The sequence below is a fragment of the Alishewanella sp. WH16-1 genome (assembly GCF_001441695.1).
GTDB lineage: Bacteria > Pseudomonadota > Gammaproteobacteria > Enterobacterales > Alteromonadaceae > Alishewanella > Alishewanella agri.
Genome location: NZ_LCWL01000092.1, coordinates 1 through 57,671, shown reverse-complemented (window position 1 = coordinate 57,671; position 57,671 = coordinate 1). Strand labels below are relative to the sequence as shown.

General features: G+C 51.9%; 46 protein-coding genes (1 of these 46 running past the window's edge). 21 read left to right on the top strand and 25 right to left on the bottom strand.

What is annotated here, in order from left to right; all coding sequences use genetic code 11:
* The 5 genes in view from AAY72_RS08360 to AAY72_RS08340 are tightly spaced (at most 19 nt apart) and all read left to right on the top strand, a layout consistent with a single transcriptional unit that may run on beyond the window.
* Window positions 1-1,375, top strand: the end of a protein-coding gene (locus AAY72_RS08360) for a nitrate reductase subunit alpha (RefSeq protein ID WP_057786765.1). The gene continues 2,342 nt to the left of window position 1, outside the view; only the last 1,375 of its 3,717 coding nucleotides appear in the window; its start codon lies off the left edge, out of view; its stop codon occupies window positions 1,373-1,375.
* A gap of 16 nt (window positions 1,376-1,391) precedes the next feature.
* Window positions 1,392-2,924, top strand: coding sequence for a nitrate reductase subunit beta (narH, locus tag AAY72_RS08355; RefSeq protein WP_057786763.1), 1,533 nt, complete (start codon window positions 1,392-1,394; stop codon window positions 2,922-2,924).
* Between the two features lie 10 nt (window positions 2,925-2,934).
* Window positions 2,935-3,690, top strand: coding sequence for a nitrate reductase molybdenum cofactor assembly chaperone (gene narJ, locus AAY72_RS08350; protein WP_057786761.1), 756 nt, complete (start codon window positions 2,935-2,937; stop codon window positions 3,688-3,690).
* 11 nt (window positions 3,691-3,701) lie between these two features.
* Window positions 3,702-4,391, top strand: coding sequence for a respiratory nitrate reductase subunit gamma (gene narI / locus AAY72_RS08345; RefSeq protein WP_057786759.1), 690 nt, complete (start codon window positions 3,702-3,704; stop codon window positions 4,389-4,391).
* A gap of 19 nt (window positions 4,392-4,410) precedes the next feature.
* Window positions 4,411-5,178: a peptidylprolyl isomerase gene (locus AAY72_RS08340; RefSeq protein ID WP_057786757.1), complete on the top strand. Its 768-nt coding sequence runs from the start codon at window positions 4,411-4,413 to the stop codon at window positions 5,176-5,178.
* Window positions 5,179-5,284: 106 nt separating this feature from the next.
* Here the strand turns inward: AAY72_RS08340 and AAY72_RS08335 are convergent, their stop codons facing one another.
* Window positions 5,285-5,809: a hypothetical protein gene (locus tag AAY72_RS08335; protein WP_231728931.1), complete on the bottom strand. Its 525-nt coding sequence runs from the start codon at window positions 5,807-5,809 to the stop codon at window positions 5,285-5,287.
* Between the two features lie 245 nt (window positions 5,810-6,054).
* On the opposite strand from AAY72_RS08335, the gene nrdG reads away from it, so the two are divergent.
* The 5 genes from nrdG (at window position 6,055) to AAY72_RS08310 (ending at window position 12,577) form a co-directional block, all read left to right on the top strand.
* Entirely contained in the window at window positions 6,055-6,516 is a 462-nt protein-coding gene (gene nrdG / locus AAY72_RS08330; protein WP_057786754.1) for an anaerobic ribonucleoside-triphosphate reductase activating protein, read from the top strand.
* A 22-nt stretch (window positions 6,517-6,538) separates the two neighbouring features.
* A complete protein-coding gene (gene nrdD / locus AAY72_RS08325) occupies window positions 6,539-8,341 on the top strand; it encodes an anaerobic ribonucleoside-triphosphate reductase (protein ID WP_057786829.1) in 1,803 nt (600 codons plus the stop codon).
* 285 nt (window positions 8,342-8,626) lie between these two features.
* Entirely contained in the window at window positions 8,627-10,894 is a 2,268-nt protein-coding gene (locus AAY72_RS08320) for a nitric-oxide reductase large subunit (RefSeq protein WP_057786752.1), read from the top strand.
* Window positions 10,895-10,994: 100 nt separating this feature from the next.
* The gene (locus tag AAY72_RS08315) at window positions 10,995-12,194 is read left to right on the top strand and encodes an HPP family protein (RefSeq protein ID WP_057786827.1); all 1,200 of its coding nucleotides are present in this window, start codon (window positions 10,995-10,997) and stop codon (window positions 12,192-12,194) included.
* A 104-nt stretch (window positions 12,195-12,298) separates the two neighbouring features.
* Entirely contained in the window at window positions 12,299-12,577 is a 279-nt protein-coding gene (locus tag AAY72_RS08310) for a hypothetical protein (RefSeq protein ID WP_057786750.1), read from the top strand.
* An 88-nt stretch (window positions 12,578-12,665) separates the two neighbouring features.
* Here AAY72_RS08310 and AAY72_RS08305 read toward each other — a convergent pair whose 3' ends face one another.
* Window positions 12,666-14,627 carry a methyl-accepting chemotaxis protein gene (locus tag AAY72_RS08305; protein ID WP_057786825.1) on the bottom strand — a complete coding sequence of 654 codons (1,962 nt, stop codon included), beginning with the start codon at window positions 14,625-14,627 and terminating at the stop codon, window positions 12,666-12,668.
* Window positions 14,628-14,804: 177 nt separating this feature from the next.
* On the opposite strand from AAY72_RS08305, the gene AAY72_RS08300 reads away from it, so the two are divergent.
* Window positions 14,805-15,209, top strand: a complete 405-nt coding sequence (locus AAY72_RS08300) for a hypothetical protein (protein WP_057786748.1) — start codon at window positions 14,805-14,807, stop codon at window positions 15,207-15,209.
* A gap of 15 nt (window positions 15,210-15,224) precedes the next feature.
* On the opposite strand, the gene AAY72_RS08295 is transcribed toward AAY72_RS08300, so the two are convergent.
* The 8 genes from AAY72_RS08295 to AAY72_RS08260 all read right to left on the bottom strand — a co-directional run bounded on the left by AAY72_RS08295 (window position 15,225) and on the right by AAY72_RS08260 (window position 25,251).
* Window positions 15,225-15,728, bottom strand: a complete 504-nt coding sequence (locus AAY72_RS08295) for a hypothetical protein (protein WP_057786746.1) — start codon at window positions 15,726-15,728, stop codon at window positions 15,225-15,227.
* An 89-nt stretch (window positions 15,729-15,817) separates the two neighbouring features.
* Complete coding sequence (locus AAY72_RS08290; protein WP_231728930.1) at window positions 15,818-16,642, bottom strand: ATP-binding protein; 825 nt, start codon at window positions 16,640-16,642, stop codon at window positions 15,818-15,820.
* A gap of 13 nt (window positions 16,643-16,655) precedes the next feature.
* Entirely contained in the window at window positions 16,656-21,416 is a 4,761-nt protein-coding gene (locus tag AAY72_RS08285) for an EAL domain-containing protein (protein ID WP_057786742.1), read from the bottom strand.
* 8 nt (window positions 21,417-21,424) lie between these two features.
* Window positions 21,425-21,781 (bottom strand): response regulator, encoded by a 357-nt coding sequence (locus AAY72_RS08280; protein WP_057786736.1) that lies wholly within the window; start codon window positions 21,779-21,781, stop codon window positions 21,425-21,427.
* Entirely contained in the window at window positions 21,774-22,154 is a 381-nt protein-coding gene (locus tag AAY72_RS08275) for an Hpt domain-containing protein (RefSeq protein WP_057786734.1), read from the bottom strand. The genes AAY72_RS08280 and AAY72_RS08275 overlap by 8 nt, the downstream gene beginning before the upstream one ends.
* Window positions 22,135-23,109 carry a response regulator gene (locus AAY72_RS08270; RefSeq protein ID WP_057786732.1) on the bottom strand — a complete coding sequence of 325 codons (975 nt, stop codon included), beginning with the start codon at window positions 23,107-23,109 and terminating at the stop codon, window positions 22,135-22,137. Before AAY72_RS08270 ends, AAY72_RS08275 begins: the two co-directional genes overlap by 20 nt.
* A 225-nt stretch (window positions 23,110-23,334) precedes the next feature.
* Window positions 23,335-24,696, bottom strand: coding sequence for an oxygen-independent coproporphyrinogen III oxidase (hemN, locus tag AAY72_RS08265; RefSeq protein ID WP_057786730.1), 1,362 nt, complete (start codon window positions 24,694-24,696; stop codon window positions 23,335-23,337).
* Between the two features lie 27 nt (window positions 24,697-24,723).
* The gene (locus tag AAY72_RS08260; protein WP_057786728.1) at window positions 24,724-25,251 is read right to left on the bottom strand and encodes an SCP2 domain-containing protein; all 528 of its coding nucleotides are present in this window, start codon (window positions 25,249-25,251) and stop codon (window positions 24,724-24,726) included.
* A gap of 107 nt (window positions 25,252-25,358) precedes the next feature.
* On the opposite strand from AAY72_RS08260, the gene AAY72_RS08255 reads away from it, so the two are divergent.
* The 4 genes from AAY72_RS08255 to AAY72_RS08240 all read left to right on the top strand — a co-directional run bounded on the left by AAY72_RS08255 (window position 25,359) and on the right by AAY72_RS08240 (window position 29,050).
* The gene (locus AAY72_RS08255) at window positions 25,359-26,351 is read left to right on the top strand and encodes a peptidase U32 family protein (RefSeq protein ID WP_057786726.1); all 993 of its coding nucleotides are present in this window, start codon (window positions 25,359-25,361) and stop codon (window positions 26,349-26,351) included.
* A 3-nt stretch (window positions 26,352-26,354) separates the two neighbouring features.
* The gene (locus tag AAY72_RS08250) at window positions 26,355-27,227 is read left to right on the top strand and encodes a U32 family peptidase (protein ID WP_057786724.1); all 873 of its coding nucleotides are present in this window, start codon (window positions 26,355-26,357) and stop codon (window positions 27,225-27,227) included.
* 67 nt (window positions 27,228-27,294) lie between these two features.
* Window positions 27,295-27,831: a molybdopterin adenylyltransferase gene (gene mog, locus AAY72_RS08245; protein WP_057786722.1), complete on the top strand. Its 537-nt coding sequence runs from the start codon at window positions 27,295-27,297 to the stop codon at window positions 27,829-27,831.
* 391 nt (window positions 27,832-28,222) lie between these two features.
* Complete coding sequence (locus tag AAY72_RS08240) at window positions 28,223-29,050, top strand: MipA/OmpV family protein (RefSeq protein ID WP_057786720.1); 828 nt, start codon at window positions 28,223-28,225, stop codon at window positions 29,048-29,050.
* Between the two features lie 89 nt (window positions 29,051-29,139).
* Here AAY72_RS08240 and rnk read toward each other — a convergent pair whose 3' ends face one another.
* The 3 genes from rnk to AAY72_RS08225 form a co-directional block, all read right to left on the bottom strand.
* Window positions 29,140-29,544 (bottom strand): nucleoside diphosphate kinase regulator, encoded by a 405-nt coding sequence (gene rnk / locus AAY72_RS08235; RefSeq protein WP_057786719.1) that lies wholly within the window; start codon window positions 29,542-29,544, stop codon window positions 29,140-29,142.
* 100 nt (window positions 29,545-29,644) lie between these two features.
* On the bottom strand, window positions 29,645-31,381 hold the full coding sequence (locus AAY72_RS08230; RefSeq protein WP_057786717.1) for a bifunctional protein-serine/threonine kinase/phosphatase: 1,737 nt from the start codon (window positions 31,379-31,381) through the stop codon (window positions 29,645-29,647).
* A 16-nt stretch (window positions 31,382-31,397) separates the two neighbouring features.
* Window positions 31,398-32,894 carry a NarK family nitrate/nitrite MFS transporter gene (locus tag AAY72_RS08225; protein WP_057786715.1) on the bottom strand — a complete coding sequence of 499 codons (1,497 nt, stop codon included), beginning with the start codon at window positions 32,892-32,894 and terminating at the stop codon, window positions 31,398-31,400.
* 302 nt (window positions 32,895-33,196) lie between these two features.
* Between AAY72_RS08225 and AAY72_RS08220 the strand changes: the two genes are divergently transcribed.
* From AAY72_RS08220 to AAY72_RS08210, 3 genes are all read left to right on the top strand, one after another.
* Window positions 33,197-34,468, top strand: a complete 1,272-nt coding sequence (locus AAY72_RS08220) for a nitrate/nitrite transporter (protein WP_057786712.1) — start codon at window positions 33,197-33,199, stop codon at window positions 34,466-34,468.
* Window positions 34,465-35,670: an NnrS family protein gene (locus AAY72_RS08215; protein WP_197408390.1), complete on the top strand. Its 1,206-nt coding sequence runs from the start codon at window positions 34,465-34,467 to the stop codon at window positions 35,668-35,670. The genes AAY72_RS08220 and AAY72_RS08215 overlap by 4 nt, the downstream gene beginning before the upstream one ends.
* A gap of 109 nt (window positions 35,671-35,779) precedes the next feature.
* Window positions 35,780-36,175, top strand: a complete 396-nt coding sequence (locus tag AAY72_RS08210; protein ID WP_008985331.1) for a putative zinc-binding protein — start codon at window positions 35,780-35,782, stop codon at window positions 36,173-36,175.
* Here AAY72_RS08210 and moeB read toward each other — a convergent pair.
* The 3 genes from moeB to norR are packed head-to-tail and all read right to left on the bottom strand — an operon-like array spanning window position 36,172 to window position 38,814.
* Window positions 36,172-36,927 carry a molybdopterin-synthase adenylyltransferase MoeB gene (moeB, locus tag AAY72_RS08205; RefSeq protein WP_057786710.1) on the bottom strand — a complete coding sequence of 252 codons (756 nt, stop codon included), beginning with the start codon at window positions 36,925-36,927 and terminating at the stop codon, window positions 36,172-36,174. The genes AAY72_RS08210 and moeB overlap by 4 nt on opposite strands.
* Window positions 36,920-37,297: a YbaN family protein gene (locus tag AAY72_RS08200; RefSeq protein ID WP_057786708.1), complete on the bottom strand. Its 378-nt coding sequence runs from the start codon at window positions 37,295-37,297 to the stop codon at window positions 36,920-36,922. The genes moeB and AAY72_RS08200 overlap by 8 nt, the downstream gene beginning before the upstream one ends.
* Before the next feature lie 2 nt (window positions 37,298-37,299).
* A complete protein-coding gene (gene norR, locus AAY72_RS08195; RefSeq protein WP_057786707.1) occupies window positions 37,300-38,814 on the bottom strand; it encodes a nitric oxide reductase transcriptional regulator NorR in 1,515 nt (504 codons plus the stop codon).
* A gap of 167 nt (window positions 38,815-38,981) precedes the next feature.
* Here norR and ytfE point away from each other — a divergent pair, with 167 nt between their 5' ends.
* Entirely contained in the window at window positions 38,982-39,671 is a 690-nt protein-coding gene (gene ytfE, locus AAY72_RS08190) for an iron-sulfur cluster repair protein YtfE (protein WP_008985327.1), read from the top strand.
* Window positions 39,672-39,695: 24 nt separating this feature from the next.
* On the opposite strand, the gene AAY72_RS08185 is transcribed toward ytfE, so the two are convergent.
* The 3 genes from AAY72_RS08185 to AAY72_RS08175 are packed head-to-tail and all read right to left on the bottom strand — an operon-like array spanning window position 39,696 to window position 45,282.
* A complete protein-coding gene (locus tag AAY72_RS08185) occupies window positions 39,696-41,615 on the bottom strand; it encodes a triacylglycerol lipase (protein ID WP_231728929.1) in 1,920 nt (639 codons plus the stop codon).
* Window positions 41,581-43,689, bottom strand: a complete 2,109-nt coding sequence (locus AAY72_RS08180) for a bifunctional diguanylate cyclase/phosphodiesterase (protein WP_057786705.1) — start codon at window positions 43,687-43,689, stop codon at window positions 41,581-41,583. The genes AAY72_RS08185 and AAY72_RS08180 overlap by 35 nt, the downstream gene beginning before the upstream one ends.
* Before the next feature lie 9 nt (window positions 43,690-43,698).
* On the bottom strand, window positions 43,699-45,282 hold the full coding sequence (locus AAY72_RS08175) for a PAS domain-containing methyl-accepting chemotaxis protein (protein ID WP_057786702.1): 1,584 nt from the start codon (window positions 45,280-45,282) through the stop codon (window positions 43,699-43,701).
* Window positions 45,283-45,509: 227 nt separating this feature from the next.
* On the opposite strand from AAY72_RS08175, the gene AAY72_RS08170 reads away from it, so the two are divergent.
* Window positions 45,510-46,691, top strand: a complete 1,182-nt coding sequence (locus AAY72_RS08170; RefSeq protein ID WP_057786701.1) for a GGDEF domain-containing protein — start codon at window positions 45,510-45,512, stop codon at window positions 46,689-46,691.
* A gap of 47 nt (window positions 46,692-46,738) precedes the next feature.
* Here AAY72_RS08170 and katG read toward each other — a convergent pair whose 3' ends face one another.
* From katG to AAY72_RS08140, 6 genes are all read right to left on the bottom strand, one after another.
* Window positions 46,739-48,907, bottom strand: coding sequence for a catalase/peroxidase HPI (katG, locus tag AAY72_RS08165; protein WP_369815346.1), 2,169 nt, complete (start codon window positions 48,905-48,907; stop codon window positions 46,739-46,741).
* Between the two features lie 323 nt (window positions 48,908-49,230).
* A complete protein-coding gene (locus AAY72_RS08160) occupies window positions 49,231-49,848 on the bottom strand; it encodes a hypothetical protein (protein ID WP_057786697.1) in 618 nt (205 codons plus the stop codon).
* Window positions 49,849-49,879: 31 nt separating this feature from the next.
* A complete protein-coding gene (locus AAY72_RS08155) occupies window positions 49,880-50,773 on the bottom strand; it encodes a ribose-phosphate diphosphokinase (protein WP_057786695.1) in 894 nt (297 codons plus the stop codon).
* 3 nt (window positions 50,774-50,776) lie between these two features.
* On the bottom strand, window positions 50,777-52,366 hold the full coding sequence (locus tag AAY72_RS08150) for a thymidine phosphorylase family protein (RefSeq protein ID WP_057786692.1): 1,590 nt from the start codon (window positions 52,364-52,366) through the stop codon (window positions 50,777-50,779).
* Window positions 52,367-52,469: 103 nt separating this feature from the next.
* Entirely contained in the window at window positions 52,470-54,164 is a 1,695-nt protein-coding gene (locus AAY72_RS08145) for a methyltransferase domain-containing protein (RefSeq protein WP_057786689.1), read from the bottom strand.
* Window positions 54,165-54,262: 98 nt separating this feature from the next.
* Window positions 54,263-54,742, bottom strand: a complete 480-nt coding sequence (locus AAY72_RS08140; RefSeq protein WP_231728928.1) for a YqhA family protein — start codon at window positions 54,740-54,742, stop codon at window positions 54,263-54,265.
* A 215-nt stretch (window positions 54,743-54,957) separates the two neighbouring features.
* On the opposite strand from AAY72_RS08140, the gene AAY72_RS08135 reads away from it, so the two are divergent.
* On the top strand, window positions 54,958-57,648 hold the full coding sequence (locus tag AAY72_RS08135; RefSeq protein WP_057786687.1) for a M14 family metallopeptidase: 2,691 nt from the start codon (window positions 54,958-54,960) through the stop codon (window positions 57,646-57,648).
* The last annotated feature ends 23 nt before the right edge of the window (window positions 57,649-57,671 follow it).

Sequence of the window (57,671 nt, the reverse complement as noted above, 5' to 3'; positions counted from 1 at the left end):
GTATTCCGATATCGTGCTGCCAACGGCTACCTGGTATGAAAAAGACGATATGAATACCTCGGATATGCATCCGTTTATTCACCCGTTAACCGCAGCCATTGACCCGGTGTGGGAAGCGCGCAGTGACTGGGAAATCTTTAAAGGTATTGCCAAGGCCTTCTCGAAAGCATCGGTCGGTCATTTAGGCGTAGAAACCGATGTGGTGACTACACCGATGCACCACGACACCCCAGCCGAACTGGCGCAGCCTTATGGCGTAAAAGCCTGGTGGAAAGGCGAGTGTGAGGCGATTCCGGGCCTGACCATGCCACATATTAATATTGTGGAACGGGATTACCCCAATACCTATGCCCGCTTTACTTCAATAGGCCCGCTGCTGGAGAAAATCGGTAACGGCGGTAAAGGCATCAGCTGGGACACCAAAGAGGAAGTAAAATTCCTTAAACAACTTAACCGTGTACATACCGACGAAGGCGTGAATAAAGGCATGGCGAAGATCGACAGCGCCATTGATGCCTGCGAAATGATCCTGTCGCTGGCCCCGGAAACCAATGGCCATGTCGCAGTAAAAGCCTGGGAAGCGCTGGGTAAAATTACCGGTCGCGATCATACCCATCTGGCGTTACCGAAAGAAGACGAAAAGATCCGCTTTAACGATATCGTTGCCCAGCCACGTAAGATTATCAGCTCACCCACCTGGTCCGGACTGGAAGATGAGCATGTGTCTTACAACGCTGGCTATACCAACGTGCATGAGCTGATCCCGTGGCGCACCATTACCGGTCGTCAGCAGTTCTATCAGGACCATGAGTGGATGCGCGACTTTGGTGAGCAGCTGTGTAGCTACAAGCCACCGATTAACCTGAAAACGGTTGAGCCGGTACTGAACAAGAAGCCGAATGGCAATAAAGAGATCGTGCTGAACTGGATCACACCACACCAGAAGTGGGGTATTCACAGTACTTACTCCGACAATCTGTTAATGCTGACCTTATCCCGCGGCGGTCCTATCGTCTGGCTCAGTGAAATTGATGCCAAAGCAGCGGGTATTGAAGATAACGACTGGATTGAAATCTTTAACGTTAACGGCGCTATCGCGGCCCGTGCCGTGGTGTCACAGCGGGTACCGGAAGGTATGAGCATGATGTACCACGCCCAGGAGCGGATTGTGAACGTGCCCGGCAGCGAGTTAACCGGCACCCGTGGTGGTATTCATAACTCGGTAACTCGTGCCGTAATGAAGCCGACGCATATGATTGGCGGTTATGCCCAGCAAGCTTACGGTTTTAACTACTACGGTACCGTTGGCTGTAACCGGGACGAATTTGTCATCGTGCGCAAGATGCAGAACGTTGATTGGTTAGACACTAAATAAGGTTGGAGTAAGTAAGATGAAAGTCAGAGCCCAAATTGGCATGGTGCTGAATTTAGACAAGTGCATAGGTTGCCACACTTGCTCCATCACCTGCAAAAACGTCTGGACCTCGCGTGAAGGGGTCGAATATGCCTGGTTTAACAATGTCGAAACCAAGCCTGGTATCGGCTTTCCGAAAGAGTGGGAAAACCAGCAAAAATGGAATGGTGGCTGGGTGCGGGAAAACGGCAAGCTGCAGCTAAAAATTGGTGGCAAGCGCCGCATCCTGGCGAATATTTTCGCCAACCCGGACTTACCGGAAATTGACGACTACTACGAGCCGTTCGACTTCGATTACCAGCATTTACATAATGTGGGTGATACCAAGCACCAACCGGTTGCCCGCCCGCGCTCGCTGATTAGCGGCCAGCGGATGGAGAAAATCGAGTGGGGTCCAAACTGGGAGGAAATCCTCGGCACCGAGTTCGAGAAACGGAAAAAAGATACTAACTTCAACGAAGTAGTGCAAAAAGACATCTACGGTCAGTTTGAAAAGACCTTTATGATGTACTTACCACGGCTGTGTGAGCATTGTTTAAACCCGGCGTGCGTGGCGGCCTGCCCGTCAGGTGCCATCTACAAACGCGAAGAAGACGGTATCGTGCTGATCGATCAGGACAAATGCCGCGGCTGGCGGATGTGTGTCTCGGCTTGTCCGTACAAAAAAATCTACTACAACTGGAAGTCCGGTAAATCCGAAAAATGTACGTTCTGCTTCCCACGGATTGAAGCCGGTCAGCCGACCACCTGTTCGGAAACCTGTGTCGGCCGCATCCGCTACTTAGGCGTACTGCTGTACGATGCCGACCGCATCGAGTCAGCCGCCAGTGTCGCCAACGAAAAAGATCTGTATCAGGCACAGCTGGATATCTTCCTCGACCCGCACGACCCGGCGGTAATTGCTGCGGCGCGTGCTGAAGGCATAAGCGATAACTGGATTAAAGCAGCCCAGCGTTCACCGGTGTATATGATGGCGATGGACTGGAAAGTCGCACTGCCACTGCACCCGGAATACCGTACCCTGCCGATGGTCTGGTATGTACCGCCACTGTCACCTATTCAAAGTGCGGTGCAGGCTGGCCATGTCGGCATGAATGGCGAAATTCCGGATCTGAAGTCACTGCGTATTCCGCTGCGTTACCTGGCGAATATGCTGACAGCTGGCGACGAAGCGCCGGTAGTTCGCGCCTTAGAGCGGATGATTGCGATGCGCGCCTTTAAACGCTCACAACAGGTTGATGGCGTCGAGGATCTCGATGTGCTGAAGCAAGTGGGCCTCAATGCAATACAGGTTGAAGAGATGTACCGCTATATGGCGCTGGCTAATTACGAAGATCGCTTTGTGATCCCAACCAGTCACCGTGCTTATGCCGAAAATGCCTATGACCTGAAATCCAGTTGCGGCTTTACCTTCGGTAATGGCTGTGGCGATGGTAACAACGACGTGAACCTGTTTGGCACTAAGGCCAAAGGTAAACGCCAGGTTATTCCGGTTGAGCTAAAGGATTAAGGGGGATCTTATGCAAATTTTACAGTTAATTTCATTGCTATTGGATTACCCCACACCTGAGCTGTTGGCGGCTAAGGATGAGTTACTGGCCGTGGTGGCGGCCAGCGAGTTACCGCAGAGCAATAAAGACAATCTCTGTGCCTTTATCAGTCAGCGCTGCGGCGCTGAGCTGATGGACTGGCAATCCGAATACGATGGTCTGTTTGAACGTGGTCGCTCTTTATCGCTACTGATTTTTGAGCATGTGCATGGCGAATCGCGCGACCGTGGTCAGGCGATGGTCGATTTACAGGCGCAGTATAAAGAAGCCGGTTTAGATATTGGGGTGCGTGAGCTACCGGATTATCTGCCGCTGTATCTGGAGTTTTTATCCACTCAGGGCGCAGAGAACGCACAAATCGGTTTGGAAGAAATTGCCCCAATTCTGGCCGTACTGACTTGCCGGTTGGAGCAGCGTGAATCCAACTATGCCGCCTTATTCCAAAGTCTGCTGCTGTTGTCCGCTGTTGAGGTCGATTTAGCCGATATTAAAGCGCAAATCGCCACTGAGAAACGCGATGACACGCCCAAGGCACTGGATAAAGTCTGGGAAGAGGAAATGGTGACCTTTATGAGTGCAGAGCAATCCAACAGCGCCTGCGGCACCGGCAATAAACCGAGTGAATCCCAACGGCGCGATCAATTTGTACCACTGAGCACCGATTTATTGCAAACCGACGCCCTGGCACAAGAACTATTTCATGAAGCCGCCGTGAAGCGCGCTTAAGGAGCATTAAGATGGCACACTTAAATCTGTTTGCCTTTGGCATCTACCCGTATATCGCGATTGCGATTATGGTGTTGGGTAGCTGGATCCGTTACGACCGTGAGCAATACACCTGGAAGACCAGTTCTTCGCAGCTGTTAGAAAGTAAACAACTGCGTAAGGGCAGCATCGCCTTTCATATCGGTATTCTGGGGATCTTTTTAGGCCACTTTGCCGGCCTGCTGATGCCAAAAGAACTCTGGTATCTGTTCGGTATTACCAGCGCCATGAAGCAGATGATTGCGATCGTTGCCGGCGGCATCTTTGGTTTAATCTGCTTCTACGGCCTGACCATACTAATCAAACGCCGGCTGTTTAACCCGCGTATTCGTGCCACCAGTAACCCAATGGATATCGCTATCCTGCTGTTACTGTATGCACAATTGATTCTGGGCTTACTGTCGATCTTTGTCTCAATGGGCCACCTGGACGGTACCGAGATGCTGAAGTTAATGGCCTGGGCGCAAAATACGGTTACGTTTAACTCTGTTGCGGCCGCAGAGTCCATCAGTAGCGTACATTGGATCTTTAAACTGCATGTATTCCTGGGCATGACGCTGTTTGTGGTGTTTCCATTCAGTCGCTTAGTGCATATGTTAAGCGTACCAGTGCAGTATATCAGCCGGCAGCACCAGATAGTGCGCCAGCGGTTTGTGCGGTAATGGCGGGGTGGAGGTAAATATGATTCAGGTTAACGATACCCCAATTAGCGAAGCCGCCATAATGGCGGAAATGCAATACCATCCGGCAGACAGCAAGCGCACGGCGATGCTAAAAGCTGCCGAATCGCTGGTGATTGGCGAGCTGCTGCGCCAGCGTGCTGCTGAACTGGGGCTGGAAATCAGCACCGAAAACAATGTCGTCACCGAAAATAACTATCTGGATGCCTTATTGGCCCGTGAAGTGTTGATCCCGACGGCTACAGACGTTGAGTGTGAGCAATACTACAAACTGAATCCGCAACGCTTTACCAGCTCACCGCTGTTAGAAGTGCGGCATATTCTGTTGGCGGCGGCGCCGGAAGATGATTCCGCCCGGGTTGAAGCGAAAACTCTGTCGGAAATTCTGATCCAACAACTGCAGCAAGGCACGTCCTTTGTCGAGGCAGCGCGAAATTACTCGGCTTGCCCATCGAAAGAAACCGGCGGCAGTCTTGGCCAAATCAGTCGCGGCCAGACGGTACCCGAGTTTGAGCGGCAGATTTTTAGTGCCGAACCGGGTTTAATGCCGCAAGGTATTGAAAGCCGTTATGGTGTGCATGTGGTTGAAGTAATGCGTAAAGTGCCAGGCCAGCAACTGCCATACAGTGCAGTAAAACAAAAGATTGCTGATTACCTGAACGAGAAAGTCCGGCGCAAAGCCGTCGCGCAGTATATTCATCAATTGATTGTGCAAGCCAGAATTGACGGCTATGACTTTCAGTTATCAGCGTCACCGTTAATGCAGTAACTTCGAGACACTGCATTTTTGCCAGCATACTTGTTGGCGTTTCAGAGCCGCCACTGGTGTTCAGTTGGCGGCTTTTCAGTACAAGACAACGCTCGGTAGCTGTCCTTTAATAACGTCTTGGTTGATAGGCATAAGCATCACGCAAGATGCGGTCACGTTGGCGATCAAAGCGATCATGTTCGCGTTCGACCTTGGCGGCGAACTTATCATAGGCGCGATCTACTTTACGCTGGAATTTCTCCCGCTCTTTATAATGGGGCCGCCCTTTACCTTTACGATGATCGTGGCGGTAATCCCGGGCCAGTTTATCCAGCTCCCGATCCAATTCACGCTCATAGCTGGCAAGCTTACGCTGATGATCAGCGGCTAAGCGGCGTAATTGCTGGCGGGTACGGTCGTCCACCCGCGGCGGTGCGTGGCGGATTTCATAATGCCGACTGTACCCCTGATATACCGGGTCAATGCGCGACACCCGTAAAATCTCATCTGCCGCCCGTTGCAGTGTAAACGCAAGCACATCCTGCACCACCCGCTCGGCTGGGTCGTAGCGCTCCTGGTGAGCACTCAGCGGCCAGGCAGGCAAAGTTAACATGGTCGCGATTAACAGCGTTTTGTTGATACCTGTTTTCATAGCAGGCTCCATTTCTGGCTAAACACAAGTTGATTTTGGCAAAGCGCCCTGAACGTTCGCTGAAGCAAAAACAGCGCTACCCCTGATGGGGTAATAACTGCAGCTGTGGCGCGACCTCGCGCCCGAGGCCGGTGCTGCCATCTCAAAAACCTTGATCTGGATCAATCTTTACCCTGGCTAAGCATCTAAGCTAAAACACAATATCTAGTGCCAACTTTAAATATCAACACAATATAAAGGGTTTTATGCTGCGTTATATTGCGGAACAGATTGTCTGGCAGGAAGTACCGGGAGAGGTGTCACTGGCCTACACCTTTAGTGGCTGCCAGCTGGGTTGTAAAGGCTGCCATAGTGCCGATAGCTGGGATGCCCGCCAGGGCCAGCCACTGTCGGCAGAGCATTTTGCACGGCGGCTGCAAGATTATCAGGGGCTGATTAGTTGTGTGCTGTTTTTAGGTGGCGAGTGGCAGGAGCCAGAGCTAATGCCACTGTTAAGCCTGAGCAAGGCCGCCGGTTTAAAGTGCTGTCTGTATACCGGGCTGGAGTTAACGGAACTTAGCCCAGCCATTCTGGCCGAGCTGACCTTTGTTAAAACCGGACGCTGGCTGGCCGAACGCGGCGGCCTGTCAAGCCAGACGACTAATCAAAAATTTATCGATTTGCGAACAGGCCAGTGTCTGAATTCGCTGTTTCAACAATCTAACTAACACAATGCAAGAGGGAATGGCTATGGCGGCGCTTAACACCGAACAACTGCAGAAAAAACTTCACTTTATTGAACACTACTTACAGGCAGCCAATGCAGCCGATGGCTCGAAACTGGATGCCAATGCCAATGTGACGCAGAAAAATATTGCTACCCTGGAAGCCGAGCTGATGAAAGATCAGTTTATTCAGGTTAACCGCGCCCTAATCAGCAATAAGATCCGTCAGTTATTTGATGCTGAGCTGGCAGCAGAGTATGTCCGCCAAATCGAACAACACGAAATTTATGTGCACGATGAAACCAGCCTGAAACCCTATTGTGTGTCGGTGACGATGTATCCATTTTTACGTGATGGCCTCACCAAGCTAGGGGGCGAATCGCAGGCACCAAAGCATCTGGAGTCTTTCTGTGGCTGCTTTGTTAACTTTGTATTCGCAGTTTCCAGCCAGTTTGCCGGGGCCGTGGCTACCGTGGAGTTTCTAACCTACTTCGACTACTTTGCGCGCAAAGATTATGGCGATAACTATCTGCAGACCCATCGCAAACAAATCGAAAACCACCTGCAACATGTGGTGTATGCGTTAAATCAGCCCGCGGCTGCCCGCGGCTATCAAAGCGTATTCTGGAATATCTCAGTATATGACCAGCACTACTTTGACAGTATGTTTGGTAACTTTGTGTTTCCGGACTTTGTAAAGCCAGAGTGGTCTTCGGTATCAGCGCTACAGCAATTTTTCTTAAGCTGGTTTAATCAAGAGCGCGAGAAAACTATCCTGACCTTCCCGGTCGTTACCGTCGCTATGTTAACCGAAAACGGCCACTGCAAAGATCAACAGTTTGCCACTGAGATCGCCCGCGAAATGGCAGCCGGGAATTCGTTCTTTATCTATCAGTCTGATAACGCCGACTCGCTGGCCAGCTGCTGCCGGCTGCGTAGTGAGATCAGCGATAATACCTTTTCTTATTCCCTGGGCGCGGGCGGCGTCGCCACCGGATCCATTAACGTCATTACCATTAATATGAACCGCCTGATCCAGGATGGCCGCGATTTGGCCAGCGAAGTCAGCAAAATCCATAAATATCAGGTGGCGTACCGCAAGCTAATGGAAGAGTACAAAGCAGCGGGCCTGTTAACCGTATACGACGCCGGCTTTATCAGCCTCGACAAGCAGTTTTTAACCATTGGCATTAACGGCATGGTAGAAGCGGCAGAGTCACAAGGCTTAACCGCTGGTAATAACCCGGACTATATCCACTTTGTGCAACAGCAATTAAAAGTGATCTTTGACGCCAACAAAGCCGCTAAAGCCGAATATGGTTATCTGTTTAATACTGAGTTTGTCCCGGCGGAAAATCTGGGCGTTAAAAATGCTAAATGGGATCGTGAAGATGGCTATTTCGTGCCGCGTGATTGCTATAACTCCTATTTTTATGTGGTGGAAGACGAGCAAACCAATACGCTGGATAAGTTTCAGCTACATGGCCGCGAGCTATTAGATTATCTGGATGGCGGCTCAGCGCTGCATTTAAATCTGGAAGAAAAACTGGATCAGCCAGGCTATCTGCAACTGCTAAATATCGCCGCCACCACTGGCTGCAACTACTTTTGCGTTAACGTCAAAATCACTATCTGTAACCATTGCGAAGCTATCGATAAACGCACCCTGTGCGCCTGTGCCCAATGTGGCAGTCAGGATATTGATTACGGCACTAGGGTGATTGGCTATTTAAAACGCATCTCTGCCTTTAGCGCGGGGCGCCGCCAGGAACATCGGCTACGGCATTATCATCGGCAGAGCAATGCCCGTTTGCAAAAAACTGGCTAAGGTGTTCCTGGCCATTCCCGCAACTAAGGGGGGCTGTTTGGGGGCATGCTGGCCCCCTTTTTATTTGGTTATTTTCACCTTGCATGGTCATTCCAACCCATTACTAGCGGGGTAAAAACAACCTAACTTCAAAATCAGAAAATGATAAAACCCTTAAAATACAGACAGATAAATTCTGGCCTGGTTCTTGTTATAGCTAAGGCGTCGACTCAGACCTGACGAACTAACCATAACAGGAGTGACCTATGAAATATGGGCGCAATAACAATAATTTAAGGGGGCTTTATGGCCGGATATCGTAAACTCTGGTGGCTGTTAATTGCAATTCTGGCGATAACCTTCGGCGTGCTGGGCTATTTTGGCGCTGAAGTGTATCGCTCGGCACCGCCTATTCCAGCCACGGTTGTAGACGCTCAAGGTCAGGTCATTATGACTAATGAGACCATCTTAAATGGCCAAACAGCCTGGCAATCGGTTGGTGGTATGCAACTGGGCTCGATTTGGGGTCATGGTGCTTATCAGGCTCCGGACTGGACCGCTGACTGGCTGCATCGCGAGCTTATGGCGTGGTTAGAACTCACCGCGCAAGAAGAGTTTGGCACCAGCTATCAAGCATTAACGCCCAGTCAGCAAAATGCGCTGCAATTTGCGTTAAAACAAGCCTACCGTACTAACAGCTATGATAAAGCTAGCGACACCTTAGTGCTTAGCGACCGCCGGGTAAAAGCCATAACCCAAACCGCTGCGCACTACATTGCGTTATTTGGTGATGATGCAGAACTGGCGCAAACCCGTGCTAATTATGCGATGAAAAACAATACCCTGCCCTCGTTAAGCCGCCGGCAGGAAATGACGCAGTTTTTCTTCTGGACGGCCTGGGCCGCCAGCACTGAGCGTTATCCGGATAGTGCGACTTACACCAATAACTGGCCACATGAGCCATTAATTGACAACCGGCCAACGGCTGAAAACCTGATCTGGTCACTGGTCAGTATTATTTTACTGATTGCCGGTGTCGGCGGCCTGATTTGGGGCTGGGCCTTTTTACGTAAACACGATGAAGAAGAGCCGGCCGCGCCAAAACTGGATCCTATCGCCCGGCTTAAACTGACACCGTCACAGAAAGCCTTAGGCAAATATATTCTGGTGGTGGTTGCCCTGTTTACCCTGCAGGTGTTTTTAGGCGGCTTTACCGCCCACTACACGGTAGAGGGCGATGGTTTTTATGGTTTAAATACTACCGAATGGCTGCCTTACAGTCTGGCGCGGACCTGGCATATTCAGGCGGCAATGTTCTGGATTGCCACCGGCTTTTTAGCTGCTGGTTTATTCTTAGCCCCCATTATTAACGGCGGTAAAGATCCCAAATACCAGAAACTGGGCGTCGATCTGCTGTTCTGGGCCTTAGTAGTATTAGTGGCAGGTTCTTTTGCCGGTAACTACTTTGCCATTATGCAAATTATGCCAGAGCAATACAGTTTCTGGTTTGGCCATCAGGGCTATGAGTACATTGATATTGGCCGCTTCTGGCAAATTATTAAATACGTTGGCGTGCTGTTCTGGTTAGTACTGATGCTGCGCGCAGTAGTGCCCGCTTTTAAAGCGCCGGGTGATAAAAACCTGCTGGCGTTGTTTGCTGCCTCGGTCATTTGCGTTGGCTTATTCTACGGTGCCGGCCTGTTCTATGGCGAGCGCACTCACTTATCGGTAATGGAATACTGGCGCTGGTGGGTAGTGCACCTGTGGGTAGAGGGTTTCTTTGAAGTGTTTGCAACGGTGTCACTGGCGTTTATCTTCCATAGCATGGGGCTGGTGTCACGCACTGTCGCCACTAGTGCCAGCCTGGCCTCGGCCTCGCTGTTTATGTTAGGCGGTATTCCGGGTACTTTCCACCATCTGTACTTCGCGGGCACCACAACGCCGGTGATGGCAGTTGGCGCGACATTTAGTGCACTGGAAGTAGTACCTCTGGTAGTGCTGGGCTACGAAGCCTGGGAAAACTGGCGCTTAAAAAACAAAGCGCCGTGGATGGCGGATATCAAATGGCCATTAATGTTCTTCGTCGCGGTAGCATTTTGGAATATGCTCGGTGCTGGTGTGTTTGGTTTTATGATTAACCCGCCTATTGCACTGTATTACCTGCAAGGCTTAAACACTACGCCAACTCATGCCCATGCTGCTTTGTTTGGGGTCTATGGCTTCCTGGCGTTGGGTTTCTGTTTGCTGATCCTGCGCTATATCCGGCCACAACTGGTGTTTGATGAAAACCTAATGAAAACCGCGTTCTGGTGGATGAACGGTGGCCTGGTGTTAATGCTGTTTACCAGCCTGTTGCCGATTGGTTTTATTCAGTTCTACGCCAGTGCCACTGAAGGCTTATGGTATGCCCGTAGTGAAGCTTTTATGCAAAGCGATATACTGCACGTACTGCGTTGGATCCGGACTATCGGCGACGTGGTGTTTATTATTGGTGCCTTAGCGGTCAGCTGGCAGGTCGTGAAGGGCGTGTTTGATAGCAAAGCCGCCCGCCAACCTTTGCAACAAACTAGCTAACCTCAGGCTCTTAGCCCACACCGTAGCTGACGCTGCGGTGTTTTTTTTGGGTGTTCCTGCTTATACTGGCCGCTTTGGCGATTTTCTCTCGGATCTTAGTGTGCGAATTCCAGCAACTTCTCTGCTTACAACCCTGCTGGCCCGGTTAGGGCTGCGCCATAGCGATAGCCAGCGCTTATCTGCTATCCCGCTGGCAGAACGGTTAAAAGTGGCACTGGCGGCCTTTGTGGCTCTTTTTATCGTGACCTACACCAGCCTGCAACTGGCCGATACCGCCAGTACTATTGTGCTGCTGGCATCGATGGGGGCATCTTCTGTACTGTTATTTGGTTTACCGAACAGCCCGCTGGCGAAACCCTGGTCCTTCGCCGCCGGCCATCTGATTTCGGCTACGGTGGGGTTAATTTGCTCCCATCTATTCACCGATTTGGCGCTAATGGCAGCAGCAACAGTGGGGCTGGTGCTGTTTGTAATGTATTTGTTTGAGTGTATGCATCCACCTGGTGGCGCCACTGCCCTGGTGCCGGTTATCGCCTCTACCGACAGCCTGCTTGGTTACGAGTTTTTGCTCTATCCGGTGGCGTTAAATGTGTTTGTGATGCTTGCTGTCGCACTTTTATTGCAGAAGTTCTGGTTAAAACGGGGTTTACAACCACCACCACAACAATTTGACCCGGTCCATTTACATCAGGATCCCTCACCACTAAAACGCCTTGGCCTACAAGCCGAAGATTTAGTGATGGCACTGAATAGCTTTGATACGGTAGTTGATATCAGCGAACAAGATCTGGAGCGGCTGTATCAGCGTGCTCAGCTAAATGCGTATCAACGCTTTAGTGGCGACATCCGCTGTCGCGATATTATGTCGCAAGACTTGATTACTGTGCGGGCCGACACACCGCTCTTTATGGCCTGGCAGTTGCTGCGCAAACATAAGATCGGTAGCCTGCCAGTCGTCGATGCAGATCAGCGCTTAATCGGCATTATCGCTACTGTAGATATTCTAAAACAGCTGCAAGTGCCCAGCTATGCCGCGCTGCTAAAGCAAGTGAATGCGCTGTTGCTACAGCGCCATTATAAACAGCAGCAAAAGCTGACCGTTGCCGATCGCATGAGTACACAATTAGTTACCGTAGGACCGGATGAGCACCTTGTTACGCTGGTGCCCTTGTTATCCGATAAAGGCTTACACCATATTCCCATTATCGCAGCTGATGGCACCTTGCTGGGATTAGTGACACAGTCAGATGTGATTGCCGCGCTGTTTCAACATCAGCTGCGGCAACTCCAGACAATCTGAGCGGGCTTTTGGCCGGGGCTAAGTGGAGTACCCCGGCAGAGGCATAGCACTGTGCTACTGCAGGCGGTAAACTCTGCTCAGCCGTCGTCTCAGAGGAACACCCCATGAGTGCTAAACCCGATCTGGCTACTGCGATGCAGCTACTGATCAGCGAGGTGAAGCAAAGCCTCCCCCTATACGAACCCGCCACCTATGTCTGCGGTATCACCAACAGTGACTGTCAGGGTTGTCCGAAAAAAATGCTGGAAATGGTCGATTCTGAGCTATGTTTTTGGGAAAGCGCACTAAAGCAAGGCCGCATTCCCAAGTTTGATGAACTGCGCCGTTTTGGCAAGCTGTGTCAGAGTGTGCACCGCAATCTGGTGCGCAATAAGATTTTATAAGTCTTAGCTTATTTGGCACTGACGCCCAAACCTCTGACATCAGAAGAAGCCGGCCCCCGACCAACACAACAGGCGGAGCCCTTTGGCATTATGCTAACTTAAAGCGGCCAATTAAGGATTCCAACTGCTCCGCTAATCTTGCCAGTTCGCGGCTGGTCACCGCAGTTTGTTCGGCACCGGCGCTGGTTTGTACCGCCACATCGCTGATACTGAGTATTTTCTGGTTAATCTCATCGGCTACCGTAGTTTGTTCTTCGGCGGCAGAGGCGATCTGGATATTTTTATCATTAATACCGCTTATCCCCTCCAGCACGTCACGCAGGATGCGGCCGGTCTCATTAACATTACTGGTGCCCTCTTCGGCCTGCTGCAAACTTAAGTGCATCGCTTCTGATGCCTTAACTGACCCTTGTTGTAAGCCCTCTATCATGCGCTGTATTTCACCGGTTGATTTAGCAGTACGCTGCGCCAAAGTACGCACCTCGTCTGCGACCACCGCAAAACCCCGGCCTTGCTCACCAGCACGAGCCGCCTCAATGGCTGCATTGAGTGCGAGCAAGTTGGTTTGCTCGGCAATACCGCGGATCACATCCAGCACTGAGGTAATGGCATTACTATCCTGTTTCACCTGCTCAATCACTTGCGCCGTACCACTGACTTGCTGTGCCAAACGTTCAATCAAAGCGATGGTGTGTTGTAGTTTCTGTTGGCCAGTGCCTGCGTTTTGCTGTACCTGCTCTGACAGAGCCGCCGCTTCGGCAGTGCTGCTGGCGACATCACGCACCGTAGCACTCATTTCATGCATCGCGGTGGCGACCAGTTCCGTGTCCTGCTGCTGTTGCTGCACGCCTTTACTGGTTTGCAGTGTCACGGCCGAGGATTCCTCTGCTGCCGTAGCAACCTGTGCCGTGGCCGAACCAATTTCCTGCATCACGCCTTGCAGCTCATCGGCCATATTATTGGCATACAGGGCAATGCGACCCAGCTCATCCCGCCCCTGATATTGACTGCGTTGAGTCAAATCGCGTTTTGCCAGTGCCGTCATCACCCGCTCAATTTCCTGCACCGCCAGACGGATATTCCGGGCAATCAATATCGTCAGGATCACGACAGCCGTCAAAGCCAGCAAAATCAACCCTGCCAGTATCACCAGGCTCTGCCAGGCTTGAGCTGCCAGCACTTCGGCCTGTGTCGCAATCTCAGCACTGAGTTCCCGCTCATAGGTCGTAAGCTGGTTGATCCGGCGGCTGGCTAAATCAAACCAGGCACCATCATCAACACCCAATGCCTCGCCAAGCGGCACGGTAAAAGCCAACTGCTGTAACCGGCTGACTTCGGCAAAGCTCGGATCCTGCTGTATGGCTTGCACCCGTTGCAGCTGTGCTGGTGCCAGTGCCTTTAAGAAGTTCTCTTCGTAAGCATTAAAGGCGCCGAGGTTATTGGTAAAGCGGGTTAGTAACTCAGGCGTAAAGCTATCACGACTAAATGCCAAACCCAGAATCGCCCGCTCACGCCCGGCGCGCTCTTTCATTTCAATAAACTGGTTGAGTAAATTTAATTGTCTGGCCATCGCCAGATGGGTCAGGCCGGCTTCCAACTGTTGGTTAAAATCCATTAATGCCCGGATCAGACTGGTGTAACGCTCTGCCGATTGATTGGCACTGATGCTAAAGCTTTCTACTTGCTGCCGCAGCGTACTTAACTCAGTAAAACGTTGTTGCAGTTGCAATACTTCCGGCTGGCGGTACTGTTGAAAACGTGCCAGCTGCTGGTCACTGCTTTGGCGTAACTGACGCAGCCGCTCAGTAAAACGCTGGCCCTGACTGTTAATCACCACACCGCTGGCACCACGCTCAGCTTGCAGCGCGCCAATCAGCTCCCCCATCACCACACTGACCTCAATCGCTGAGCCTACCTGCTGTGCTACCTGCACCTCCTGCAACCGGTTCATTAGTTGACTACTGGCCAGCCATAGTAATAACAGCACGGGTAAGCTGAGTAACAACATTAACTTACGGCCGATAGATAAATCGCGGATAACTTGCTGCATAGTGGCCTCGTTGGTAAAAAACACCTACGCAGTATAGGTGAATTTGACCCTAAAGCCTTAAGCGCAAAATAGGCTACCCCCTCAGAGGTAACTCAGACTTACCTTTGCCAGATAGCCGTTACGCTCCGTTGTTGTTAGCATAAGACTAAATTTTCCGGCTTACTGCAGGTTGTTGCGATGAATATTGAAAGTTATCAGGATCTAATCCAGGCCGCCCAGGCACAAACAGAACCGCAGCGCTTGTTGTTTGTGTTTGCCAAAGCGGAACTCCCTAATGGTTATACTGAACACCAAAAGCAGCATTTTGAACAAGGCCAGGGTGGTGCACTAGAACCCGTGTTATGTGTTGATAAACTGCCGCAAGATGTAGCGAACTTTCAGCAACTTGTGGAAGAGTCCAGGCATACCGGCCTTAATTGGGATATTGCTTTTGTTTCAGCTTTAGGCGGCCGTGGTGGTTTTCCACCGAATAGTGATGAAGCAGTGCAACCACTGAAAATGATGATGCAAAAAATTCAGGGCGGCATGATTGCCGACTTTCTGACCTTTGATAAAAACGGCGAGCTGGTCGCGCTTTACTAGGCGGTATCTGACTAACTAAGGTGTTGGCTGCGGACGTCCAGGTTGACATAAGCTGCAGAGTAGTGAATCTGGCCCCATTAGTTTTGCTTGTAGCAATAACGCCTGCAGCTCCTCCATGGCCAGTTGTACCTGCGACGGCTGCTCGTAAAAACTCACCGCAAAGCTGCACGTCAATGCCCGGCTTTGAATAGAAAGCAATTCCGAATCAGCTAACTGCCAGCGCAACTGCTCGGCAAATTCTCTGGCGTCAGTCAGTGGCCGCAAGGTGATCACTAACCATTCTTCCTGATCCGGGTTAAACAGCAACTTCTCTCCTACCTCCAGCTGCTGTTGTAAAAACTGCTGAAAGCGCTCAGTAATCAGCATCGAAATGGGTAGCTCATTAAAGTGATGCGCCTGATCTAAACGGTCTGGGCTAAATAAGATTAAACTGGCCCTGGCCGGCCAGAGCTCTGATGTATTTTGTTGTGGCTCTAACGTTAACCAGGATAGCGTTTCCGTTTGTATACCCAGATTCATCCCTGAAGCCTCCCTAAACGATTAAAGTCTAAATAAACTTAGCTCAGAGTCGACGCATTTACCACTAAAGTGGTAGCGCATCAGTTGACCTATGTAGTCGTGATGCTGCGCGGGATCTTGACGGTAAAACAGCTGCCCACGCCAGGTGTACTCTGTACCTCTATTAACCCTTTGTGTTTTTCCACAATGCTGCGCGATAACGCCAAGCCGAGGCCTGTACCCTGACCTTTCGGCTTGGTGGTATAAAAAGGCTGAAAGATTTGCTCTAATTGTTCTGCTGCTATGCCCGGCCCGGTATCGGCAACACTAAACCACACCCACTGCGCGTCGCAGCCGGTACTGATGGTAATAATGCCACGCTCGACAATTGCCTGGGCTGCATTCACCAGTAAATTCAGCAATACCTGATTCAGCTGCGACGGGATACAAAATACCGGCGGCAATTCGGCAAACTGCTTTACCACTTCAGCTTTATATTTAATTTCATTGGCAACAATATTCAGAGTGCTCAGGATCCCCTGGTGCAAATCGGCCATGACAAACTCGGCCTGATCGATATGCGAAAAGTCTTTTAAATCGCGGATAATTTCAATCACCCGTTGCAAGCCCTGCTCGGATTGCTGTAATAAATTGGGTAAATCCTCGCAGATATAATCAAAGTCAAACTGGCTTTTTAGCAACTGACTTTGCGCCGGCGGTAGCTGCTCGCTTAAGCGCTGCACCAACAGCATCAGGCTATTGGTATAGTCTTTTAGTACTGTCAGATTAGACGCGACATAGCCGATAGGATTATTAATTTCATGCGCGACGCCTGCCGCCAGCTGGCCAATTGAGGCCAATTTTTCGGAGCGTACCAATTGCTCGGTAAGCTCAGCCAGCTGCTGCTGTAATACCCTGATGTCCTGATCTGCCACCTTGCCTGCTCCGTTACTCGCCAGCACTCTGCAGATGCTGTTCGTGATAGCGCCGGAACGCCGCAGCAATCTCCCTTTTTAACTCATCGTCCTGCCAGGGTTTGATCATAAACTTATAGATAGCACCGCGGTTAATTGCTTCGGTAACCGAACGTAGATCAGTATAACCAGACAGCACGATCCGCACGGTATCCGGATACATTTCTTTGACCCGGCTTAAAAACTCGGTGCCATTCATCTCCGGCATCCGCTGGTCGGAAATAATCACCTGCACCTGATGTAGTGCCAACAATTCCAGGGCTTCTGCGGCACTGCTGCAACTGAGTACCTGATACGGCTCTTTACGCAGCAACCGTTTTAGCGAGTGCAAAATATTTTCTTCATCATCAACCAGCAACAAGGTTTGTTGCGTTGCAGCAGTATTATGACTCACCGGGGCATAGCTGCTCAGAAACTGCTCTAACTGTGGCCCCGGCATTGGCCGGGCAAAGTAGTAGCCCTGTAACTCGTCGCATAAACTTTTGGCCAGGAAGCTGGCCTGGGCTTCAGTTTCAACGCCTTCTGCTACTACCTTGACGCCCAGCTGATGCGCCATCGCAATAATGGCGCGGCTGATGGCGGCATCGCGCTGATCAGTAATTAACTCGCGGATAAAGCTGCGGTCAATCTTCAGTTTATTAATCGGTAGCCGTTTTAGATAACTGAGGCTGGAGTAACCGGTACCAAAGTCATCAATGGCAATACTTACCGCCAATTTCTTCAGTTGCTGTAACTTGGTCACCACCTGCTCAATATTTTGCAGTAACAATGACTCAGTTAATTCCAGCTCAAACCAGCGCGGCGCCAACTGCTGCTGTTGCAGTGTTTGCTGTAACTGTTCGACAAAGCCCGGGCGCTGGAATTGCAGTGACGACAGATTCACCGCCATCACCAGATGCGCAATACCACGTTGTTGCAATGACGCATTAAAGGCCGCCGCTTGCTCAATCACCCACTGCCCGATCTCCACTATTAGTCCGGTTTCTTCGGCCACCGGAATAAATTCATCCGGACCTATCATGCCATGCTCTGGGTGTGGCCAGCGCAGCAGGGCTTCTAAACCAATTAAGCGGCCGCTGCCTGCTTCAACCTGTGGCTGGTAATACAGTACAAACTCCTGATTAGCGACCGCCTTTTTCAACATAGCGCGTAAATTCAGGCGCTTATTCAAGCTGGTTTCCATTTCCGCCTGATACCACTGATAGTTATTGCGGCCTTGTAATTTAGCCTGATACATCGCCAGGTCGGCCTGTTGTACCAACTGCATCGGTTCATCAAAGGCATTATCGGTCAGGCTGATACCGATACTGGCGGTAATTTGTAACTCCTGATCCTCGACGAGGATCGGCTGGGCAATAACGGTCAGTAAGTGCTGCGCCAATTCATTTAAGGCCGCAGTCTCCTGCAGATCCGGTACCATTAATACAAATTCATCGCCACCTAACCGCGCCAGGGTATCACCGGCGCGCAGTTCCGCCTTGATTCGACTACTGATTTGCCGTAACACCTCATCGCCTACGGCGTGGCCTTTACTATCGTTAATCAGTTTAAAGCCATCTAAATCAATAAACAGCACTGCCACCTTTTCCTGATGCCGGGCACTGATTTTACAACTTTGCGTCAGGCGTTCTTTCAGCAGGCTGCGGTTGGGCAGACCAGTCAGTAAATCGTAGGAGGCGTTATAGGCAAGTTCCTGCTCATAATTTTTTTGCGCGGTAATATCGGTTTGAATGCCAATATAGTGGGTAATAACGCCTTGCTCATCCGGCACTGGCGCCAGGAACAGGTTATTCCAGAAAATACTGCCGTCTTTACGGTAGTTTTTTAGAACTACACTGCATTCCTGCCGGCCTGATATCGCATTACGAATTTGCTGAATGGCCAGACTATCCCGTTCTGAGCCCTGTAAAAAACGACAATTTTGACCGATTGCCTCTTCACTGGTATAGCCGGTTAAGCGCTCAAAGGCTGCATTCACATAGGTGATAGGCATATCCGGCCAGGTAATATCGGCAATTACTACGCCGCTGGAGCTGGCATCCACCGCTCGTTTATATAACCGTAATTGCTTTTCGGTTTGCAGCCGTTGCGTTACGTCCTTGGCTATACCAATTGCCCCGACAATCCGGCCATCTATATGGGTTGGTACGATAGTAATCTGCAATTCCAGCTGCTGACCACTATGATTCAGAATACTGGCCTCAAAGCTTACTGCTTCACCAGCCAATGCCTGCGCAAAATAGCCGGCAACTTCCGGCACCTGCTCCGGTAAAATCACCTGGCTAAAATGCATTTGCTTCAGCTCAGCCTCAGCCCTCTCAAATAACCGGCAACCGGCGGCATTAACCTGACTAAAATAACCGCTCTCGCTCAACACATACACCGCATAAGGGTTATATTGGTATAACGAACGAAAACGCTGCTCGCTCTCTGTTAATTGGCGTTTCTGTTGCGCCCGTTCAATCGCCATAGCTGCAAAGCGGCTGCAGCTAAGAATCAAATCTAACTCCTCTCTAGACGGTGCCCTGGCTTCAGAACAATAAACGGCAAAGGTGCCCAGCACCTCATCCTGTAGCGAGACCATTGGCAGTGTCCAACAGGCTTGTACTTGCTCCGCCAGTGCCACAGCTGCGACCGTTTGCCACTTGGGATCAGTAGCGACATTTTCGACAATCACCAGACTCTTTTGAAAAGCCGCGGTACTACAGGATCCAAAGTTATCGACTACCGGCAGCCTGGCAAAAGCCTGGCGGAAGGACTCACTGAATGAAGGTGCAGCCAGTAACTCCAGATGGTCACCGACTTTTAGCATAAAGCTGGCCCGAAATGCCGGATTTTGCCGCTCGGCCAATAAACAAATCTGCTGGATAATCTCTGCCAGCGGTTGTTCATTAGAAATTAACCGTAGTACCTGCTGCTGTGCCTGTTGTAGCAGCTCAGCTTTGACAAGATCAGTGATATCGCGAGCTATCGCATACATGATGCCAAGACTGGGCACATAACGCGCCGACCACATTAAATAGACAATGCTGCCATCTTTACGCAGATAACGGTTACGGAAATACTGGGTATGCTGGCCATTAATAATATTGTTAGCCTCCTGCTCGGTAATCACATGGTCATCGGGATGCACAAACTCTATAAAGGCGCGGCCGGTCAGTTCTGCTGGCGTATAACCAAGTACGTACTCTATCGAACGACTGAGCTCAAGAAAGCGCCCCTGCTGATCGATCATACACAGAATATCGCCGGAGTTATCCATAATCTGCTGATGCTGTAACTGCAAACGGCGCTGGATGCCAAGGCTCTGCTGAGTACGATGGTTTAACGTTATTAAGCGACGTTGCTGGCGTTGTAATAAGCGCTGATACTGTTGACTCAGCAGAGCCAGCACTACCACTAACCAACCGGCCAGTAGCATGACTTCCCGCACAAAATCCAGTTCACTGTCTAAATCGCGATAAAGTTGCAACCGCAAGGCTAAGTCGCCGAATAACACTACCGGATACTCGCCAAGTAAAAAATATTGCTGCTCTGGCTGACGCTGGTCGATTAACGGCTCGGGCAGGTCCTGATACGCCACTTGCACCGCATAGCCCGGCGCTACCATCACCGGCAATAATTTGATCATCACCTCACGAAAATTCAGACTGGCCACTACTTCACGCAGCGCCGAGGCATTGGGCTGTGGCAGCAGCGCCCGCACAAAAGTATGATCAACCCGGCTATCGTAATAAAAGCTAACCTCTGGCCGGCTTTTGCTGGCAAACGCTGCGGGTACTGGCTTAGCAACACTTAGGTATTGATCAAACCAGCGCCGATCTTCATCGCTGTCGCTAATTGATAATTGTAATTCGTCGTTCGCATTAATAATCGCCAGATAATCGAGATAGGCGAAATCTCGCAGATAACTACGCAGCTCCAACTCAAGTTGTTTGGCACTGTAAGGGGTTTCCGAACTGGCCAGGCGATCGGCTAAGCGATAGATCAAGCCTTGTTGCTCATTAAAAACCTGATTTAGTTGCTGTTGAAAGGCGGACAAGGTGTTATCAATCACCTCTCTTTTTACTTGCCCTAACTGGTGCATAAAGTTCAACCAGAGTAAGACCGCAAAACTGGCTAATAGCAGTGCCAACCAACTGCCCGGATTACCACGCTGTTCCTGCCAGCGAAAGCGGCCACTAAAGCGCGCACTTAAGCCAGCAATAGCCGCAAATAGTAATAAAGTAGCCGAGTTCATCGCAACAGAGGGGGAAACACCAAAGGCATAACCGAATAAGTTACCCGTGTCTTGCCAGATCACGGCAACGACTAAGGTCAGCAATAACGTATGACACAGCAGCACCAGATAAGCACTCCAGCGATGCTTTTTACCCAGCCAGCCCAGCCAACCCAGAAGTAATAAGCCCCAGGCCAGGTATTGCAAGGGCGGAGTTTCCAGCTGCTGTGTCGGCTCAGCAATCAAGCTCTGACTCAGCAGACAACTCAGTAACAGTAGCCAGCACACTGCAACCCATTGCCGTTTTTTGGCAATTACCGCCACTAGCAATAAAACCAAACAGGAAAACAGCAGCAATGAGGAAAAAGGTAAAATCACGGTGTAGTTGTCGGCATCAGCATGAAATAGCTGATCGAGAATAGCCGTTAACACGCTGAATAATAATACTGCGGTACTGGCATAAAATAAGCTATAACCCAGCATGGGGCCAAAAAAGCGGGCAGACCGATTTTGCATTAATCCTCTCATGCTGGCTCCATTAACGCCTCTAAGGTTGAGAGTAATACCGCTTTACTACAGGGTTTTTCCAGCAAACTGTGGGCTGCCACCCTGGCAGCCGGCTCTACCAAGTTAAGGTTGCCACTGATTAATACCCGCTTAATCGCCGGATATTTTTTAACCAACTGCTGTAACAGCGCGCCTCCGCTCAGGGTCGGCATCAATTGATCGGCAACAACGATGTCTACCGGCTGCTGCGCTAAAAAATCCATTACCTGAGCACTGTCGGTCAGGGTATGACACTGAAAAGGACTCTGGCGCAACATCCGGCGATAGGCCTCCAGCAATAATGGCTCGTCATCAACAAAGAGTACGTTAAACATCAGCTGCCCTTAATTGCTTGAGTTGTTGCCGCAGCTGTTGCTGTAGTTGTTGCCAGCAGTCTGAAAAAGTGACCAACAACGGTGCCAGCGCGTGTTCGTCAGCATTCCGGGCGGCCAGCTCCAGCTGCCAGCAAAGTGAAGCCAGCTGAGTGGCGCCGGTAAGGGCGGCAATACTTTTTAGACTATGGGCAGCACTGGCCAAAGTTGTCAGTTCTCGCGCCGCCCCTGCTTGTTTGATCGCGTTAATATAGGATGTTGCGGCTATCGCAAAACCACTTAGAGCTCTCTCTAACGTCTCCCGACTATCGTCACCGTACATCTCGATCAGGATGGCAAGATCGAGAATAGCCAGCTCAGTGCAGGCTTGACTCATCTTCTGCCTCCGTCTTATTAATCAAGGGTCGGTTACAGGTTTGCATCCACCAATAGGCCAGCTTCTTTAGTAAGGCCAGCACCTGCTTGTGATGCTTTACATTCACTTCGGCCAGCTCCGCCATCAACGCCTGCAGCTTTTGTAGTCGCTGCTGCAACATACTCCAGAACTCCGGGCGCTGTTCGCGTTGCTGCATGGTTTTAGCGATATGAATTAAATAGTCAGCGGCGGCACAGGCACGCTTACGCTCAGCCTCAATGGCTACCGTTTTGCAGTTATTGATAAACACATTATGAAAACAGCTTAGGTTATAGGCTAAGTTCTTTAAACGCCGATCCAGCTGAAAATAGCCAGTGGTCGCATCCTCTGGCCAGTGCAGAAAATCGCGTGTTTCGACTTTATTACCCTGCTCATCCAGCTCTTGCTCTTCTTGCTCAGCCTTTTGCTCCAGCTCCCGCACTATCGCTACCCGAAACCGACGCTGGCCTTCTTCATCATCCGTCGCTTTCGGCGCCTCCAGCCGTTGTTTCATGTCGGCGTAATGAGCCGCTGGCTGAATTAGCTTTTCATGCTGCAGATGATGCTGAATTTTTTTACTTAGCTGCACCGCCGAAACCGGCTTTGCCAGAAAGTCGTTGACGTCAAATAGAATACATTGCTGAATCAGTTCCCGGTAAGCATTGCCAGAGAACACAATAATCGGGATATCGTGGGCCGTGGCGGTAAAAGCACCGGAGCGGACCCGAGACAACAAGTCGAGCCCACTCGGCCCTTTTAGCTCTATATCGGTGATTAATAAATCGATGGTTTCATGCTCAAGGATCTCGCTGGCGGTTTTGGCATCCAGCGCTTTAAACGCTTTGCAGCCCGGTACTTTATTGGCCACGCCATAGAGAAAGTCGCACATCAGAATAACGTCATCGAGTACCAGGACGTTAAAGTTCTTTAGTAGCATAAAAGGGTGTCTATCCTTGTCGGGATCATACAACGAAGCATTTCGGACCATAGCGCTGCACCAGGCAGCTATCCTTGATAACAAGTATATACCCGAAACAGAGTTTATGCCGGCACAGACTGCATTATGTTGCAGGCGAAGCTTCCGGAATGGGAAAGCTTTGAATGCGAAAGAATTATGCTTGATTAAACACTATCTTAGCAACAAGAATGTAGTAATAAAGTATTACACAACTTTTGAGTACCTTTGCTGCCCCTGTTGCAGGTAAGCATCAAAACAGGCACAGATACTGCGCACCCAGAGCCGGCCGGCATCCGTAACCCGGATCCGTTCGGCATAGACCTCTACCAGACCATCTTCCATAAAGGGCTTAAGCAAACTCAGCGCGCTGTCAAAATACTGCCAGAAGCTCTGTAGCTGCCACTGCTGGCTAAAGGCCGCTATATCCAGCTCAAAATGGCAGATTAACTGGCTAATCAGCGCCGCGCGTAGCCGATCGTCTGCCGATAACACAAAGCCGCGTTCCACCGCCAGCTGCTGCTGGTTTATCGCAGCATAATAGGCCGGTAAGTCTTTGCTATTTTGCCACAGCACCCCGTTTACCTGACTGATACTGGATACGCCCAGACCGAGCAACGCATCCTGCCCTGCCGTGGTATAGCCCTGAAAGTTACGCTGTAATTTGCCGGCTTGCTGGGCTTTGGCCAGCGCATCATCCGGCTTAGCGAAGTGATCCATACCGATAAACTGATAACCGGCTGCCACCAGTTGCGTAATCGCCAGTTGCATCAATGCCAGCTTGGCTGGCGCATCCGGCAAACTGCTATCCGGAATTTTGCGCTGCGCGGCGAAACGTTCCGGCAGATGGGCATAGCTAAATAATGAAATACGATCCGGATTAAGCCGGATAATTTCAGCGACCGTCTCGGCAAAGCTGGCCGGTTGCTGATAGGGTAAACCATAGATCAGATCCAGATTGACAGAACTAAACCCCAGCTCGCGACATAATGCCACCTGATGCCGGATCAGCTCAGTGTCCTGCACCCGGTTAATCGCAATCTGCACTTTTTCGTCCAGATCCTGCACGCCAAAGCTAACGCGGTTAAAGTCCAGTTGTTTTAAATGCCGCAGCTTGTCGTCGCTGCAACTGCGTGGGTCAATTTCAATACTGATTTCGGCAGCCGGCAAAATCGTAAAGTGCTGACGCAACAAAGCCATTAAGCGACTGAGCTGCGCTTCGGTTAAAAAGGTTGGGGTACCACCGCCCAGATGCAGCTGATTAATCACTTTCTGCTGCAGATGCGGGCTATAGAGTGCCATTTCTGCAGCCAGGGCATCGAGATAGGCATCGGCTTTATGTTGATGACGGGTAATCACTTTATTGCAGCCGCAGTAGTAACACAGCTTATGGCAGAACGGGATATGCAGATACAGGCTTAACTCACGGCCACTGCTGGCCAGCGCCTGCAACAATGCCGCCTGTGGAAAGGCAGTGTTAAGCGCCAGCGCGGTTGGATAAGAGGTATAACGCGGCCCGTTAATATTGTATTTGGCGATTAACGCCGCGTCCCACTGAAGTGTCTGCATCTGCTGTCTCCGGAAAACTCAGGGCAATTATAAGCTGCCAGGCACTGTAGCAGTTTGATCTGCCGCAACCTCTGCCGTTGCCAACAGACTTTGCCAGCTTAGCAGTAAAGCCGGCAGTGGCGGCGGCAAGCGGCTTAACTCAATAGTATCGAGCAGGTTCTTGCAGTACAGTCCCAGCTCGGTATCCCCTAACATACTGAGGCGACGCCGGAAAAATAAGGTATCCGGATCGACTTTGCCGCAGATCAGCTCCAGAAAATCCTGACTGCTGGCTTTAATCAGCAGATCCTGCTGCACAGATGCCAGTTCAACCTGTAATTTGTTGTTTTTTAACGTTATGGCAAAGCTCAGTTGCCAGTCGCTTACCTGTAACACTAAGTATCGCTGTGCCAGAAAATCCAGACTGCCGGCAGTTAGCTCTGGCTGAAAAAACTTATTTAGCAGCAGCGTTAAGCCCTGCTGCTGCACACGCTTGGGCGTCAGCTGTTGCACCCGCTGCGCCAAAGTAGGTAGCAGCGCTACCAATTTATGACTAACCCTTTTAATATCAAACATATAGAAGCCACCAACCAGCTAAATTCCCTATAATAAAAGCATAGTTCTACGGCGCTGCCTATAGCCTTTCCGGGGTACAGCAGGCAGGTCACAGTAATGAGGCTGATATGGAGTTACTCTGTCCGGCTGGCAGTATGCCGGCAGTCAAAGCAGCAATTAGTCAGGGGGCCGATGCGATCTATGTCGGCTTAAAAGATGACACCAATGCCCGGCACTTTGCCGGCTTAAACTTTACTGAGTCGCAACTGACTGAGGTTGCCCGATATGTGCATCAGGCGGGGCGTAAATTGCATGTGGCCATTAATACCTTTGCTCACCCCGCGGGTTGGTCGCGCTGGCAGCAGGCGGTCGACAGTGCAGTACGGGCTGGCACCGATGTACTGATTCTGGCCGATATGGCAGTGCTGGCCTATGCCGCCGAACGCTACCCGCAGGTTGAATTACATCTGTCGGTGCAGGCTTCGGCCACCAATGTCGCCGCCATTGAGTTTTACCGGCAATTTAATATCCGCCGGGTAGTATTACCACGGGTGCTTTCGATGCAACAGGTGCGCGCGCTGGCCCGCAGCTGTGATATCGATTTGGAAGTCTTTGCCTTTGGCAGCCTGTGCATTATGGCTGAGGGGCGTTGCTATCTGAGCTCTTACTTAACCGGGCAGTCACCGAATACCGCCGGCGCCTGCTCACCGGCGGCCTTTGTTCGCTGGCAAGAGCAAGACGGCGTACTGGAGTCGCGCTTAAATGATGTGTTGATTGACCGCTTCGCCGTGGATGAAACCGCCGGCTACCCAACCCTCTGTAAAGGACGTTTCAAAGTCGATGACGATACCTACCATGTGCTGGAAGAGCCAACCAGCCTGAACACCCTGGATTTACTGCCGCAGCTCTATGCCGAGGGCATTAGCTCACTGAAAATTGAAGGCCGGCAACGCAGTCCGGCTTATGTAACCCAGATCACTCAGGTTTGGCGGGCGGCTATTGATGCGGTAATGCACGATCCAGCGCATTTTCTGGTGCAACAACACTGGCAGCAGGTGCTGAATAATCTGGCCGAGGGCAACCAAACCACCCTCGGTGCCTATCATCGGAAATGGAAATAACCTATGCAATTCTCACTTGGCCCGGTACTGTATTTCTGGCCCAAAGCACAGATGCTGGAGTTTTACCGCCAGGCTGCCGACTCGGCCGTGGATATTGTGTATCTCGGCGAAACCGTTTGCAGCAAAAGACGCGAGCTAAAACTGGAAGACTACCTTAAGCTGGCGCATATGCTGCGCGAAGCCGGCAAACAGGTGTGTTTATCTGGCATGACGCTGTTGGAGTCGCCGTCTGAACTGCGCGAGCTGCGCAAGTACGTCGACAATGGCGACTTTATGTTGGAAGCTAATGATGTTGGCGCTATTGCTATGCTGTACGAACAGGGCCTGCCCTTTGTCGCCGGTGCCGCCATTAACTGCTATAACCAGCATAGCCTGCGCCGCTTAATTGGTATGGGACTGCTGCGCTGGGTGATGCCGGTTGAACTATCCGGCGACTGGCTGCAACAGGTTATCGGCGACACTATGATTCAGGATATCCGCGATTGCTTTGAAACCGAGGTGTTTGCCTTTGGCCATTTACCTCTGGCCTGGAGTGGTCGCTGCTTTACCGCCCGTTCTGAGAATCGCGCTAAAGATCAGTGCGAGCTCTGTTGTATTAAATATCCGCAGGGGCGCACTGTGCATAGCCAGGATGGTGCTCAGGTGTTTGTGTTGAACGGCATTCAAACCCAGTCAGGCTATCGGTATAACCTGATTAATCAGCTACCGGCTATGCAGGGGTTAGTTGATGTAGTACGGTTAAGCCCCGAGCCCGAGGGCACCTTTGCCTGGCTGCATAAATTTAAGGCGAACCAGCATGGCGCCGCGCCACAACAACTGAGTGATACCGACAGTAATGGTTATTGGCTGAAGCTGGCAGGGATGGCGACGGGCTGACGTTGAATGATGAGTGTTGAATGTTGAATGTTGAATGTTGAATGTTGAATTTTAATCCGGAGCACAGATGACGCAGCAACAGGCAAAAATCGGTATTGTGACAGTAAGCGACCGCGCCAGTGCGGGGGTATATGAGGATTTATCCGGCAAGGCAATTATCGATACCTTAACAGAGTATCTAAGCAGCGACTGGCATGCCGAATACCGTTTGATCCCGGATGAACAGCCACTGATTGAACAAACCTTGATTGAACTGGCCGAGCAACAAGGTTGCTGTTTGATTGTCACCACCGGCGGTACCGGGCCGGCCAAACGCGATGTCACGCCAGAAGCCACTGAAGCCGTCTGTGACAGGTTGATGCCGGGCTTTGGTGAGCTGATGCGTCAGGAGTCGTTAAAGTATGTGCCAACCGCTATTTTGTCACGGCAAACCGCTGGCTTACGTGGCAGCTGCCTGATTATTAACTTACCGGGCAAACCCAAGGCAATCCGCCAGTGTCTGGATGCGGTGTTCCCGGCGGTGCCTTACTGCATCGATCTGATGGACGGCCCTTATCTGCAGTGTAACGAAGCCGTGATACAGGCGTTTCGGCCTAAAGGCTAGCAGTTGGCAATATCAGCAGCCCCCCAAGCACGATCAGCCTTAAACTCTTTACTTCTTACTACTTTCATTAATCTTCTCCGCAAATGCACGCTAAGCCAATCGTATGACACCTGAATGAAACATTGCCACGAAGCTGCTATGTCTGGCTTGAATTGTTCGGCCATCGCAACGTTAAAACTTACATCAACTTATGGATACAGCGGGTATAGGTGAAAAAACAGATTACAGCCGACCAATCCAGAATATCCGCTTTCGGTCTAGACAAAAATTCTAAGCTAGCTGAGCGCGCCATTAAAAACATGACAAACAGTGATCGTTACGCAACAAAACCCGTAAACGCTAGCGTATAGATAAGTTGGCATTTTGCTAAGTTGGCATAGGAAAGTATGTTATGAAGAAATTACTCGTGTTAGGTACCGCCCTTGTTATGCATTGCCTGCTGTTGCCGGCAGCGGGCGCACAAGAAACAAAAACCGCTTTGGTGCCTCTGCCGTCTATTGATGATTTTAGTCGGGGTAAAGATGGCTGGAGTTTTGGCTTAGGTGCGGGTATTGAATACGAAACCGCCTACGAAGGCTCGGACGAATTTGGTTTGGAGGTTGAACCGGCGGGGGGCCTGCAATGGCGGCGCGGTAATGATGTGTTCTTTTGGGTCGGTGAGGCCATAGGCTGGCGTGGGTTGCGTGCGGATACCTGGTTGTTTGAAGCCCTGATTGGCTTTGATGAAGGTCGTGCGGAAAGTGATTCTAAAAAAGGCTACCTGGATGGGCTAGGTGAAAGTGACGAGGGCTTTGAATTAGTGCTGCAAACCCGTCGCGCCTTTGATCGGGATTGGCGCTATTGGCTGGTTGGCCGGCTTGTAACCGGCGGTGATGGCAATTTGGGTTTATTTGGTGTGGGTCGTCGCTTTGGCGAGAAATTTGATGGTTCGGGCTCTGAGGTGAATATTGTTGCGGTATTTCACGACAGTGAATATGCCAATAAAGATTTCGGTATCACCGCTGAGCAGTCGGCAGCATCGGGCCTCGCGGCAACTAATATGAGCGGCGGTTATCGCTCTATCGGTATCAATTACAATTATCGTCACTACGTAAACGATAACTGGCAGATTTACGGCGAAGCACTGTATGAACATTTTAGCAGTGCTGTCCGCAAAAGCCCGATTGCCCGTGGTGACTTTGAAGCTGAGGTAGGTATCGGCTTTATTTACGTGTTCTAAGCGCTATTGGCTTAGAGCAGTCTCAGCTCGCGACTCCGCTACGTTAAGCGTAGCGGAGTCACAGAGCAGAGTAGCAGTTGGCATTACGCTTAACGTTGTTGCTCGCCAGCGCGCTCTGGCTGGAATAATACTTCCAGAATTTCTACGGTGCGGCTTTGTCCATGAGGCATTGGCCATTCCAGCGACTGACCCACAGCCAGACCGAGCAACGCACTGCCAACCGGAGCGAAGATCGAAATTTGATCATCATGTTTCAGTTCATGTGGATAGACCAGGGTTTTCTCAAACACCTTGTCATCACCGGCAAACTTAAAACGTACCGTTGAATTCATGCTAACCACGTCGGCAGGCAAGTCGTCCGGCTCGACCACAGTGGCACGATCCAGCTCATCTTCCAGCCGTTCCAGCTCTGGCGTTAACCGTGGCATTTTTTCCAGCAAAGCTTCAATACGATCCATATCCAGGCTGGATACAATAATAGGTACTGCTGACATAAAACACTCCAAATACAGCAAAGAAAAAAGCCCGCCGGCAAACGCCGTCGGACTTTTCAGAATTTAGGCATTTATACCCCCGCGGCATGAAAAAAGCAAGCTAACGCCGCAACAGAAACAACCAAATCACCAACAACAGGGTGATAAACCAAAACCCGGATAATAACTGCCAAAACAACAACGGATTAGATTTACTCTGCTGTTTGACTTCTTCATGCAAAAACGCTGGATTCGGTTGCTGTAAATCGGTCAGTAACTGACCGATAGTTTGATAACGGTAACTCAGATCCAAACTAACGCCCTTTTGCAGCGCCCGGTCGAACCAGGTTGGGATCAGCGGATTAAACTGGTTAGCGCTGCGATAACGCAGCCGGTCATAGTCGCTTGCCACCCGACATTCTTCTACTGCCGGCCCATAGGGCAGCTGCCCGCCGCTAAACAACTCATAAGCAATGGTCGCCAGTGCATAGACATCGCCCTGCACGCCGGAATTATGTCCCAGTAAATAATGCGGATCCGAATAAGTCGCCGTACCCAGCGCACCTTCATGGTGTAGCGGGCTGTATATTTCGGCCAGGCCAGCAACATACACCGAGCCAAAGTCTACCAACTTTAAGTTACCATCGGCCAGCCGCATAATATTGCCAGGTTTTAAATCCTGGTGGATTGCGCCCATCCGGTGAAATGCCAGCAAGCCCTCAGCAATTTGCCGCACCAACTTAATCGCCATTGAGGGTTTTAGCGGCTGCGGCTGTGCTGCAAACCAGTCTTCCAGACTTTGCCCCTGCAAGTGCTCCATCAGATAATATAAAAACGTTCGTGGCCGGCTTTGGCGGATCACTCTGACCACCCGCGGCGAGCGAATGCGCAAACCAATCCATTCTTCACGGATAAAACGGTCAATATAAAGCACATCATCTGCAAAGTTTTGCGACGGACTTTTCAGTACCAGCTGTTCGGCAGTCTCTTCATCTTCCACCAGATACAGATGGCTGCGGCTACTGGCATAAAGCTCACGTAACACCTTATAACCATCCAGCTTCATGCCGGGGCTAAGTGCTGGCGGAAAGGGTAAGCGGGTCAGCTCTGAGCTGAGATCATCCAAACTTTGTTGCGGCAACTGCCTAACGTCGACCACGATGGCACTGACATTATCATCACTGCCATTGGCCAGCGCCTGCTGCAGTAATTGTTGGCTGCATGGCTCTGGCTCAGGGTTGCTTGCCAGCAACGATGTTAAGCTCTGGTCATCAATAAAATCATGAATGCCGTCTGAGGTCAGTAAGAAGCGATCACCGGCCTGCAGCGCTAAACTGCCCTGCTGCGCTTCAACCTTGGCGTCCATCCCCAGCGCCCGGCCTAAGAACTGCCGCTGCTCTGATAACACTGTAATATGATCCTGGGTTAATTGTTGCAGCGCACCGTCACGATACAGATAAATGCGGCTATCACCGATATGAAAAAAATGCGCGGTACGGGATTTCAGTACCAGCGCGCTAAAGGTACATAAATAGCCTTTTTGTTCATGAGCAAACTTATGGCTGAACTGATACAACTGATTATTGATGGTCGCCAGTAATTGCCCGGCACTGTAGGCGACCGACCAGCTATCCGGGGTTTGCGGATATTCCTGACAAAATCGTTCGGTGGCCAGTTTACTGGCCTGAGCGCCGGCTTCGGCGGTGCTAACACCATCCGCCAGCACAAAACAGGCACCTTTGTGTTGCAGCAGATAGGCAGAATCAGGTACCTGGCAGGCCACCGCATCTTCGTTGGCGGCTTTAATGCCAGCCGCCGTCAGGGCACCAAACTGAAGTTGCAGTGCTAACTCTGCCACCTGGGTACGACCTTAATTAACCGACATTGATTTTATGTACTGTACCATCTTCTGCTACCTCGACAATATGCCCCTTCGGATCGTCCAGGAACATCACCGCCACTAAACCCACCAGTGCCGAGGCCGCAATCACATAAAAGAAGGTACTGTAATCAACATAGCTTAATACTGTCAGATACACCACCGCACCCACATTACCATAAGCACCGGCCATACCGGCGATCTGGCCGGTCATACTGCGTTTAATCAGCGGCACTATGGCAAAGACTGCGCCTTCACCGGCCTGCACAAAGAACGAACAAGCCATTACTGCTAATACTGCCAGCGGAATCCACCAGTGGCTGTCCATCAGGCCCATCAGGAAGTAACCGGCGGCTAAGCCACCAATCAGAATTACCATACTCTTGCGCCGGCCGAACTTATCAGAGAACCAACCGCCCATGGGCCGTGATATCAGATTCATAAAAGCAAAGGCCGATGCCAGTAAACCAGCTTTTACCGCACTCATGCCCTCAAAGGTTTCCAGGAAATACAACGGTAACATCGACACTACCGCCAGCTCTGAACCAAAGGTGGCAAAGTAGGCAATATTTAAAATCCCTACCTGCTTAAAGCTGTATTTATCATGCTCTGGCACCCCTTCGCGTAAATGCTCAGCATTCACTTTCCAGGTTTGCTGGGTTTGTACAATAAACAGCACCAGCAGCGCTATCCAGATGCCGTACATCGCGGTTTCAGAAAACAATTCCACCCCAGCCGGTGATAAACGCCAGGCCAGCATCCCCAGCGCCAGGTGCATCGGGATATTCATCAAGATCAACGTCCACAACGCGCCCCAGCTGGTCACCACCATGGCGCCGGTTTTTTTCGGTTTAAAGTAAGTTGAGCCTTTGGGAGTATTGCGGGCAAATTTATAGAAAATCAGTGAGTAGATGGCACTTACTACACCTACTGAGGCGATAGCATAACGCCAGCCATTCTCACCACCGAACATCAGCGCAATAGTAGGCAGTGTCATGGCTGCCGCAGCAGAGCCAAAATTACCCCAACCACCATAGATCCCCTCGGCAGTTCCCACCTGATGATGCGGGAACCATTCGCCGACCAGCCGGATCCCAACCACAAAGCCCGCGCCAACAAAGCCTAACAAAAACCGGAACAGCGCTAAGGCATCATAAGTATTGGCAAAGGCAAAACCGATACATAACAAGGCTGAGATAAACAGCAGTACTGAGTACATGATCCGCGGGCCATATTTATCCACCAGGATCCCGACCACAATTCGCGCCGGGATGGTCAGCGCCACGTTTAAAATCAGCAACGCCCGGATCTGAGCATCGGTTAATGCCAGTGCCTCTTTGATATGCACCAGCAAGGGCGCATGGGCAAACCAGATAACGAAGGTAAGGAAAAACGCAAACCAGGTCAGGTGTAACATTTTTATTTTTTGTTCCGCAAAATTCAGCAGATTGAGTTTACTGCCTTGCCCTGCCGCAGACGCTGCGCCAGCCATAGAGACCTCCAGAAAGAGTCAATCAATTAATTCCAGTACAAGTCTAGGGGTTTTTAACCGGAAAAAATTGATCTGGCACAACTGCAATCGGGCGGCAGACCGCACAGTTGCTGGCTTACTACCTCCTTCGGGCAGCCAGGGTTCAGCCTGCAAGTCGCCTTAACGCTACAACCCTTACCTACTTTGAGGTAGTGGCACGGCACCGGCACCTACCAACAGAACTTAGGGGGTACTGCTTTTTGGCTGAGCAGGTTGCATGCATTTTCGTTATGCTTAAGCTGCTTAGTTTTTCGGAGTCTTAGATGCAGGCAACCCACCCGCAAGCTGGCCGGGCACTGCTGCTGGCCACACTGGCTTTTGCCGGCTGCTTTTCAGTCTGGACGCTTTATGCGGTAATGGGGCTGGATATTCAACAGCAATTAGCCTTATCGGCAACTGAATACGGTATTCTGCTGGCAGCCCCTATTTTTAGCGGGGCACTGTTGCGCATTCCACTTGGCATTCTGGCCGATCGCTATCCGGCGCGTAACCTCTGGTTGCTACTGATGCTTAGCTGTATACCAGCATTAACCATATTACCCTGGGTTGAAAGCTACACGGGCTATTTGTTGCTCGGTCTTTGGTTCGGTTTGAGTGGCGTCTCTTTTACTTTCGGTATTCGCTATGTCACCGATTGGTTTGCTTCTCGCCAGCAGGGTTTAGCGATGGGCTTATTTGGTGTCGGTAATGCCGGTGTTGCCATTACCTTTGTGCTGGTACCGGTTATTGTCAACTTCTGGGGCTGGCAGTGGGTAGGGCCAGTGTATGCCTTAGGGCTGGCATTGATGCTGGTGCTGTTCTGGTTGCTCTCGCCAGCTGCCCCAACCTCTGCCGGCCCGCACGCCCCACAGCTGACGCTGGGGCAATTGTTACGCGATGCCAGGGTCTGGCGCTTCTCGCTGTATTATTACTTTGTGTTCGGTGGCTTTCTTGCCTTACTGCTGTGGCTGCCGCAATACTATATGCAGGCCTATCAGATGAACGCACAACAGGCGATGGCCTTTACGCTGTTTTTTGTCGCCACCTCTAGTATGGTCCGCGCCCTGGGTGGCTGGTTTGCCGATCGTTATGGCGGCCGCGCCGTTAACTGGAGCGTATTTTGGGTTTGCCTGGTCTGTCTGTTTTTCCTCAGTTATCCACCCACCACGCTGGTGATTCATGGCCTGGAAAAAGACGTGACGCTGGAAATTGCCGTCAACGTCTGGTGGTTTACCCTGCTGATTTTTATTATCGGTGTGGCACAGGGCTTTGGCCGCGCCAGTGTCTATAAAGTGATTCATGACTACTATCCGCAACATATGGGCGCTGTTGGTGGCTTTGTTGCCGCTATCGGTGGCCTCGGCGGCTGCACTCTGCCGGTGTTATTTGGTCTGGCACAAGATGCACTGGGCATCGTGACCGGCTGCTTTATGATTCTGTATTGGGTGTTGGCACTGTGCATGATCACGATGTTTTTTGCCAATCAGGCGGCGCAATATCAGCAGCGCCTGACTGACGCCCGCAGTAATAATTTTTTATTGGATGAAGACGAATGATGCAGATAACCGATCTGGCAACGGAGCAAAAAATGCTGCCGCTGCTACGCCAGGCCTTTCGGCCAATGTTCTTATTTGGTGCAGCTTTTAGCGCCATCGCCATGCTACTGTGGGGTTTAATTCTGGCTGGTCAGTTAAAAATTCAGCCGGTGGGCCAGGTATTATTCTGGCATAGCCACGAGATGCTGTTTGGTTTTGCCTGCGCCATTGTCATTGGTTTTTTACTGACTGCAGTACAAAACTGGACGTCAATGCGCGCGCCCCACGGCAAAAGCTTGTTGTTGCTAACCTTGCTCTGGCTCAGCGGCCGGCTGTTGCTGCTGTTTGGCCAGAGTTTGCCACTGTGGCTGGTGGCGGCGGTGGATCTCAGTTTTCTGCCATTGGCGGCCTGGCTACTGGCCAAGCCTTTACTAGCAGTAAAACAGTATCGGAATTTGTTTTTTGTCCCGGTCTTGTTGCTACTCACTGCCTGCAACCTGATCATGTATCTTGGGCTTTACCTTGGTCGGTATGACTTACAACAACTGGGCAGCTTAAATGCCATCTGGCTGATCACCCTGCTAATGGCGATTGTCGGTGGCCGGGTGATCCCGATGTTTACCGCTAATGGCACCAAAACCCCAAAAGTGGAGGCGCTGCTCTGGCTTGACCGCGCTGCTTTGGGCAGCCTTTGGCTGATCTTTGTCTTGCATTTTTTCAGTCTGGCGCCGCTGTTACCCGCTAGCCTGTTAAGCGCCCTCTTTGCCCTGAGTGCGCTGCTGACCGCTATCCGCTGCGCGCGCTGGAAAATCTGGCTGACCTTCAGAGTATCACTGCTGTGGTCGTTACATCTGGCTTATTGGTTTATCCCGCTGGGCCTGGCGTTATTTGCGTTACGTTATGCCGGCTTTGCCATCAGCCAGAGTATCGCACTGCATGCGTTAACGGCTGGCGCCATGGGATCAATGATTCTGTCGATGATGGCCAGGGTCTCGCTTGGCCACAGCGGCCGGCTGTTACAACCAAAGCAGATTATGGCTTGGGCTTTTCTGCTGGTGGCGCTGGCCGGTATCAGCCGTACCTTACTGATTTGGTTACTGCCAGCGCATACGTTTAGTCTGCTCTGGCTGGGGATTGCTTGCTGGGTGTTGGCCTATGCCTGTTATGTGCTGGTGTACTTACCGGTATTAACCACGCCCAGAGCAGATGGCCGGCCGGGCTAGCCGGCCTTACCCATGAAGGGGTAAAGCTGGTGCCGCTTTGATTTATATCAAGCTGCCGACGCAGTGGACTTCTAAACTTCAGCTATCGCAAGTTTTAGGAAGCCACATTATGAGTCATAGTTACGAAACAAAGCCGCTGGTTTATGCCTGTTCTGGTTGCTCCAATGTGGCGCAACTGGCGAACGATCTAGCCGTGGTGATGGATCGGGAAGGCCTGGCGGAGATGTCCTGTATTGCCGGCGTAGGTGGCAAGGTTAAACAACTGGTTAAGGTCGCGCAATCTGGCCGGCCGATTCTGGCAGTCGATGGCTGCCCGCTAAACTGTGTGAAACAAACCCTGGCCACGGTCGACGTGGTGCCGACCTGGCACCTGGAGCTTACGGCTTTAGGTTATAAAAAGCGCGATCATGAAAACTGTGATCTGGGCGATGCTTACCAGTTGCTGCAAAAAGTGCATAGCGACGTGCTGCCGCAACTGACAAAACAGCAAGGGATCAGGCATTAACGCCGCCGGCATACCGGACAATCAGGATCCACGGTTAACTGAAACTGCTGCCACTGACCGCTTAAGGCATCAAACAACTTTAACTGGTGATACTCGGGTTCACCAACCGCAGCCAGAATCTTTACCGCCGCCAGGGCCTGCATTACTCCCAACACACCGACTACCGGCGACAGGATCCCGGCCTCCATACAACTAAGTTGCTGTTCACCAAAAAAGCGGCTTAAACACTGATAACATGGATCGCCAGGCTGATGCCGTAAACTCAAGAGCTGACCTTCAAAGCGGATAGCTGCGGCTGAAACCAGCGGCACACCGGCGTGAACACAGGCGGCATTGATGGCGTTGCGGGTGCTAAGGTTATCAGTACAGTCCAGCACCAGGCTATAGTCGGGAATCAGTTGTCGTAGTGCGGTTTCATCCAGCCGCTGCGCCAAAGCGGTCAGCTTAATGTCACTGTTTAATTGTTGCAGCTGCTGCATGGCAGTACTGACTTTTGGCTGGCCAATATCCTGCTCGCGATACAGTATTTGCCGCTGCAGATTACTGCGATCAATGTTATCGTCATCCACCAGGGTAAGCTCGCCAACGCCACTGGCCACCAGGTAAGGCGCCGCCGCGCAACCCAGCCCCCCCATGCCAACCAATAGTACTTTGCTGGCTAATAACGCTTCCTGACCACGAAAGTCCAGCGCTGGCAGCATTAACTGCCGGCTGTACCTCAGTGCCTGCTGCGGGTTGAGTATCTCAGTCATCTGCTGTCTCCTGTGGCTGTGGCCGCCGCCATAGCCAAACGGCTACCAGCAACAGGCAACCGGTTATGATGATTTTTATTACCATAGGTACTGTCGACAACCACAGTAGCAGCATACTGGCCAGCATCATGCCAGACGCCAGCCATTTCGCTCGCCGCGACACGGCGCCCTGCTGCCGCCATTGCCGGATCGACGGGCCAAACTGATGATGCGCCAGCAACCACTCTTCAAACTGCGGCCAGCCCTTACCGGCAGCCCAGGCTGACAACAACACAAAAGGCACCGTGGGCAAACCCGGTAACGGAATACCCACGAGGCCCAAAGCCAAACTGCACAGGGCTAATAACCGGTAGCCAGTAGTTTTTAGCATGGTTATTTTAATCCCAACCGTTGCGCCAGTTTATGCAAATTACTGGCATCCAATTGCAGTGCCCGCGCTGCCTTCGACCAACATTGTTGATGTTGCTGCAGAGCCTGCAGAATCAATTGCTGCTGTAACTGATTTACTGCCTCTTTCAATCCCTGAGCCGGCAAGATTGTCGGTGCCGGCGACAACGGCGCCCTTAGCGTTTGCGGCAAGTCCAGTAACTCTGGCTGCAGGATCACGATATCACTGCGCTGTGCGCCCTGGCTGAGTGCCTTAATTGCCGCCCGGCTGATCACATGCTCCAGCTCGCGGATATTGCCGGGCCAGTTATAACCCAGCAGCGCCAGCTCAGCGGCCGGCGCCAGGCGCAAACTGCGTAAACCCAGCCGGCTGCGGTTTTGCTCTAAAAAATGCCCGGCCAGTAACGGCAAATCTTCGCTGCGTTCACGAAGCGGCGGAATGGGGATCGGATACACCGATAAGCGGTGATAGAGATCAGCGCGAAATTCGCCCTGCTTGACCTGTTGCTGCAAATCACGATTGGTCGCTGCCACCAGCCGCACATTAACCCGCTGTAGCTTATCCGAGCCCAGGCGTTGAATTTCGCCGTTTTGCAGCACGCGCAGTAATTTCGCCTGCACTGATAACGGCAATTCGCCCACTTCATCCAGAAATAAGGTGCCGCCATCGGCGGCATCGAAACGGCCAGCGCGCTCACTCAAAGCGCCGGAAAAGGCACCTTTGCTGTGCCCGAATAATTCACTTTCGGCCAGACTTTCCGGCAGGGCGGCACAGTTCACATAGATCATCGGTTTGTCCGCACGCCCGGAGCGACGGTGTAACTGACGGGCAAACAGCTCTTTACCAACCCCGGTTTCACCAAGCAGCAACACCGGTAACTCTGAGCTGGCCACCACATCCAACTCCTGCAAAATGCGTTGCAGTGCCGGACTCTGGCCAATAATTTCATACTGTTGCGCGCCAGCAGTACTGGTACCTGCTGCCGGTAGCTCGCCCTGACGTAAGGCACGATTGGCCTGCTCCAACTCGGTAATGCGAATGGCGGCCTCTACCAGCAAACTGAGTTGCTGTAACTGTAAAATGGCCAGCGCATCAAAACTGGCCGGCGACAGGGCGTCCAGCGTTAAGGCGCCCCAGCAGCGTCCTTCAACGTATAACGATACGCCCATACAATCATGCACCGGCAGCGCTTCACCCGGGGTTTCCGCCAATAATCCATCATAAGGATCAGGCAGCTCGCTGCCAGGTGGAAAGCGCACCGGCTGGCGGCTGGCTAAAATAGCCGCCAGCCGCGGATGTTGTGCCACCACAAAGCGCCGCCCCAAGGTTTCACGCAATAGTCCCTGCACCGCGACCGGCTTTAACTGTGCTTGCTGCAGCTGCAATAACGCAACAGCACCACAGGCAAAATGATTGCGCAAGGTGTTGACCAGCCGCTGTAAACGCACAGCTGCTGGCAGCTCTGTCACTAAGTCGGCAAATAAGACCGCATCCAACATGGTTGTTTTTACCCTTATGGTGAAACTCACCCGAATCAATTAGGGTTCAATTTACCATTCGCCGCAAAAAACTTATATAAATCAAAGGTGGTAGTTCTGGCATCCCGCTTGCTCTACAAGGATAACCGCCTGCTACAGGCAAACCTTTGATTAGACAGGAGTACGCTATGTTACTGGAACAACCTTTAGGCCAACTGGCCACCCGTATCGCCGGTGCGACGGCCGTCTTCCACCAATTTAAGCTGGATTTTTGCTGCGGTGGTCAGCAAAGCCTCGGTGAGGCCATCGCCAAGCGCGGTTTAAATCAACAACAGGTGTTGGCGGCACTGGAAAAACTACAACGCCAGCCACAGGCCGCTGTTGACTGGCATAGTGAGCCTACGCCAAAACTGGCCGAATATGTACTGACCCGTTTTCATCAACGCCACCGTGAACAACTGCCAGAGTTGATCCGCCTGGCGCGACGGGTTGAAACCGTGCACAGTGACAGCCCACATTGCCCGCATGGTCTGGCCAATCATCTGGCTGATATGCAGCAAGAGCTGGAAAGCCATATGCTAAAAGAGGAGCAGATCCTGTTCCCAATGCTGGTGCGCGGCGTCTATCCGTTCGGCCCAATCAGCGTGATGCTGGAAGAGCATCAGGAGCATGGCGAAGCGCTGGAGAAGCTGGATAAATTGAGCTTTGAACAGCAGTTACCACCCGGCGCCTGTAATACCTGGACCGCACTGTATCTGGGGCTGCGCGAACTGAAAGAAGATTTAATGCAGCATATTTTGCTGGAAAATGAAATTTTGTTTGTCGAACCCAAACGGCCAGGCCACGGCGATCAAAGCTGCTGTGGCAGCTGCCAGTAAGATGGAGCGCAGCGCTGCCTGCGGTTAGTCGGGCAGCTCTGCCAAATGCTGGTGCAGGATACGCCGCAACTCCAAAATGGCGGAGGACGTTTCCTGTACACTATGACCAGAGCGAATCACCATCTCCGACTGGGCACCGGCTAGCGACGCACTTAAATAAGGTACAACACCGTCAGATTGCTGCTCAACCGGTAACGCCGGTTGCTCGACCCCGATAATAGAGTGGTATCGCACTGCCGGGTTAATCGGCAAACCGGCAGTCGCCTTAATAAAGGGATCCTGATCGCTGAGGTTTTCAATACTGGTAAAGCGCACCGGCCGGCTATTGTCCGAAGTGTCAGGATCGATCAGTAACTCGGTGACCTGCGCCAAACGTTCCAGCACCGTAACCGGCAAGGTGATTAAGCCGGCCAGCCAGCGCGCCAACCGGTAATCGGCAACGGCAGTACCACGATGCGGCGCGGCAATAAACACCGCCCGACTGACACCCGGTAAAGCCGTTAACGTGAGATCCTCGCGAAAACGTTGGAAAAACTGCTGCCGTCGCTGTGCATCCAGCCGGCGCTGCTCACTAATCGTTTGCAGCAGACTATCGCCGGAATCGGATACCAGAAAGCGCGTTAATAAACCACCCATGCTATGGCCTATCAGCACGATATCGCGCGACGCCGCTGCACTGCCTGTCGGATCAAAATGCTGTAAGGTACTGAGAATACGCTGGCGGATGCTCTGTACATTAATAATCAGCGGTAAGTTCGTTGGATAATACAGTTGCCACAGCTGATATTGCTCCCGCAGGGTTTCATCGCCTAACACCTCGTTTGCCGTATTCACCCAGGCTTCCGGGCTACTGGCAATGCCATGCAACATAATGATAATTTTACGATTTGGATCATAGGGCTGCAGCATAAAGACCTGCGGCTCGGCCAGCGCATCGCTGGCGCCCATCAAATTCCAGAAGGCCTGCCGCGAAAAGTCTGAGCGCGCCAGCCACAAGCCGTAACCGGCAGTAAAGTTCGCAGCCAGCGGGATCGGATTACCGGCAATCCGCACCTCACGCTGTTGTAATGGGTCGACTAAATGTAGTGTGGCCTGATCACTGGCCAATACCTCATCAAGAGTTGTTCCATCGAAACTTAGCAGTGCCGTCACTACCGGTACCGGCAATTCGCTAAAGCCGCGTTCATTGCGGGCAACACTGGCATCCTGCCCCACCGCAACCAGTTCAGCGCCTAAGCCATCACGACGGTATTGATTGCGCAGGCCCTTAAATGACAGGCTACTGGCGGCCAGCAATTGCTCTGGCAGCGCTTGTTGTCGAAACCGTTGATGCTGCAATAAACTGCGTACCTGCCAATTCTGGGTTTGCAAACGCACGTCCGGATCCTGTAACCAGCGGCGCTGTGACTGCGCGAACAACAACGTCGCCGCTTGTTGTACCGCAAAATTGTAGTAATCCCGCACCTGGGTCTGGCGATCAGTAAACAGCCGGTTGTATGGCGCGACACCAGAGTAAAACAAATAGGCATAGGCGTAGCGGGCACTCATCAGATAGGCATCGATTTCCGCCAGTAAGTCTTTGTGCCGGGGTTTTGCATACCAGAGCGCCTGATATAGCCACAGCTCCGCCATGGTCGACAGCCGCTGCTCGCTGGTCAGCCCCATTGCCGTGGTTAACATTTCCGCACATTGCGCCGCCTGACGCCGGCAACTGCTCTCGTCCTGACCAAGAATCTGTAGCACAGTACCGGTATATAAGCTCAGCTCACCGGTGGTTAGGACATCACCACGGCGCTGCTTTACATAATCGCGGCTATCAACATTCGATACTGACACCATGGCGCAGCTGGTCAGCAAATTTAAACCCAATAATAACAATAAGATCTGCCAGTAATTAAACTGCCTGGGGCTAATGCGTAACGCTGCGCCTGTGTAATGCAACAAAATCCCCACCCGGCAACGGCCGGCTAAAATAGAAACCCTGATAATGATAACAGCCCAGTGCGGCTAACGCATCACGCTGCGCGGCGGTTTCTACGCCCTCAGCAATAACGCCCAGCCCCAGAGCCTCGGATAACGCTATCACGGTACTGGCAATGGCGGCATCGTTCGGGTCATTTAAAATATCATCGACAAAGCTGCGGTCGATTTTCAGCTGCTCCAAGGGTAACCGCTTTAAATAACTTAGCGACGAATAGCCGGTACCAAAGTCATCCAGCGCGAAGCCAATACCATAGTTTTTCAGCAGATTCATCTTCGCTACCACTTCATCCACCCTTGATACCAGGATGCTTTCGGTTAGCTCAAACTGCAGCCGGTTGCGGGCCACACCGTAGCGCTCTAATGTCTGAATCACCTGCGGTAAAAAGTTTTCCTGGTGAAATTGCCGCGCACTGATATTAACCGATAATTTAAGCTGCAAGGCCTGGTTGTTTTCAGTCCAGATCGCCAGCTGCCGGCATGCTTGTTCGATCACCCAGCTACCAATTTCAAAGATCAGACCGCTCTCTTCGGCGATGGGAATAAATACCGCTGGGCTGACCGTACCTAATTCCGGATGAAACCAGCGTAGCAGTACCTCGGCCCCTAATAATTTACCCTGACCATCATGCAACCCCTGAAAGTACAACTGTAATTGTTGCCGTTTGATCGCTTCGCGCAGCTCGCTTTCCAGCCGGGTGCGCTCAGAGGCTTTGACCTGCATCGCCACATCAAAGAACTTAATCATATTTTTGCCAGCAGCTTTCGCCTGATACATCGCTAAATCAGCCTGCTGCAATAATTCGTCTATCGAGTTGTTATCATCTGAAAACAACGTAATGCCGATACTGGGGCTACTGACATAACTGAGCTGCTCCAACTTAAAAGGGGTATTCAGCGCCGTGCGCACTTTCTCGGCAACCAACTCGGCCTGCTGTAACGCGACCTGCTGCACCGGCGAGAGATTGTGTAGCAGAATAATAAACTCATCGCCGCCTAAACGCGCCACCAGATCATGCTGCCGTACGCTCTGCTGTAGACGGCTGGCGACCTGGCGTAACAACTGATCACCGGTGCCATGCCCCAGCGAATCGTTCAGATGTTTAAAGTTATCCAAATCAATATATAACAAGGCCCCCAGCTCCTGGCCCGGCTGGCGTTGTTTTAGGGTTTCCGCCAAACGTTGTTTTAACAGGCGGCGGTTCGGCAGCTGGGTTAAAGGGTCATAAAACGCCAGTTTCTCGATCAGCACTTCAGCCCGTTTACGCTCTGACAGATCGCGTACCATGCCAATAAATTTATAGCTATCAACCCGCTGAATGCGGCTGATCCTCAGCTCCATATTGAACAAGCGCCCATCTTTACGCTGCCCTTTCGTCTCGCGACTTTGGCCAATAATCTTCGCCTCGCCGGTGCGTTGATAAGCATCGATATAATGGTCATGAGCGCTACGATAAGGCTCTGGCATCAGCATGGAGACATTTTTGCCAATCACCTCCTGTGGCTGATAGCCAAAAATCCGTACCGCTGCATTATTAAAGGTTTCAATTAGCCCGGCTGCATTAATGGTAATGATGGCATCGATAATGTTATCGACAATTTCGCGGTGCTGGCTGGCGTATTCAGCCAGTGCCAGCTCATTCTGGCGGATACTGCTGATATCGTTGATATAGCCATGCCAGAGGATCCCGCCCTCGGCATCGCGCCGTGGCGTAGCATTGCCTTCAAACCAACGATAGTCACCTGCCGGGTGCTGATAGCGGAACTGTAAACTCCAGGGGCTAAGGTACTGTGCCGAGTGCTGAATAGTCTCGCGCAGATCATCAACATCGTCCGGGTGCACCCGGGCCAGCGCAGCTGCACTATCTTGCCCGAGCTGTGGTAAGGCGATACCCAGCGCTTTACCGGCACTTTCCGATACCAGTTGCAGCTGAAAACTGCCCTCGGGTTTACGGTAGAGCTGAAAAAAGAACCCCGGCACATTTTCAGAGAACAAATTCAGTAACTGCTGTAGCTGTTGTTGCCCGGATACCAGCATGACGTCTCCTTATGCCTGGCTGCGCTGTTTGGCCCAAAATTGCCGGGTTAAGGCATCAAAGCCCTGAGTCACACCATGCATCTCATCACTGGCTGACGCCGTATGCTCAGCATTGCTCAGGCTACGGCTCGCCAGATCGCGGATGCTGGTAATATTTTGATTAATCATCTCGGCGACATAACTTTGCTGCTCTACCGCCGCAGCGATCTGCTGGTTTTGTGCTGTAATGCTGTGGATTGCCGCCAGAATGTGCTCCAGTTGCTGCGCAGTACTGGCACTGAGTTCAGCACAGCGCAACGCCCCTTGCTGACTTTGCGCCAGCGCGGCCACCGCATCGCCGGTACTTTGCTGCAAACGGGCAATTTTTTGCTGAATATCGGTAGTGGCACTTTGCGTGCGGCTGGCTAATTGCCGGACTTCGTCGGCTACTACGGCAAAACCGCGACCGGCATCACCGGCACGGGCGGCTTCAATAGCCGCATTCAGCGCCAGCAGATTGGTCTGCTCGGCAATACTGCAAATCAGCTCCAGAATTTGATGAATATCCTGACTACTGTGCTCTACCGCCTGCAGCAGTTTTTGGCTTTGGCTAAGTTGCTGCTGTAAATTGGTCGCTGCAGTCTGGCTTTGCGTGGTAACGGTTTTACTGCTTTGTGCCTGACTCAGTGCATTATCTGCCGCATCAGAAGAGTGGCGGGCACTGCCAGCCACCTCCTGCACACTTACCGATAACTGATGGATCGCACTGGCCACCTGTTCGGTTTCAGCAAACTGGGCCTGAATTTCCTGTCGTGAGCCATTAACGGAATGCGTGAGCTGGCCAATACCCGCTGCAAGTGCCTTGGCCGAATCGGCGACCCGCCCAACTACGCCGGCAGTTTCGGCTTCCAGACTGCGCAGCACTAATTGCAACTGGCCGATATCATCATTGCGACCGGTATAAACATAACGTGCGACAGCATCATCCGTCAGGTTACGGCTTTGCTGGCATAATTGTTTAAAAGGCTGTAGCCATTGCCAGCACAACAGAGCCGACAAGCCTAAGCCCAGCAGAGGAAACAGGGTCGGTGCATAGCTAGCCGGATACCAAAAACCTAACAAGATCGCGGCCAATACCGGCACCACCAGCAACAACAGTAACTGTGTACCTAATGACAGCGCCGGTTTTAATTGTTTTAAACTGCGCCCATTATTCAACGCCTGATACACCTGCTCAGCACGCAGCACCTGCTCGGGTTTGGCTTTACGGCGTACCGACTGATACTCGGTAATCTGGCCGTCATGGCTTATCGGCGTAACATAGGCATCGACCCAATAGTGATCGCCATTTTTGCAGCGGTTTTTCACCACGCCCATCCAGGGCTGACCGCTTTTAAGTCGCTGCCAGAACTGCCGGAACACCTCCGGCGGCATTGATGGATGCCGCACAATATGGTGGTTTTGCCCCAGTAGCTCGGCGCGCTCAAAGCCGCTGATTTCAACAAAAGCGGGATTTACGTATTTGATTTTACCCTGTAAATCGGTAGTCGACAGGATATTGGCATCGGCGGGTACGGGTTGCTCCCGGTTGGTTACGGGTAGATTCTGTTTCATGCGGCTCCCTGCTAGCGTTCTTATTATTGGCACATAACCACAATTATGTTGTGGTTATATAATGTCCAGTGAATGCCGTCAATACCCATTTGGGTAATGGTCAACCACAAACGGTTTTTAATTCTATTAATAAACCAGAGTGTTAAGATATAACGGCTAAATTATGTTTCACCTTTCTTTGATCCAGATAAAGAAAAAGACTGTCCTGCGACAGCTAAGAGGTCATAGTGCCATTGATCATTTTATTGCCGGTACTGTTGTTACTGGTTGCCCAAGGTCTGACGCCGGAGCTGGCACTCTTTCAGTTACTCCCCTTTCCGCAAACCAGTTATCTGGCGCTGAGCAGTGTCTTGTTACTGGCACTGTTATTACGCCAAACAGAGTGGCTTTACTGGCTTGGTATCCTGGCGACCCATTACTGGCTTGCCAGCTCAACCAACTTAACCGCAGCGGAGTTTGCTAATAGCCTGCCGCTGCTTAGCGCCAGCCTGTTACTTCTTTTGGCGTTAATACCTAAACCCTCACCTTTTAAACTCAACGGGCTGTTGCTTCTTATCAGCCCGCCATTACTGCTGTTACTCAGTCAGCAGCTGCCATTGGCAACCTGGCTGGCCTCAGCGCAGCTACCTGCCATAGTATTTCAGCCCGTGTTGGCGGCAAGCCCGATTAATTGGTTGAGTGCCTGGTGGTTCAGTATTCTGGCTGGGATCTGGCTTATTGCCATTAACTTAAAACCACCGAAGGCGGCCAATTGGGGGGAGTTTGGTCTGTTCCTGGCCCTGCTACTTAGCACGGTTATTCCGCCCGGTACTGCTGTCGCCAACTGGACGCTGGTTGCGGCCTGCCTGTCGGTGTTTTTGGCCTTAGCCTTCCAGATGTTACATCTGGCATATATCGATGAGCTGACACAATTGCCGCAGCGCCGCGCGCTGATGGCGCACCTGAACCGGCTGGGACGAAACAGCGCGATTTGTATGCTGGATGTCGACCATTTTAAGAAATTTAACGACACTTACGGCCATGATGTTGGCGATCAAGTATTAAAGTTACTGGGCTCTATTCTTAGCAAGGTCAAAGGCTTAACGGCCTACCGCTATGGCGGTGAAGAATTTACGCTGGTATTTGGCCATAATAAAAAAGCGCTGCTGGAAGAAAAACTGGAAGAAGTACGGCTGGCAGTTGCCGAGTACCCGCTGGTGATCCGTAACGATAACCGACCCAAAGACAGCAGCAGCGGGAAAAAAGCCCGCGGCAGCAGCGGTGCAGAAAAAACCGTCAACGTTACCATCAGCCTGGGTTGCTGTGTTAAACAAAAAGGCGAAACGCCAATGCAGCTGTTAAAACGTGCCGACGAAGCTTTATATGCCGCCAAGAAGGCCGGCCGCAATACCTTTGTATTAAAGATTTAGTCTTAAAAAAAAGCCCCGCTTGGCGGGGCTCTGTTATCAGTTTAAGTTTACTTCTTCAGATCAAAGCGATCTAAGGTCATCACCTTGTTCCAGGCGGCCACGAAGTCGCGGACAAACTTCTCTTTACCATCGTTCGCCGCATACACCTCGGCTACGGCACGCAGCTCAGCATGTGAACCGAACACCAGATCAACCGGCGTAGCCGTGTACTTACGTTCGCCACTCTTGCGGTCAAAACCGTCGTATAGGCCTTCCTGCTCAGCTTTCGCCCAGCGGGTAGACATATCCAGCAGGTTAACGAAGAAATCGTTACTCAGCTGGCCTGGCTTATCGGTGAACACCCCGTGCTTGCTACCGCCACTGTTGACATCCAGCACCCGTAAACCACCCACCAGCACGGTCATTTCTGGTACTGTCAGGGTCAGCATATTGGCACGATCAACTAGCGCTTCGGCAGGTGAATACATGGCATCGCTGCTATAGTAGTTACGGAAACCATCTGCTTTTGGCTCCAGCACGGCGAAAGACTCAGCATCAGTTTGTGCCTGAGTTGCATCGGTACGGCCCGGAGTGAAAGGCACGGTAATGTTGAAGCCGGCGTCTTTCGCCGCTTTCTCAATCGCAGCGGCACCACCTAACACAATAACGTCAGCCAGGGAGACCTTCTTGCCACCGCGTAAGGTTTTGTTAAAGTCAGTTTGCACTTTTTCCAGCACCGCTAACACTTGTGCCAGCTCTTGCGGATCATTAGCTGCCCAGTCTTTTTGCGGCTCTAAACGTAAACGGGCACCGTTAGCACCACCGCGCATATCCGTACCACGGAAGCTGGCAGCTGATGCCCAGGCGGTTTTCACCAGTTGCTGCACCGTTAAACCAGATGACAGCAACTTGCCTTTTAAGGCGTTAATATCACGGCTTTCGATCAGCTTGTAATCAACAGCGGGGATCGGATCTTGCCAAATCAGCGCTTCTTTTGGCACTTCAGCCCCCAGATAACGGCTGATCGGCCCCATATCGCGGTGAGTTAGTTTAAACCAGGCTTTAGCGAAGGCCAGTTCGAACTGTTTAGGATCTTCTTTAAAGCGCAGCGAGATTTCGCGGTAAATCGGATCTTCTTTCAGAGCAATGTCAGTAGTAAACATAATGGGGGCACTGCGCTTGCCCGGAATATGTGCATCCGGAACCAGATTGGCAGCCTGACCATTAGCCGGGATCCACTGAATATGGCCACCCGGACTCTTGGTTTGTACCCAGTCAAAGGCAAACAGGTTATCCAGATACTGTGTAGTCCAGGCAGTTGGGTTAGCAGACCAGGCGCCCTCTAAGCCGCTGGTTACGGTATCTTCAGCATTGCCTTTGCCACACTTATTGGTCCAGCCCATGCCTTGTTCTTCCAGACCGGCAGCGGCCGGCTCTTTGCCGGTACAATCCTGCGGTTTATGCGCACCGTGTGCCTTACCAAAGGTGTGACCGCCGGCAATCAGGGCCACGGTCTCTTCATCAGTCATTGCCATCCGGCCAAAGGTATCACGAATTTCTTTCGCTGACGCCAGCGGATCCGGTACGCCATTCGGACCTTCCGGATTAACATAAATTAAGCCCATCTGGGTTGCACCCAGCGGTCTGGCTAATTCGCCTTTTTCGTTATAGCGTTTGTTGTCCAGCCACTCTTTCTCTGAACCCCAGTTTACAATTTCCGCTTCCCAATCGTCGGTACGGCCACCGGCAAAACCAAAGGTTTTAAAGCCCATAGATTCCAGCGCCACGTTACCGGTTAACACCATTAAGTCAGCCCAAGAAATCTTGCTACCGTATTTTTGCTTAATTGGCCACAGCAGGCGACGGGCTTTGTCGAGGTTGGCGTTATCCGGCCAGCTGTTTAACGGCTCGAAACGTTGCTGACCACCGTTGGCACCGCCACGACCGTCGAAAATCCGGTATACGCCAGCGCTATGCCACGCCATCCGGATCATAAAGGGACCGTAGTGTCCCCAATCTGCCGGCCACCAATCCTGCGAAGTTTTTAGCAGAGTTTCAATATCTGCTTTAACTGCTGCCAGATCGAGAGTTTTAAACTGTTCGGCATAGTTATAGCCGGGGCCGTAAGGGTTATTCTCAATACTGTGTTGGCGCAGTGGGGCTAAGTTTAATTGCTCTGGCCACCAGAACTGGTTGTCAGTCATATTGCCTTTCGCCATGACAGCACCTGAACTCATTGCCAGGGTTACCGCGAGGGTGAGAGCCGATAAAATAGGACCTTTTTTACTTTGCATTTTTGTCACCTCTGGATTACACAGCGCCAAAACCGGCGCAAGTTCAACACCTGATAAGTATTAAAACTGGTCAACACCCAGCCGGCAGCCTATACCAGCGCCGCCTTGGGTCTCAGTGTGTAAAGCCTAGTTGAAGTGAAAAAAAGGACAAAATAATTAAAAACGATTGAATCAATCTAAAAAAATGATACTTAAGCAAATGATGAACAATAATGCTGGCTCCAGCCCATTTCTGTTTCAGCGCCTGGCCAAAAAGCAGTATCTTTTTAGCTATCAGCCTGCAATACCACAAACTCCCTGGCACCAAGCTCTTTGGCCAGCGCGCGGATTTCACTGGCCTGTTTTACCGGGGCATAGGCAAAGCAGCTTACCTGTAATCCCGCTTCGGCGGCAGTATGGATAAACTGACACACTTCGACAAAGCCGTATTGCTGTGGCTGTACTGCCTGTTGATAGGCCGGTGGATTGGCGGCCGGTAAATAGATTTCCAGCCGCTCGACCTCCAGCGCCACTAACTGCTGGCATAGCTGCTCTGCCTCTGCAGCCGGCACCAGGCCATAGGTCACCAGCGTAACCGGCACACCATGGCGCTGTGCTTTAAAAGCCGGTAATACTTGTGATAGCAGCTCTAGGGCCAACAAAGGATCGCCACTGCCGGCAAAAGCAATACCTTGTAGTTCAAACTCGGTTGAGGCCTGCTGCTCATAGCCATCCTGATAAGCCTGCGCTATCGCTGCCAGCAGGGCAGCGGCATCAGGCTTGGGATTGAGCGTCACCTCAAGCTCACCCTGCCCGGCTAACTGCAGTAAAGACTGCGCCGCCGGCAAGGCAGTGCCACTTTGTAAAGTCAGACGTTGTTGCTGGAAGTAACTCAATATACTCATTATTTATGTTCCGGCATTAAGCCATATCGGATTAGCGGGTAAGTAGCTTGTTCAGTTCTGCTGCCAGCAGCGGCGCCATACTAATGGCATTGCTGGCATGGGCGATACAATCGGTACTCCAGACTTCGCCAACACCGGCGGCTTTAATCACCTCCAACGCATCGCCGGCAAAGAGCGCATGGGTAACGGCCACATCGACTGAGGCAGCACCAGCAGCTAATAACTTGCTACAGGCGCCCGCCAGGGTACGGCCGGAGCTGGCGACATCGTCCATTAGCACCACATTGCGACCCTGCACCCTGATATCGGGTAAGGCAATATCAACCTGCTTATCACCATGCCGCACCTTGTTACAGACCGCATAATCACAGTGAATGTGTTCAGCCGCCAGCGCCACCCATTGCAGGGCTTCGGCGTCGGGGCCAATTAACAGCGGCCGGCTATGTTTGCTGGCAATCAGCTCGGCTAATCGCGGCGCACCGCTGAGTGCTATCGCCGCACCTTGTGGAATGGCTTCGCTTAATTCGCTGATGCGGTGCAGATGCGGATCGACAGTAATAACGCCATCAAACAGCTCGGCTAAAAACTGGCCGATAATTTTCTGGCTGACAATTTCCCCCGGATTAAACGCAATATCCTGCCGCATATAGGCCAGATAAGGTGCCACCAGCCAGATTTTCTGCACCCCCTGTAACCGGGCATGGCGGGCGATCAGCAGCAGCTCCACCAGTTTATCGTTAGGCTTATCCAGGCTACGGTACAGCACCAGCTCGCGGGGTACGGCTTCAGCAAACGGCAGGGTAAGTTTTAACTCGGCATCGGGAAAATGATGCAACTGATAACTGATTAACGGTAAACCGGCTGCGTCGGCTAAACGGTTCGCCGCCTGCACCTCATCCGGTGCGCATAACACAAATACCGACATACTTTAATACTCCAACTGCAGTGGCAGCAGCAACTCAGGGGCGCCAATCCGGTAACCCAGGCTGCGCTGACAAGCCTGACGGGCAAAGGCTAACTCGGTGGGGTAAGCCGCATACACCCGGTATAGCGCTTGTCCCTGTTCCACCTGATCACCTAGTTTTACCAGTAAATCGACCCCTGAACCTTTGGCACGTGGCGCACCGGCCGAGCGGGCGATGCGGGCCAGCTGCACATTATCTATTTCTACTACCGTACCGCTGTGCGGTGCGGCGACATCAAAACTTAACGGCGACAGCGGCGGCTTATCCGGGTCAAAGTCTTTCATACCCTGCGCCGCCATAATGGCCTGCATTTTTTGCCAGGCCCGACCGGAATCCAGAATATCGCGGGCGATAGCAAAGCCGTCACCGCCACGCACGTCCGGGTCAAACTCCAGCATTCTGCCGGCTAACCGCAGCGACTTTTGCCGTAAATCATTCGGCGCCAGCGGATGATTCTTAAGCACCCTAATCACGTCGCGGGCTTCCAGCGCCGGGCCGATACCATTGCCAATCGGCTGCCGGCCATCGGTGATCACCACCTCGATCGCCAGCCCCATCCGTTTGGCAACAAACTCAAACAGTTTGCGCAGCTTTTGTGCCTCGGGCATGCTGCGCACCTTAGCCGAAGGGCCAATCGGAATATCCAGTAATAAATGGCTGGAGCCGGCAGCGACTTTTTTCGACAAAATCGACGCCACCATCTGCCCCGGCGAGTCGATAGACAACGGCCGTTCAACCGAAATTAACACATCATCCGCCGGGGATAAATCACTGCTGCCACCCCAGGCTAAACAGCCGCGATGCCGGTGTACAATGTCAGTCAGCTGGTCAAACGGCAGCTCCACCCGCGCCAACAGCTCCATGGTATCAGCGGTACCGGCCGGCGACGTAATAGCCCGCGACGAGGTTTTCGGGCATAGCATGCCATGCGCGGCCACGATCGGCACCACCAGCATCGAGGTACGGTTCCCCGGAATGCCGCCAATACAGTGTTTATCGACTACCGGGTGTTCCTGCCAATCGAGCCGGCGCCCCACTTTACTCATGGCATCGCTTAAAAAGAATACCTCTTCGCGGTCTAACTCGCCCTGATTACAGGCCACCACAAAGGCCGTAAGTTCAATTTTCGAGTAACGGTGGGCGGCAATATCCTGCACTATGCTGGCAAAGTCATCACGGCTTAGCCGTTCACCGGCAATTTTACGGTGCAGCGCCGGGATAGAATGCGGCGGCTCGGCCGGTGATACCGTAACGGCTTCACCATCCAGCGCACCGAGGTTAACAAAGGCCTCTTCCGACAGGCCGAGCTGCTGACAGCCGACAATGCTGGCATCGTCTACCACATTTAAGCTGGCCAGAATTCGCTTACCGCGCGCCTGCACCTCAATTTTTGCCAGCGCCTGAAAACCCTCGGCGCGGTAAATGGCACAGTCGCGGTGTAAATAGGCCACGTTTTCGCGGTAGGTATCAATACCTACCCGCTTCAGGCTCAGGGTAGTGGTTTTCGTGGTACTGGCAGGCTGGGCTTCGGTTGCTGCTTTGGATGCGGTCATAAAAACTCACCAAAAACGATATCGAGTTTAATCTACTCCTGCTGCTATGGCAGTGCCAGTATTTTTGTCGCGCTAAGCTTGTGCCAGATCAGGATATGGCGGCTTACCATTCAGCGACTTGTAACCGTTGTTTAATACCGACCATTTGTAGTTGCATCGCATGCAGCACTTCGGCGAAATCCCGACAACCCGGGCTGATATTTGGCAGTGACAGCCCTGCCTCGATAAAAAAACGTTGTTGTTCCGCGTCGGTTTGCCAGGCTTGACGCCACCAATCCTGAATATGATTGGCACAATGCTGCATCCGGCTTTGGCTCGGTAGCCGATCACGCTTTTTGCGATTTTCGGCCTGACTGGCCGGCAGCAAATTCCACAGATCATTATTTGGCCAATAGCTAAAGGGTACACAGTGGTCAATATCAAAACTGTAGAGTGGCGCCCCACTCCAGACACTGCATACCTGAGCTCCGCTGCTACGCAGTCCTGCAACTTTCTGCCGCACCAGTCGGGTATCATGCTGCTGATCCAGCCAGCGCAGCTGGTTATGGTAGCTTTCAAGAGAGATTTGCCGTTCTGCATTACGTTGATACTTTTGCATCTCGGCAATCCATTGCTGAACCAGTAGCGGCTCAATCCAGCAGCCGTACTGGCGGAAGCAATTCCAGAGATCCTCGCTTAAAACAAAGCAACCGAAACTTGCCAGAAAATCGCGATCAATTAATATATGGCTGCGTTTTGCTACTTTGTGGCGCTCCATCCGGAATAGCGGATTACTCTTCTCGCCCTGCCAGATATAGGTAACAGGCCCCGCCTTTATGGTGCTGAGCGTATCCGCGAACAGTTGTTGCAACGCCTGAGCTTCCTGACCGGTATAAAAGTTACCGATAGCGAAATCATCAGCAGTGAGATTGGCAAGCTTGCCCCAGCCATCCGGCTTTACGAAACCTAAGCCTTTCGCCGGATCAGCGTTCTGTTGCATATCGCTATCGACCAGACGCTTAAACAAGCGGATCCAATATAAGGCAACTAAACCCAGTGCAATGCCTACCTGCCCATCTTGCCGATCAATAACGGCGCCCGGATGCGCCTCGGCGATCCGCACCAAGGTACGTAATAGCGCCAGCTTGTAAGTCGAAGATTTGTTGTCGTTAACTACGATATGCCGCACTTTACTCAGGCTGCCACTACCGTCATCCGGTAGCATCAGTACCAGCGTCTGCCATGCAATATCAACCCGACCGCCAGCATCGGCAGTTCGCGCGGAGAGATGTTTAAGCACTAAACCAAATTTGCTGGCCAGCTCGTTGATTTCATCTACCGAAACCGGATAGGCAACCCGATGATCGCTAAAGTCGCCATAGCGCAAGCTGAGAACAAAGTGGCCGCCGGGGGCCAATAAGTTGGCTATTTTTCGGAAGGTGCGCTGCCGCTCTGACGGACTGATATGCATCCAGACTGCGCTCAGCAAAATCGTATTAAAACGCAGATTAAGCTGATAGGTCGCTTTCAGCTCCGGCAAGCTATCAGAGAGCCATTGCACTTTGGGAGCCAGCGCGGCACTGGTTTTTAACTGCCCCAGCCGGCGCAGATCCTCTGCAGGCTCGACGGCGATAACCTGATTGCCTTGCGCGGCCAGCCAGAATGCATCCCGGCCGCTGCCGGCACCGATATCGAGCACCAATTGTTCTTTCGGCCAGTAAGTTTGCCAACTCTGATGCACCTGTTCAAAACTTAGCGCATCATACTGGGCGGCAAAAAGCTCAGCTTGCTGATGATAAATATCGATAGTTTTGCTCATTGAGGATAGCTAAGCCGTTGTTGTCGCTGCTACTTTAGGTCTTTGTAGCAGCTACGCCCAGTCAGCGCAATCTTAACAGGTAAATTTACCGGCTCACATTAAGAATGCCGCATCTGCTTTGCTGCAAATACACTGGCCAGCACCACTACGGCGATGGCAAGGCCGAAGTACAGGGTTTCCAGCGTAGCGCCGACTTCTACCGCTTGCTCCAGAAACAGAATCACCATAATTACGCTGGCGACCTGCATCAGGGTAATTTTTAGATCATGGAAGTTTCTGATATCCATGGCTTTGAGTAAGCCTTTGTCGAGATTTTCCACATCGCCCAGAAACAGCCGGTACAGGCCGGTGGCAATAATCTGAAAGGTCAATGCGATTAATAAGGTATCCAGTACTTTCAGCAATTTTACTGCCAGCCTTTTGCCTAAATCGGCGGTATCGGGCAGTTGGCTTAGAGTTTCCCAAATAATGTTATACACAATCACCGCACTGCTCAGATACAGTAAGCAAGCGGCGGCCGCACAAACCACTATCGTCAGTAGCACCAGAATACGGCTGCTTTGTAAGATTCTTTCCATCGGTTTTACCTTTAACATAGGCTTGCTCCGCTTACTGACGTTAGTGGCAACTTGGAGTAATGGTGCTGTAACAAGTTCCTTGTGATAACGCTCACTACTGTGATGCCATGGCCGTTTTTAATTGACCACTGGTCGCAATCCACAGTGCGGCCTCTTGTGCAGCTGCCCTGCTGCGCCTAAGGTAAGCAAAAAACACTATAACTCTGCGGGAACCTATGCGCTTATTTTATACCAGCTTGCTCACTGCCAGTTTGGCAGCCTTACCTTGTGTTGCCTCAGCTGCTGACATAAGCACCGCCCAGCCGGTGCCGTATTTTCCACAAAGTGATTACCGGCCGGATATCAGCCCGGTGCCGGAATTACTGGGCCATCAGTTTGGCGAGCGCATTTCAGAGCCGGCGGCAATATACCGCTTTTTCGAGCAACTGGCCAGCCGTTATCCGCAGCAGGTTAAGCTGGTGCACTATGGCAAAAGCTGGCAGGGCCGGCCACTGTTTTATGCGGTAATTGGCAGTAGCAGCAATATCAGCCAGCTGGCCGAAATTGAAGCCGGGATGCGTAAACTCGCACAGCCCTCAAGCCTGAGTGAGCCAGAAGCCAGACAGCTGATCGCCAGCCTGCCGGCCAGTGTCTGGATTGCCGGTAGCCTGCATGGCAACGAAATTAGCCCGGCCGATGCGGCAATGGCGCTGGCTTATCATTTACTGGCTGACCAAAGCGCCCTGACCCAGCAAATATTAAGCAATACCCTGGTCTATATAGACCCGCTGCAAAACCCGGATGGCCATCACCGTTTTGTTAGCCGTTACTATGCCACTGTCGGCTTGGAGCATTCGCCGGATCGGTTGTCGGCCGAGCACAACGAGCCCTGGCCAAATGGCCGTACCAACCACTACCTGTTTGATATGAACCGCGACTGGATTTCGTTAACCCAGCCGGAAACCGCCAGCCGCGTTAAAGCACTGCAGCAAATGTATCCGCTGCTGTTTGTCGACTCGCATGAAATGGGCGGCGATATGGGGTATTACTTTAGCCCCGAGGCCGAGCCCTACAACCCGCATATTCAGGCCAGCCAGCGCCAGGTGCTGAATAAGGTGGGCCAGAATAATGCCAAATGGTTTGACGAGCTGGGCTATCACTACTTTACCCGTGAGATTTTCGATGCCTTTTACCCCGGCTATGGCGCCAGCTGGCCGCTGTATTATGGCAGCGTATCGATGACTTATGAGATGGCCTCAGCACGCGGCCATCATTACCGGATGCAGGATGGCCAGATCCTGACGTTTGCCGATGGTATTCAGCGTAATTTTGTCGCTTTTAAAGCTACGCTGGAAACGGCCAGCCAGCAGGCCAGTACCTTACTGCAAAACTTTTATCAGTACCGCAAAACTGCGGCGGCACAGGGCGAAAAAGATGGCCTGCGTAGCTTTATTTTTGCTGCCGAGCGCGATCTGGCCGGCCATCAGAAACTGATGGGCGTGCTAACCCAGCATGGCATTAAAGTAGAGCAGGCGCAGCAGGCGTTTCGTGCCTGTGGCAAAGACTATCAGGCGGGCAGCTACCTTATTCGCACCAATCAGCCGAGCTACCATTTAATGCGCACCCTACTCGATGATACGGTGCCGATGGATAAGGCCTTTTTAGATAAACAGGAGCAGCGCCGCGCCAATAACCTGCCGGATCAGATTTACGATGTTACCGCCTGGTCGTTGCCATTGATGTATAACCTGGAAATGCAGCGCTGTAATCAGGCGCCGCGGGTTAATACCACTGTGGTGGGCCCGGATACCCTGATCGCCGGTAGCGTTAGTAACCCGGATGCACGCTACGGCTTTGTGGTGCCCTGGGGCGATATGGCGGCAGCACGGTTTTTAAGCGCAGCGCTGCAACAGGGGTTAACGCTACGCAGCAGTGATCTGCCCTTTACGCATCAGAATGGTCAGCGTTACCCGGCCGGCACCCTGGTATTAAGCCGTGCCGATAATCCGGCTGACTTAACCACCAAGGTACAACAACTGGCGCAGCAAAGTGGCGCCTTAGTGCAAGGACTGGATAACAGCTGGGTAACGGAGGGACCGAACTTTGGCTCCTTTAATGTGCCGGCTGTGCCAAAGGTCAATATCGCGATGCTGTGGGATGAGCCGACGAATCCGCTGAGTGCCGGCAGTGCCCGCTTTGTGCTGGAGCGTGGTATCGGTTATCCGGTCACGGCAATTCGCCCGGCACAGCTACGCAGTGCCGATCTGAGCCGTTATCAGGTGCTGATTTTACCGGCGACGGGTGCTGGCAGTTATCAGCAGGCACTGGGGAGTGTCGGCAGCGAGAATTTACGCCAGTTTGTGCAACGTGGCGGTGTACTAATTACGCTGGGCAATGCCACCAGCTATTTGCTGGAAGGCGATAAGCCACTACTGAGCAGCAAGCGCGAGTATCAGGTCAGCGAGCAGGAAAAGCCAGCCAGCGAAGCACGAGTGCCAGGCCGGGTGTTGGCGGAATACCGCGAGTTCGAGCAGATGTTAAAGCCGTATCAGGCCGATCCGGACTGGGTGCCGGGCTTTATTGCCAATGCTGTGGTTGATCAAAACCATTGGCTAACCGCCGGTATCGCCGAACAGGTACGCAGCCTCTATGTTGGCAACCATATTTACCAGCCGCTGCGGATTAACGATGGCCGCAATGTGGTTAATTTCGCCGCCCCTAAAGATCTCCTGGCCGGAGGCTTTGTGTGGGAAGAGAACCGCCAGCAAATCGCCCATAAACCGCTGGTGATGGTGCAGTCGCACGGCCGTGGCCAGGTGATTGCCTTTACCCAGGAGCCAAACTTCCGCGCTTACGTCGATGGTATGCACCTGCTGTATATCAACGCCGTATTCCGCGGCGCCGCACACGCCGGCGCCCTGCGCTAACCCAGTTATCCACAGCACTCCGG

What these genes read in the sequence shown, in the direction of transcription:
- narH (WP_057786763.1), top strand. Translation starts at nt 1,392, where the DNA reads ATGAAAGTCAGAGCCCAAATTGGCATGGTGCTGAATTTAGACAAGTGC.
- narJ (WP_057786761.1), top strand. Translation starts at nt 2,935, where the DNA reads ATGCAAATTTTACAGTTAATTTCATTGCTATTGGATTACCCCACACCT.
- narI (WP_057786759.1), top strand. Translation starts at nt 3,702, where the DNA reads ATGGCACACTTAAATCTGTTTGCCTTTGGCATCTACCCGTATATCGCG.
- AAY72_RS08340 (WP_057786757.1), top strand. Translation starts at nt 4,411, where the DNA reads ATGATTCAGGTTAACGATACCCCAATTAGCGAAGCCGCCATAATGGCG.
- AAY72_RS08335 (WP_231728931.1), bottom strand. Translation starts at nt 5,809, where the DNA reads ATGAAAACAGGTATCAACAAAACGCTGTTAATCGCGACCATGTTAACT.
- nrdG (WP_057786754.1), top strand. Translation starts at nt 6,055, where the DNA reads ATGCTGCGTTATATTGCGGAACAGATTGTCTGGCAGGAAGTACCGGGA.
- nrdD (WP_057786829.1), top strand. Translation starts at nt 6,539, where the DNA reads ATGGCGGCGCTTAACACCGAACAACTGCAGAAAAAACTTCACTTTATT.
- AAY72_RS08320 (WP_057786752.1), top strand. Translation starts at nt 8,627, where the DNA reads ATGGCCGGATATCGTAAACTCTGGTGGCTGTTAATTGCAATTCTGGCG.
- AAY72_RS08310 (WP_057786750.1), top strand. Translation starts at nt 12,299, where the DNA reads ATGAGTGCTAAACCCGATCTGGCTACTGCGATGCAGCTACTGATCAGC.
- AAY72_RS08305 (WP_057786825.1), bottom strand. Translation starts at nt 14,627, where the DNA reads ATGCAGCAAGTTATCCGCGATTTATCTATCGGCCGTAAGTTAATGTTG.
- AAY72_RS08300 (WP_057786748.1), top strand. Translation starts at nt 14,805, where the DNA reads ATGAATATTGAAAGTTATCAGGATCTAATCCAGGCCGCCCAGGCACAA.
- AAY72_RS08295 (WP_057786746.1), bottom strand. Translation starts at nt 15,728, where the DNA reads ATGAATCTGGGTATACAAACGGAAACGCTATCCTGGTTAACGTTAGAG.
- AAY72_RS08285 (WP_057786742.1), bottom strand. Translation starts at nt 21,416, where the DNA reads ATGCAAAATCGGTCTGCCCGCTTTTTTGGCCCCATGCTGGGTTATAGC.
- AAY72_RS08280 (WP_057786736.1), bottom strand. Translation starts at nt 21,781, where the DNA reads ATGTTTAACGTACTCTTTGTTGATGACGAGCCATTATTGCTGGAGGCC.
- AAY72_RS08275 (WP_057786734.1), bottom strand. Translation starts at nt 22,154, where the DNA reads ATGAGTCAAGCCTGCACTGAGCTGGCTATTCTCGATCTTGCCATCCTG.
- AAY72_RS08270 (WP_057786732.1), bottom strand. Translation starts at nt 23,109, where the DNA reads ATGCTACTAAAGAACTTTAACGTCCTGGTACTCGATGACGTTATTCTG.
- hemN (WP_057786730.1), bottom strand. Translation starts at nt 24,696, where the DNA reads ATGCAGACACTTCAGTGGGACGCGGCGTTAATCGCCAAATACAATATT.
- AAY72_RS08260 (WP_057786728.1), bottom strand. Translation starts at nt 25,251, where the DNA reads ATGTTTGATATTAAAAGGGTTAGTCATAAATTGGTAGCGCTGCTACCT.
- AAY72_RS08255 (WP_057786726.1), top strand. Translation starts at nt 25,359, where the DNA reads ATGGAGTTACTCTGTCCGGCTGGCAGTATGCCGGCAGTCAAAGCAGCA.
- AAY72_RS08250 (WP_057786724.1), top strand. Translation starts at nt 26,355, where the DNA reads ATGCAATTCTCACTTGGCCCGGTACTGTATTTCTGGCCCAAAGCACAG.
- mog (WP_057786722.1), top strand. Translation starts at nt 27,295, where the DNA reads ATGACGCAGCAACAGGCAAAAATCGGTATTGTGACAGTAAGCGACCGC.
- AAY72_RS08240 (WP_057786720.1), top strand. Translation starts at nt 28,223, where the DNA reads ATGAAGAAATTACTCGTGTTAGGTACCGCCCTTGTTATGCATTGCCTG.
- rnk (WP_057786719.1), bottom strand. Translation starts at nt 29,544, where the DNA reads ATGTCAGCAGTACCTATTATTGTATCCAGCCTGGATATGGATCGTATT.
- AAY72_RS08225 (WP_057786715.1), bottom strand. Translation starts at nt 32,894, where the DNA reads ATGGCTGGCGCAGCGTCTGCGGCAGGGCAAGGCAGTAAACTCAATCTG.
- AAY72_RS08220 (WP_057786712.1), top strand. Translation starts at nt 33,197, where the DNA reads ATGCAGGCAACCCACCCGCAAGCTGGCCGGGCACTGCTGCTGGCCACA.
- AAY72_RS08215 (WP_197408390.1), top strand. Translation starts at nt 34,465, where the DNA reads ATGATGCAGATAACCGATCTGGCAACGGAGCAAAAAATGCTGCCGCTG.
- AAY72_RS08210 (WP_008985331.1), top strand. Translation starts at nt 35,780, where the DNA reads ATGAGTCATAGTTACGAAACAAAGCCGCTGGTTTATGCCTGTTCTGGT.
- moeB (WP_057786710.1), bottom strand. Translation starts at nt 36,927, where the DNA reads ATGACTGAGATACTCAACCCGCAGCAGGCACTGAGGTACAGCCGGCAG.
- AAY72_RS08200 (WP_057786708.1), bottom strand. Translation starts at nt 37,297, where the DNA reads ATGCTAAAAACTACTGGCTACCGGTTATTAGCCCTGTGCAGTTTGGCT.
- norR (WP_057786707.1), bottom strand. Translation starts at nt 38,814, where the DNA reads ATGTTGGATGCGGTCTTATTTGCCGACTTAGTGACAGAGCTGCCAGCA.
- ytfE (WP_008985327.1), top strand. Translation starts at nt 38,982, where the DNA reads ATGTTACTGGAACAACCTTTAGGCCAACTGGCCACCCGTATCGCCGGT.
- AAY72_RS08180 (WP_057786705.1), bottom strand. Translation starts at nt 43,689, where the DNA reads ATGCTGGTATCCGGGCAACAACAGCTACAGCAGTTACTGAATTTGTTC.
- AAY72_RS08175 (WP_057786702.1), bottom strand. Translation starts at nt 45,282, where the DNA reads ATGAAACAGAATCTACCCGTAACCAACCGGGAGCAACCCGTACCCGCC.
- katG (WP_369815346.1), bottom strand. Translation starts at nt 48,907, where the DNA reads ATGAGTTCAGGTGCTGTCATGGCGAAAGGCAATATGACTGACAACCAG.
- AAY72_RS08160 (WP_057786697.1), bottom strand. Translation starts at nt 49,848, where the DNA reads ATGAGTATATTGAGTTACTTCCAGCAACAACGTCTGACTTTACAAAGT.
- AAY72_RS08155 (WP_057786695.1), bottom strand. Translation starts at nt 50,773, where the DNA reads ATGTCGGTATTTGTGTTATGCGCACCGGATGAGGTGCAGGCGGCGAAC.
- AAY72_RS08150 (WP_057786692.1), bottom strand. Translation starts at nt 52,366, where the DNA reads ATGACCGCATCCAAAGCAGCAACCGAAGCCCAGCCTGCCAGTACCACG.
- AAY72_RS08145 (WP_057786689.1), bottom strand. Translation starts at nt 54,164, where the DNA reads ATGAGCAAAACTATCGATATTTATCATCAGCAAGCTGAGCTTTTTGCC.
- AAY72_RS08140 (WP_231728928.1), bottom strand. Translation starts at nt 54,742, where the DNA reads ATGGAAAGAATCTTACAAAGCAGCCGTATTCTGGTGCTACTGACGATA.
- AAY72_RS08135 (WP_057786687.1), top strand. Translation starts at nt 54,958, where the DNA reads ATGCGCTTATTTTATACCAGCTTGCTCACTGCCAGTTTGGCAGCCTTA.